At 71.3% G+C, this 57,499-nt stretch carries 52 protein-coding genes (2 of these 52 running past the window's edge); 41 read left to right on the forward strand and 11 right to left on the reverse strand.

Annotated features, from left to right (window positions below; genetic code table 11):
* A protein-coding gene (locus tag ABD999_RS35770) for an AAA family ATPase (RefSeq protein ID WP_271278454.1) crosses the window boundary here: on the forward strand, positions 1-160 show its end. It extends 1,346 nt beyond the left edge of the window; the window shows 160 of its 1,506 coding nt (coding positions 1,347-1,506); its start codon lies off the left edge, out of view; its stop codon occupies positions 158-160.
* On the opposite strand, the gene ABD999_RS35775 is transcribed toward ABD999_RS35770, so the two are convergent.
* From ABD999_RS35775 to ABD999_RS35785, 3 genes are read right to left on the reverse strand one after another with little or no spacing between them, the layout of a single operon-like run.
* Positions 92-373, reverse strand: coding sequence for a DUF4031 domain-containing protein (locus ABD999_RS35775; RefSeq protein WP_148031165.1), 282 nt, complete (start codon positions 371-373; stop codon positions 92-94). The two genes, ABD999_RS35770 and ABD999_RS35775, sit on opposite strands and share 69 nt — an antisense overlap.
* Positions 370-1,110 carry an HAD family hydrolase gene (locus tag ABD999_RS35780; RefSeq protein WP_271278455.1) on the reverse strand — a complete coding sequence of 247 codons (741 nt, stop codon included), beginning with the start codon at positions 1,108-1,110 and terminating at the stop codon, positions 370-372. The genes ABD999_RS35775 and ABD999_RS35780 overlap by 4 nt, the downstream gene beginning before the upstream one ends.
* An 18-nt stretch (positions 1,111-1,128) precedes the next feature.
* Positions 1,129-2,301 carry a cytochrome P450 gene (locus ABD999_RS35785; RefSeq protein WP_148031167.1) on the reverse strand — a complete coding sequence of 391 codons (1,173 nt, stop codon included), beginning with the start codon at positions 2,299-2,301 and terminating at the stop codon, positions 1,129-1,131.
* Between the two features lie 446 nt (positions 2,302-2,747).
* On the opposite strand from ABD999_RS35785, the gene ABD999_RS35790 reads away from it, so the two are divergent.
* Positions 2,748-3,989 (forward strand): hypothetical protein, encoded by a 1,242-nt coding sequence (locus tag ABD999_RS35790; RefSeq protein WP_148031168.1) that lies wholly within the window; start codon positions 2,748-2,750, stop codon positions 3,987-3,989.
* A gap of 10 nt (positions 3,990-3,999) precedes the next feature.
* Here the strand turns inward: ABD999_RS35790 and pgm are convergent, their stop codons facing one another.
* Positions 4,000-5,631 carry a phosphoglucomutase (alpha-D-glucose-1,6-bisphosphate-dependent) gene (gene pgm / locus ABD999_RS35795; RefSeq protein ID WP_271278456.1) on the reverse strand — a complete coding sequence of 544 codons (1,632 nt, stop codon included), beginning with the start codon at positions 5,629-5,631 and terminating at the stop codon, positions 4,000-4,002.
* Between the two features lie 98 nt (positions 5,632-5,729).
* Here pgm and ABD999_RS35800 point away from each other — a divergent pair, with 98 nt between their 5' ends.
* The 3 genes from ABD999_RS35800 to thrS are packed head-to-tail and all read left to right on the forward strand — an operon-like array spanning position 5,730 to position 9,300.
* Positions 5,730-6,641, forward strand: a complete 912-nt coding sequence (locus ABD999_RS35800) for an LLM class F420-dependent oxidoreductase (protein ID WP_148031170.1) — start codon at positions 5,730-5,732, stop codon at positions 6,639-6,641.
* 42 nt (positions 6,642-6,683) lie between these two features.
* Positions 6,684-7,292 (forward strand): glycoside hydrolase family 25 protein, encoded by a 609-nt coding sequence (locus ABD999_RS35805; RefSeq protein WP_271278457.1) that lies wholly within the window; start codon positions 6,684-6,686, stop codon positions 7,290-7,292.
* Positions 7,293-7,335: 43 nt separating this feature from the next.
* A complete protein-coding gene (thrS, locus tag ABD999_RS35810) occupies positions 7,336-9,300 on the forward strand; it encodes a threonine--tRNA ligase (protein ID WP_148031172.1) in 1,965 nt (654 codons plus the stop codon).
* Positions 9,301-10,115: 815 nt separating this feature from the next.
* Here thrS and ABD999_RS35815 read toward each other — a convergent pair.
* The gene (locus ABD999_RS35815) at positions 10,116-10,838 is read right to left on the reverse strand and encodes a PIG-L deacetylase family protein (protein ID WP_148031173.1); all 723 of its coding nucleotides are present in this window, start codon (positions 10,836-10,838) and stop codon (positions 10,116-10,118) included.
* Between the two features lie 78 nt (positions 10,839-10,916).
* Between ABD999_RS35815 and ABD999_RS35820 the strand changes: the two genes are divergently transcribed.
* The 4 genes from ABD999_RS35820 to ABD999_RS35835 all read left to right on the forward strand — a co-directional run bounded on the left by ABD999_RS35820 (position 10,917) and on the right by ABD999_RS35835 (position 13,847).
* A complete protein-coding gene (locus ABD999_RS35820) occupies positions 10,917-11,924 on the forward strand; it encodes an RNA polymerase subunit sigma-70 (protein WP_271278458.1) in 1,008 nt (335 codons plus the stop codon).
* A gap of 74 nt (positions 11,925-11,998) precedes the next feature.
* The gene (locus ABD999_RS35825; protein ID WP_271278459.1) at positions 11,999-12,412 is read left to right on the forward strand and encodes a hypothetical protein; all 414 of its coding nucleotides are present in this window, start codon (positions 11,999-12,001) and stop codon (positions 12,410-12,412) included.
* A gap of 27 nt (positions 12,413-12,439) precedes the next feature.
* Positions 12,440-13,249: an alpha/beta hydrolase gene (locus tag ABD999_RS35830; protein WP_345483108.1), complete on the forward strand. Its 810-nt coding sequence runs from the start codon at positions 12,440-12,442 to the stop codon at positions 13,247-13,249.
* A gap of 67 nt (positions 13,250-13,316) precedes the next feature.
* Entirely contained in the window at positions 13,317-13,847 is a 531-nt protein-coding gene (locus tag ABD999_RS35835) for an HIT family protein (protein WP_315970612.1), read from the forward strand.
* On the opposite strand, the gene ABD999_RS35840 is transcribed toward ABD999_RS35835, so the two are convergent.
* Together ABD999_RS35840 and ABD999_RS35845 are read right to left on the reverse strand one after the other, a co-directional pair.
* On the reverse strand, positions 13,844-15,412 hold the full coding sequence (locus tag ABD999_RS35840; protein WP_271278461.1) for a glycoside hydrolase family 10-like protein: 1,569 nt from the start codon (positions 15,410-15,412) through the stop codon (positions 13,844-13,846). The genes ABD999_RS35835 and ABD999_RS35840 overlap by 4 nt on opposite strands.
* Before the next feature lie 120 nt (positions 15,413-15,532).
* The gene (locus tag ABD999_RS35845) at positions 15,533-17,677 is read right to left on the reverse strand and encodes an elongation factor G-like protein EF-G2 (RefSeq protein ID WP_271278462.1); all 2,145 of its coding nucleotides are present in this window, start codon (positions 17,675-17,677) and stop codon (positions 15,533-15,535) included.
* Positions 17,678-17,843: 166 nt separating this feature from the next.
* Here ABD999_RS35845 and pgsA point away from each other — a divergent pair, with 166 nt between their 5' ends.
* The 21 genes from pgsA (at position 17,844) to ABD999_RS35950 (ending at position 40,290) form a co-directional block, all read left to right on the forward strand.
* The gene (pgsA, locus tag ABD999_RS35850; RefSeq protein WP_148031178.1) at positions 17,844-18,446 is read left to right on the forward strand and encodes a phosphatidylinositol phosphate synthase; all 603 of its coding nucleotides are present in this window, start codon (positions 17,844-17,846) and stop codon (positions 18,444-18,446) included.
* Positions 18,443-19,348, forward strand: a complete 906-nt coding sequence (locus ABD999_RS35855) for a phosphatidylinositol mannoside acyltransferase (RefSeq protein WP_148031179.1) — start codon at positions 18,443-18,445, stop codon at positions 19,346-19,348. Before pgsA ends, ABD999_RS35855 begins: the two co-directional genes overlap by 4 nt.
* Positions 19,345-20,472, forward strand: a complete 1,128-nt coding sequence (locus ABD999_RS35860; protein ID WP_148031180.1) for a glycosyltransferase family 4 protein — start codon at positions 19,345-19,347, stop codon at positions 20,470-20,472. Before ABD999_RS35855 ends, ABD999_RS35860 begins: the two co-directional genes overlap by 4 nt.
* An 8-nt stretch (positions 20,473-20,480) precedes the next feature.
* On the forward strand, positions 20,481-21,011 hold the full coding sequence (locus tag ABD999_RS35865; protein ID WP_222709133.1) for a LemA family protein: 531 nt from the start codon (positions 20,481-20,483) through the stop codon (positions 21,009-21,011).
* Positions 21,012-21,073: 62 nt separating this feature from the next.
* Positions 21,074-22,090, forward strand: coding sequence for a DUF3048 domain-containing protein (locus ABD999_RS35870; RefSeq protein WP_261808499.1), 1,017 nt, complete (start codon positions 21,074-21,076; stop codon positions 22,088-22,090).
* 111 nt (positions 22,091-22,201) lie between these two features.
* On the forward strand, positions 22,202-23,116 hold the full coding sequence (gene pdxS, locus ABD999_RS35875) for a pyridoxal 5'-phosphate synthase lyase subunit PdxS (protein ID WP_148031182.1): 915 nt from the start codon (positions 22,202-22,204) through the stop codon (positions 23,114-23,116).
* Positions 23,117-23,325: 209 nt separating this feature from the next.
* The gene (locus ABD999_RS35880; protein WP_271278463.1) at positions 23,326-24,993 is read left to right on the forward strand and encodes an alkaline phosphatase D family protein; all 1,668 of its coding nucleotides are present in this window, start codon (positions 23,326-23,328) and stop codon (positions 24,991-24,993) included.
* Positions 24,994-25,115: 122 nt separating this feature from the next.
* A complete protein-coding gene (locus tag ABD999_RS35885; RefSeq protein ID WP_271278464.1) occupies positions 25,116-25,271 on the forward strand; it encodes a hypothetical protein in 156 nt (51 codons plus the stop codon).
* 825 nt (positions 25,272-26,096) lie between these two features.
* Entirely contained in the window at positions 26,097-26,969 is an 873-nt protein-coding gene (locus tag ABD999_RS35890; RefSeq protein ID WP_345483110.1) for an endonuclease/exonuclease/phosphatase family protein, read from the forward strand.
* Between the two features lie 62 nt (positions 26,970-27,031).
* Positions 27,032-27,610: a pyridoxal 5'-phosphate synthase glutaminase subunit PdxT gene (gene pdxT / locus ABD999_RS35895; protein WP_148031185.1), complete on the forward strand. Its 579-nt coding sequence runs from the start codon at positions 27,032-27,034 to the stop codon at positions 27,608-27,610.
* 3 nt (positions 27,611-27,613) lie between these two features.
* Positions 27,614-28,366, forward strand: a complete 753-nt coding sequence (locus ABD999_RS35900; RefSeq protein ID WP_148031186.1) for a YebC/PmpR family DNA-binding transcriptional regulator — start codon at positions 27,614-27,616, stop codon at positions 28,364-28,366.
* Positions 28,367-28,572: 206 nt separating this feature from the next.
* A complete protein-coding gene (locus ABD999_RS35905; protein WP_271279060.1) occupies positions 28,573-30,378 on the forward strand; it encodes a carbohydrate ABC transporter permease in 1,806 nt (601 codons plus the stop codon).
* 11 nt (positions 30,379-30,389) lie between these two features.
* Entirely contained in the window at positions 30,390-31,556 is a 1,167-nt protein-coding gene (locus tag ABD999_RS35910) for a GNAT family N-acetyltransferase (protein ID WP_261808500.1), read from the forward strand.
* 84 nt (positions 31,557-31,640) lie between these two features.
* Positions 31,641-32,171, forward strand: a complete 531-nt coding sequence (ruvC, locus tag ABD999_RS35915; protein WP_148034510.1) for a crossover junction endodeoxyribonuclease RuvC — start codon at positions 31,641-31,643, stop codon at positions 32,169-32,171.
* The gene (gene ruvA / locus ABD999_RS35920; RefSeq protein WP_271279059.1) at positions 32,168-32,788 is read left to right on the forward strand and encodes a Holliday junction branch migration protein RuvA; all 621 of its coding nucleotides are present in this window, start codon (positions 32,168-32,170) and stop codon (positions 32,786-32,788) included. The genes ruvC and ruvA overlap by 4 nt, the downstream gene beginning before the upstream one ends.
* Positions 32,789-32,840: 52 nt before the next feature.
* A complete protein-coding gene (gene ruvB / locus ABD999_RS35925; protein ID WP_345483111.1) occupies positions 32,841-33,872 on the forward strand; it encodes a Holliday junction branch migration DNA helicase RuvB in 1,032 nt (343 codons plus the stop codon).
* A gap of 219 nt (positions 33,873-34,091) precedes the next feature.
* The gene (gene yajC / locus ABD999_RS35930; RefSeq protein ID WP_246639244.1) at positions 34,092-34,436 is read left to right on the forward strand and encodes a preprotein translocase subunit YajC; all 345 of its coding nucleotides are present in this window, start codon (positions 34,092-34,094) and stop codon (positions 34,434-34,436) included.
* 34 nt (positions 34,437-34,470) lie between these two features.
* A complete protein-coding gene (gene secD, locus ABD999_RS35935; protein WP_261808501.1) occupies positions 34,471-36,261 on the forward strand; it encodes a protein translocase subunit SecD in 1,791 nt (596 codons plus the stop codon).
* A gap of 1 nt (position 36,262) precedes the next feature.
* Positions 36,263-37,249 carry a protein translocase subunit SecF gene (gene secF, locus ABD999_RS35940; protein ID WP_148031191.1) on the forward strand — a complete coding sequence of 329 codons (987 nt, stop codon included), beginning with the start codon at positions 36,263-36,265 and terminating at the stop codon, positions 37,247-37,249.
* A gap of 141 nt (positions 37,250-37,390) precedes the next feature.
* Complete coding sequence (locus ABD999_RS35945; RefSeq protein WP_148031192.1) at positions 37,391-37,909, forward strand: adenine phosphoribosyltransferase; 519 nt, start codon at positions 37,391-37,393, stop codon at positions 37,907-37,909.
* 188 nt (positions 37,910-38,097) lie between these two features.
* On the forward strand, positions 38,098-40,290 hold the full coding sequence (locus ABD999_RS35950; RefSeq protein ID WP_148031193.1) for a RelA/SpoT family protein: 2,193 nt from the start codon (positions 38,098-38,100) through the stop codon (positions 40,288-40,290).
* A 10-nt stretch (positions 40,291-40,300) separates the two neighbouring features.
* Here ABD999_RS35950 and ABD999_RS35955 read toward each other — a convergent pair whose 3' ends face one another.
* From ABD999_RS35955 to ABD999_RS35965, 3 genes are all read right to left on the reverse strand, one after another.
* Positions 40,301-41,392, reverse strand: a complete 1,092-nt coding sequence (locus ABD999_RS35955) for a cupin domain-containing protein (RefSeq protein ID WP_271279057.1) — start codon at positions 41,390-41,392, stop codon at positions 40,301-40,303.
* 93 nt (positions 41,393-41,485) lie between these two features.
* Positions 41,486-42,715 (reverse strand): DUF349 domain-containing protein, encoded by a 1,230-nt coding sequence (locus tag ABD999_RS35960; RefSeq protein WP_148031194.1) that lies wholly within the window; start codon positions 42,713-42,715, stop codon positions 41,486-41,488.
* A 61-nt stretch (positions 42,716-42,776) separates the two neighbouring features.
* Positions 42,777-43,643, reverse strand: coding sequence for a peptidylprolyl isomerase (locus tag ABD999_RS35965; RefSeq protein ID WP_148031195.1), 867 nt, complete (start codon positions 43,641-43,643; stop codon positions 42,777-42,779).
* A 139-nt stretch (positions 43,644-43,782) separates the two neighbouring features.
* Between ABD999_RS35965 and ABD999_RS35970 the strand changes: the two genes are divergently transcribed.
* Genes ABD999_RS35970 through aspS form a run of 3 tightly spaced genes read left to right on the forward strand, consistent with a single transcriptional unit; the run spans position 43,783 to position 47,458 of the window.
* Positions 43,783-44,466, forward strand: a complete 684-nt coding sequence (locus ABD999_RS35970; protein WP_148031196.1) for an MBL fold metallo-hydrolase — start codon at positions 43,783-43,785, stop codon at positions 44,464-44,466.
* Entirely contained in the window at positions 44,466-45,725 is a 1,260-nt protein-coding gene (gene hisS / locus ABD999_RS35975; RefSeq protein ID WP_271279056.1) for a histidine--tRNA ligase, read from the forward strand. The genes ABD999_RS35970 and hisS overlap by 1 nt, the downstream gene beginning before the upstream one ends.
* Positions 45,722-47,458 (forward strand): aspartate--tRNA ligase, encoded by a 1,737-nt coding sequence (gene aspS / locus ABD999_RS35980; protein ID WP_148031198.1) that lies wholly within the window; start codon positions 45,722-45,724, stop codon positions 47,456-47,458. The genes hisS and aspS overlap by 4 nt, the downstream gene beginning before the upstream one ends.
* Positions 47,459-47,513: 55 nt before the next feature.
* On the opposite strand, the gene ABD999_RS35985 is transcribed toward aspS, so the two are convergent.
* Positions 47,514-48,404: a peptidylprolyl isomerase gene (locus ABD999_RS35985; RefSeq protein WP_148031199.1), complete on the reverse strand. Its 891-nt coding sequence runs from the start codon at positions 48,402-48,404 to the stop codon at positions 47,514-47,516.
* A gap of 167 nt (positions 48,405-48,571) precedes the next feature.
* On the opposite strand from ABD999_RS35985, the gene ABD999_RS35990 reads away from it, so the two are divergent.
* From ABD999_RS35990 to mltG, 8 genes are all read left to right on the forward strand, one after another.
* On the forward strand, positions 48,572-49,033 hold the full coding sequence (locus ABD999_RS35990; RefSeq protein WP_271279055.1) for a DUF2231 domain-containing protein: 462 nt from the start codon (positions 48,572-48,574) through the stop codon (positions 49,031-49,033).
* Positions 49,034-49,043: 10 nt separating this feature from the next.
* Positions 49,044-50,348 (forward strand): replication-associated recombination protein A, encoded by a 1,305-nt coding sequence (locus ABD999_RS35995; protein WP_449289672.1) that lies wholly within the window; start codon positions 49,044-49,046, stop codon positions 50,346-50,348.
* Positions 50,349-50,586: 238 nt separating this feature from the next.
* Positions 50,587-51,786, forward strand: a complete 1,200-nt coding sequence (locus tag ABD999_RS36000; protein WP_271279478.1) for a hypothetical protein — start codon at positions 50,587-50,589, stop codon at positions 51,784-51,786.
* A 453-nt stretch (positions 51,787-52,239) separates the two neighbouring features.
* Complete coding sequence (locus ABD999_RS36005; RefSeq protein WP_219543314.1) at positions 52,240-52,614, forward strand: DUF948 domain-containing protein; 375 nt, start codon at positions 52,240-52,242, stop codon at positions 52,612-52,614.
* A complete protein-coding gene (locus tag ABD999_RS36010) occupies positions 52,611-52,841 on the forward strand; it encodes a hypothetical protein (protein WP_148031203.1) in 231 nt (76 codons plus the stop codon). The genes ABD999_RS36005 and ABD999_RS36010 overlap by 4 nt, the downstream gene beginning before the upstream one ends.
* Before the next feature lie 17 nt (positions 52,842-52,858).
* A complete protein-coding gene (alaS, locus tag ABD999_RS36015; protein ID WP_148031204.1) occupies positions 52,859-55,531 on the forward strand; it encodes an alanine--tRNA ligase in 2,673 nt (890 codons plus the stop codon).
* Between the two features lies 1 nt (position 55,532).
* Positions 55,533-56,003, forward strand: a complete 471-nt coding sequence (ruvX, locus tag ABD999_RS36020) for a Holliday junction resolvase RuvX (protein WP_148031205.1) — start codon at positions 55,533-55,535, stop codon at positions 56,001-56,003.
* Positions 56,004-56,720: 717 nt separating this feature from the next.
* On the forward strand, positions 56,721-57,499 hold the 5' portion of the coding sequence (mltG, locus tag ABD999_RS36025; RefSeq protein ID WP_271279477.1) for an endolytic transglycosylase MltG. The gene runs 385 nt beyond the window's last position; 779 of the gene's 1,164 nt are visible here — the first part of the coding sequence; the start codon lies at positions 56,721-56,723; its stop codon lies beyond the right edge, outside the window.

The raw sequence follows: 57,499 nt of genomic DNA on the forward strand, positions 1-57,499 counted from the left end.
GGCGCTGACCCGCACCCTGCTCGGGTCGGGCGAGCCGGGCGAGGAAGAGGAGCCGGTGCCCGAGGACGCGTACGCCTCTCTGGGCGGGGCGTCATTCCCCGGCGCGTACGGCGTGCACCTTCCGGCGGCGGAGCCCGGCCGCGACCAGCCGCTGCAGTAGCTCGCGGGAGGTGACCGCCTGCGCGCCCAGCGACACGGCGAACGCGTGCACGGTCTCGGGCACGTCGTAGTGGTCGCGGTCGAACGCGCGCACGGGCACGCTCAGCCGGGCGGCGAAAACGTGGAGTTCGTCCAGGGACGTGTCGCTGACCAGATGTGACCACATCAGGCCGCGCGGCCCCGGCCACTGCGGGGGATCGATGAGCACCGTCACGAGGTCAAGGGTAGAACGCGGCCGCGCACGACCGGCTCACCGAGGTCCTTCACCACCAGGTCGGCGCCCTCCCCGGCCGGCGCCAGGGCGATCACCAGGGCGAATCCGCCCTTCCTGCCCGCCTCGACGCCCGCCGGCGCCGACTCCACCACGGCGGTCCTGCCGGGCGGCACGCCGAGACGGCGGGCCGCCTCCAGCGGCAGCGCCGGATCGGGCTTGCCCGGCAGGTTCATCAGCGCCGCGTCGCCGCCGTCGACCAGCGTGTCGAACAGGTGCAGCACGCCCGCCGCGGCCACCAGCGTGCGCCCGTGCAGACTGGCGGACACCCCGGCGGTGCGGGCGCCCCGGTTGCGCAGCTCGTGCAGCAGCGCCACGGCCGCGGGGAACGCGGCCACCCCGTGCAGCCTCACCTGCTCCATGAACAGCTGCTCCTTGGCCCGGCCGAGACCGTGCACGGTCGGCGCGCCAGGCTCGTCGTCCGGCGCGCCCTCCGGCGCGGTGAGGCCCCGTGAGGCCAGGAAGGCGCGGACGCCGTCGAGTCGCGGCCGTCCGTCGACGTACCGCAGGTAGTCCTCCCGGACGTCGAACGGCTCGAACGGCGCGGAGCGGCCGCGCAGGAACCCGTCGAACACGTGCTTCCACGCGGCCGCGTGCCCGCGGGCGGTGTCGGTGACCGTGCCGTCGGTGTCGAACACCACGGCGGCGATCGCGCTCAGGTCGATGACAAGCTCGTTCACCCTGCGAACGTAACCGCTTCACCACGCCACGGGTAGCTTCTCCACGCCGTAGACGATGGCCAGCTTGCGCCACGGGACCTCCCCGTCCAGGCGCAGCGTCGGGAAGCGGCGCAGCAGCATCGGGTAGGCGATGCGCAGCTCCATCTGCGCCAGCGGCGCGCCGATGCAGCGGTGGATGCCGTGCCCGAACGCCAGGTGGGAGCCGGCGGTGTGGCGGCCCGGCTTGACCTGGTTCATGTCCTCGCCCAGGTTCGGGTCGCGGTTGGCGGCGGCGAGCGAGCAGAGCACCAGCTCGCCCTTCTTGATCTGCTGCCCGTGCAGCTCCAGATCGTCGCGGGCGAAGCGGGGGAAGGCCACCTGCACCACGGTCATGTAGCGCAGCAGCTCCTCGATCACCTCGTCGATGTAGCCGTCGACCTCGCGCACCTTGGCGGCCTGGTCGGGGTTCTCCAGCAGCCAGAGGGAGCCGAGCGCGAGCATGCTCGTGCTGGTGTCGTGACCGCCGGTGAGCATGCCGTCGGCCATGCTGGCCAGGGTGCGGTCGTCCAGCGCGTCGCCGTGGTCGCGCAGCAGCTGGCCGAGCAGGCCGTCGCCGGGGTCGCGCCGCTCGCGGGCGACCAGGTCGGTGAGGTACGTCATCGCGTCGTTGATCGCCTGCAGCGACGCCTCGGGCCCGGCGGTGAAGTCGAACCGGTTCGTGCTCACCTTGACGAAGTCGGCCTGCTCGTCGTATGGGACCCCGAGCAGCTCGGAGATCACCAGGGACGGGATGGGGAGCGCGAAGTCCTCCATCAGGTCCGCGGGGGAGCCCTTGGCCTCGATCCGGTCCAGGCACTCGGTGACCAGCGCCTCGATGCGCGGCTCCAGCCGCCGCAGCCGGCGCATGGTGAACTCCGGCGTCAGGAACTTGCGCAGCCGGGTGTGCTCGGGCGGGTCGCGGAAGCCCAGGCCGCCCGGGTCCTCCTGGTTCGAGCCGAGGCCGATGACGCCGGCGAAGTCGTTGCTGAACCGCTCGTGGTCGCCGAGCACGCCGCGGACGTCGTCCCAGCGGGTGACCAGGTAGACCGTCTGCCCGCCGGGGATCTCCATCGGGTAGACGGGGTGATCCGCCTGGATGCGGAGCAGTTCATCCGCTGGATCGAACCGTTCCCGCATGAACTGGACGAGAGGAAACTCTTCTGACTCTGACATGGATTCCGTCCTGCTGGGATACATCGCACGATGCTGGGATAAATCCCTCGCTAGATGGTCCCATCCTGGAAGCCGTGCTGGTGACCTCCCGAAGGACGAGATTTCATCTCAGCCTCAGGTAAGAGCCCTGGTCACCTCGCCCCCAGGGCGGAACCGTCCGGTGATGAGCGTAGACGGGCGGGTTCGCGGACGGAGCCCCGACCGCCGGGTAAGCGGGTGGCGAGCCGGGTGCGCTCCGTGAGGATCGGGGAGACGCCGTGGCGTCCACGGGACTGGCCACTCCGGGTCCGTTTGGCGCGTTCCCCGACAGCTCCGGTGCTGGTGGGACGTATGGGGAAATCAGTGCAAACTGGGCAGCAGCCGGAGTTTGGCGTACAAGGTGGCTACAGTCTGCAATGATCTCGTCATCGAGCCCCCCGAGACTGAGCCTCAACGGATAGTGACTGATGCCCACATTTGAGGAAATCACTACCTTCATCACCGAGAAGCCGCTCGCGACCGCCGTGATCGCGCTGCTGAGCCTGGCCGGGCTCATCCTGGCCTTCCTGGTGCTTCGCGTCGCCTGGCGGGTCACCGCCTGGCTGTTCGCCCGCTACGTCGCCAACCGTCCCATCGAGGACGTGCTGACCATCGTGGCCGCCTCCATCGCGACGGGCGTGTCGGCCCAGGGCATGTGGCGCTTCTCCGGTGACGTGCTGGGCCTGGACGGCCCGCTGAGGCTGCTGCTGTTCGCCTTCATCGAAGTGGCCATCATCACCTCCGCCGTGCGCGCCCGCCGCAACATGCGGGAGAACTTCTCCGCGGGCATCGACGGCATCGCCGTGTGGGCGCTGACCTGCCTGACCGCGGTGCTGTCCAGCATGGACGCCAGCAGCTTCCCCGAGGCGGTGTTCCGGCTCGCCGCGCCGCTGGTGGCCGCCTGGCTCTGGGAGCGCGGCATGGCCATCGAGCGCCACCGCATCCGCGGCACCGGCCGCATCAACTGGCGGCTCACCCCCGAGCGGCTGCTCGTCCGGCTCGGCCTGGCCGAGGTCAGCGACCGCACCGCCAGCGAGGTCGACGCGCACCGCAGGCTCACCCGGGTCGCGCTGGCCGCCAAGCGGGCCAAGGCGCTGCGCGAGGCCGGCGCCCCCGACCGCAAGATGCGCGCCGCCCTGGCCAAGCTCGACAAGGCCATGGACCAGGCGGTCGAGCACACCGGCCTGGCCGTCGACCAGGGCCGCCAGGAGGCGCTGCTCGCCCAGATCGCCGCCCTCTACAACACCACCGCGCTCATCGACGCCGACCCTCGGGTGCCGTGGGAGCCCGAGCGCGACCACCGTCCGGTGCCCGCCAGGCCCGAGCTGCCGCCCGCGCTCGCCGAGCTGGTGCGGGAGGAGGACGACGAGGAGATCGCGGTCATCGACGCGGCCCCGCAGATCGTCGACACCGCCCAGCGCGCGGTGCTCATGCGCCAGGCCCGCGCCTACTGGAACCGGCAGATCGCCAAGGGGATCGTGCCGCGCACCGTGGACATCGCCCAGGAGATCGGCATCCCGGTGCCCGTCGCCCGCGAGTGGCGCGCGCTGTGGAAGCTGGAGCCCGCGGCCCACGCCCTCATCGAGCAGCTCTACCACCAGCACGGCATCGTCGACACCGGCGCGTTCCCGGCCATCGACGACGACGGCCGGGTGCTCGCGAAGTCCTGAAGGGTCCTGATCAGCCCAGCGCCGCGGAGACCAGCGACCGGGCCTCCTCCTGCACCTTGGCGAGGTGGTCCGGGCCGCGGAACGACTCGGCGTAGATCTTGTAGACGTCCTCGGTGCCCGACGGCCGGGCGGCGAACCAGGCGCTCTCCGTGGAGACCTTGACGCCGCCCAGGGACGCCCCGTTGCCCGGCGCGGCCGTGAGCACCGACGTGATCGGCTCGCCGGCCAGGCTGGAGGCCGTCACCTGGTCGGCCGACAGCTTGCCGAGCACCGCCTTCTCCTCGCGGGTGGCCGGCGCGTCCACCCGCGCGTAGGCGGGCTCGCCGAACCGCTCGGTCAGGCCCCGGTAGTGCTCGCTCGGCGACCTGCCCGTGACCGCCTGGATCTCGGCCGCCAGCAGGGCCAGGATCAGGCCGTCCTTGTCGGTGGTCCACACCGAGCCGTCGCGGCGCAGGAACGACGCGCCCGCGCTCTCCTCGCCGCCGAACCCGAGCGAGCCGTCGAGCAGCCCCGGCACGAACCACTTGAAACCCACCGGCACCTCGTACAGCCGCCGCCCCAGCGAGGCGGCCACCCGGTCGATGACGCCGCTGCTGACCATCGTCTTGCCGACCCCGGCGTCTCGCGGCCACCCGTCGCGGTGCTCGTACAGGTAGGAGATCGCCACCGCCAGGTAGTGGTTCGGGTTGACCAGCCCGCCGTCGGGGGTGACGATGCCGTGCCGGTCGGCGTCGGCGTCGTTGCCGGTGGCGATCTGGAAGCGGTCGCGGCCGTCGATGAGCGAGGCCATCGCGTACGGCGACGAGCAGTCCATGCGGATCTTGCCGTCCCAGTCGAGCGTCATGAACCGCCACGTCGGGTCGACCAGCGGGTTGACCACGGTCAGGTCGAGGCGGTGGCGCTCGGCGATCTCGCCCCAGTAGGCCACACTGGCGCCGCCGAGCGGGTCGGCGCCGATCCGCACCCCGGCCGCCCTGATCGCGTCCAGGTCCACGACCGAGGGCAGGTCGTCCACGTACGAGCCGAGGAAGTCGTAGCGGCCCGCCGCCTCCAGCGCCCTGGCGTAGGGCACCCGGCGCACCCCGGCGAGGTCCTGGGCCAGCAGCCGGTTGGCGCGGTCCTGGATCCACGAGGTGGCCTCGGTGTCGGCCGGGCCGCCGTTCGGCGGGTTGTACTTGAAGCCGCCGTCGGACGGCGGGTTGTGCGACGGCGTGATGACCACCCCGTCGGCGAGCCCCGATTTCCTGCCGCGGTTGTACGTGAGGATCGCGTGGGAGACGGCCGGCGTCGGCGTGTAGCCGTCGCGGGAGTCGATCAGCACCCGCACGTCGTTGGCCGCGAGCACCTCCAGCGCCGACACCCGCGCGGGCTCCGACAGCGCGTGCGTGTCGATGCCCAGGTAGAGCGGGCCGTCGGTGCCCTGCGTCAGCCGGTATTCGCAGATGGCCTGGGTGGTGGCCAGGATGTGGGCCTCGTTGAAGGCCGAGGCCCGCGACGACCCGCGATGGCCCGAGGTGCCGAACGTCACCCGCTGCCCCGGGTCGCCCGGGTCGGGCCGCAACGCGTAGTAGGCGGTCACCAGCCGGGCCACGTCCACCAGATCCGCGGGCTGAGCGGGCTGTCCCGCACGTTCGTGGGTCATGAAGCCACTTTACAAAGGGGGTACGGCCCGGCCTCGGCACCACCCGGCGCGACCGGGGTTACACTCGCCCCAGCCGACTAGAATGGAGTTCTGTCAGCATGCGATTCGGACTTCTGATCAATGAGCCCAACGGCCAGGATCCGTTCCCCGACCTGCGCGACCGGATCGCCCGCGCGGCCGACGACGGTTTCGACTCGGTCTGGATGTCCCAGATCTTCGGGCTGGACGCGCTCACCTCGCTCGCCGTGGCCGGCAGCGCCGCCCTGGCCGGGGGCCGCGACATCGAGTTCGGCACCGGCGTCGTGCCGACCTACCCCCGCCATCCCGTCGTGCTCGCCCAGCAGGCCATGACCGTCAACGCCGCGCTCGGCGGCCGGCTGGCCCTCGGCATCGGCCTCTCCCACCAGGTCGTCATCGAGGGCATGTACGGCTACAGCTTCGACCGGCCCGCCCGGCACATGAAGGAGTATCTCGACGTCCTGCTGCCCGTCACCCGCGGCGAGCAGGTCGACTACACCGGCGAGACGCTCAAGGCCAACGTGCGGCTCAGCACGCCGGGGGCCGGCCTGCCGGTGCTGGTCGCCGCACTCGGCCCGCGCATGCTCAAGCTGGCGGGCACCGTCGCCGACGGCACCGTCCTCTGGATGACCGGCCGCAAGACCGTCGCCGAGCACATCGTGCCCACCATCACCGCCGCCGCGAAGGAGGCGGGCCGGCCCGCGCCGCGCGTCGTCTGCACCCTGCCCGTCTGCGTCACCGACGACCCGGAGGCCGCCAGGGCCAAGGCCGACGAGATCTTCGTCATGTACGGGCAGCTCCCGTCCTACCGGGCCATGCTCGACAGGGAGGGCGTCGAGAACCCCGGCGGCGTCGCCGTGGTCGGCGACGAGGACGCGGTGCGCGCCCAGATCGACGCCCTGGCCCAGGCCGGGGTCACCGACTTCGTGGCCGCGGTCTATGGCGACCGCGAGCGCGCGCACAAGCTGCTCATCGGCGCGTCGAAGGGCTGATCAGCCGGAGTCGCCATAAACTCCGGCAGGGTGTACTCCGACATGGACAAGCGCTTGCTGCACGGCATCGACGTGTCCAACTGGCAGAAATCCGTCGACTGGGCCGAGCACGCGCGCAGTGGAGTGGCGTTCGCCTTCGCCAAGGCCACCGAGGGCGGCGACTGGACCGATCACTGGTTCTCCCGCAACTGGGACGGCATGCGGGAGAACTGGATCGTCTGCGGCGCCTACCACTTCGCGCGACCCAAGGGTGATCCCGTGGAGCAGGCGCGCCACTTCCTGCGCACGATCAACCAGGCGGGCGGGCTGCGCCGGGGCGACCTGATCGCGCTCGACCTGGAGACCGACGACGGGATCAAGCCCGAGCGGGTCGCCGGCTTCGCCCGCCGCTGGTGCCAGTACGTGGAAGCGCGCACCGGCACGCGGCCGTTCGTCTACACCTTCCAGTCCTTCGCCGAGGAGGGCAACTGCGCGGGCCTGGGCGAGTACCCGCTGTGGATCGCCAGCCCGCACCGCCCGCGCGGCCGGCCTGCGGTGCCGGGACCGTGGCGGGACTGGTCGATCCACCAGCACGCCAACAGCCCGATCGACCGGAACGTGTTCCTGGGCAGCCGCAGAAGGCTGACCAGGATGGGGTTCGACCCGCGATAGCATCGTTTTCCGTCACCGACGAGCGCTATCCAAGGGAGCCATCGTGTCAGCCGAGCTACGCATCACCCTCGCCGGAGCCGAGCGTGTGGTCGCGGCCGGCACGACGGCCGGCCAGGCGCTCGACGCCGACGGCCGCACCGTGATCGCCGCCAGGGTCAACGGCGAGGCGCGCGACCTGGCCTGCCCGCTCGCCGACGGCGACGCGGTCGAGCCGATCGAGATCTCCAGCGAGGAGGGCCGGGCGATCGTCCGCCACTCCACCGCGCACGTCATGGCCCAGGCCGTCCAGGAGCTGTTCCCCGAGGCCAAGCTCGGCATCGGCCCGCCGGTCGACAACGGCTTCTACTACGACTTCGACGTGGCCGAGGCCTTCCACCCCGACGACCTCAAGCGCATCGAGAAGCGCATGCGCGAGATCGTCAAGCAGGGCCAGCTGTTCTCCCGCCGTCCCGTCGGCGACGACGAGGCACGCGAGGAGCTGGCCGACGAGCCCTACAAGCTGGAGCTCATCGGCCTGAAGGGCGGCGCGGACGCCGAGGAGTCGGTCGAGGTCGGCGCCGGCCAGCTCACCATCTACGACAACCTCGACGCCAAGACCGGCGAGCTGCACTGGAAGGACCTGTGCCGCGGCCCGCACGTCCCGTCGACCCGGTCCATCCCCGCGTTCAAGCTCATGCGCTCCGGCGGCGCCTACTGGCGCGGCAGCGAGAAGAACCCGCAGCTCCAGCGCATCTACGGCACCGCCTGGGAGTCCCGCGACAAGCAGGACGAATACCTCAAGCTGCTGGAGGAGGCCGAGAAGCGCGACCACCGCAAGCTCGGCGCCGAGCTCGACCTGTTCAGCTTCCCGCCCGAGCTGGGCAGCGGCCTTCCCGTCTTCCACCCCAAGGGCGGCATCATCCGCAAGGAGATGGAAGACTACATGCGCCGCCGCCAGGCCGAGGCGGGCTACGAGTTCGTCAACACCCCGCACATCACCAAGTCGACGCTGTTCGAGACCTCCGGCCACCTGCCGTGGTACGCCGACGACATGTTCCCGCCCTTCGAGCTGGAGGGCGTCGAATACCGCGTCAAGCCGATGAACTGCCCGATGCACAACCTGATCTTCCGGGCCCGCGGGCGCTCCTACCGCGAGCTGCCGCTGCGGCTGTGCGAGTTCGGCAGCGTCTACCGCTACGAGAAGTCGGGCGTGGTCCACGGCCTGACCCGGGTGCGCGGCATGACGCAGGACGACTCCCACATCTACTGCACCCGTGAGCAGATGGTCGGCGAGATCAAGAGCCTGCTCACCTTCGTGCTCAGCGTGCTGCGCGACTTCGGCCTGTCGGAGTTCTACCTGGAGCTGTCCACCCGCGACGACTCCGAGAAGTTCATCGGCGACCCCGCCCACTGGGACGAGGCCACCGAGGCGCTGCGCGAGACGGCCGTGGAGTCCGGCCTGGAGCTGGTCGACGACCCGGGCGGCGCGGCCTTCTACGGCCCCAAGATCTCCGTGCAGGCCAAGGACGCGATCGGCCGCACCTGGCAGCTGTCGACCATCCAGCTCGACCTCAACCAGCCCCAGCGGTTCGGGCTCGAATACCAGGCCGCCGACGGCAGCCGCCAGACCCCGGTCATGATCCACCGGGCGCTGTTCGGCTCCATCGAGCGCTTCCTCGGCGTGCTGACCGAGCACTACGCGGGCGCCTTCCCGCCCTGGCTCGCGCCCGTCCAGGTGGTCGGCATCCCGATCGCCGACACGCACGTGCCCTACCTGCAGGACGTCGCCAAGAAGCTGCGCGAGCGCGGCATCCGGGTCGAGGTCGACGCCTCCGACGACCGCATGCAGAAGAAGATCCGCAACGCCCAGAAGGCCAAGGTGCCCTACATGCTCCTGGCCGGCGACGACGACGTCGCGGGCGGCGCGGTGTCCTTCCGTTACCGCAGCGGCGAGCAGAACAACGGCGTCCCGGTCGACCGAGCGGTCGCCGAGATCGCCGACGCCATCGAACGCCGCATCCAGGTCTGACACCCAACCCCCGGACGCGTCCGGCTTACCCCGGACGCGCCGGCCGCATCCGGGGTAAGCCGCACCCGGGACGCACCGCGCTGGACGGGACACCCACTTCACGCGGGCGCCTGCGCGCCCGCGAGACGCCGCCGCCGCCCGTCGGCGGGCAGCCGTCCTTCCCGCCCGTGTCCGGGGCGGGCCGCGCGCGGGACGCACCGCGGCCGTGGCGCGCTCGACGCGTCGGGGGTCGGACCGCGTTGAACGCATCGCGACCGTGTCCGTTCAGGGGTCGGACCTCGTGGGATCCGTCGCGACCGTGCCGCGCTGGTGGTACCCCGACCGCGCCGTGCTCGGCGCGTCGGGGGTCGGACCGCGTTGAACGCATCGCGACCGTGTCCGTTCAGGGGTCGGACCTCGTGGGACCCGTCGGGACCCGTGCGCGTTGGTGGTACCTCGACCGTGCCGCGCTGGACGCGTCTTAGGGTCTGGCCGCGCGGGACGCGTCGTGATCGTGCTGTGCTGGACGCCTCGGGGGTCGGACCGCGCTGGACGCATCGCGATCGTGTCCGTTCGGGGGCTGGACCGCGCGGACGCGTCGCGACCGTGCCGCTGGTGGTGCCGCGACCGCGCCGTGCTCGGCGCGTCGGGGGTCGGACCGCGCTGAACGCATCGCGACCGTGGCCGTTCAGGGGTCGGACCTCGTGGGACCCGTCGGGACCCGTGCCGCGCTGGTGGTACCTCGACCGTGCCGCGCTGGACGCGTCCTAGGGGCGGGACGCGTCGCGCGTGCCGTGCTGGACGTGTCCGGATGGACGGGCGTTGGAGTGTCCGGGTCAGCGGTTGAACAGTCTGAAGGGGATCGCGGGGCGGCCGGCGAAGCGGGTGGCGCTTTCGCGGGCGAAGCCCTCGACGAGTTCGCGCGCGTACTTCTCCGGGTCGTCGCCGGTGAGCGCCTCGATGTAGGCGCGGTGCGCCACCAGTGAGCGCACGCCGGCCTCCAGGCCGTCCGTGACGTCGACGGCGTGGGTGGGGGAGTCGCTGCCCGCGACCGCCACCCAGCGCACGCCGCCCCACGGCTCGCCCGCGTCGGGGAAGATCCACCGGTTGCCGGCGTCGGCGACGGCGTCCATCACGGCCCGGCCGACAGCCCTGTGGTCGGGGGTGTTCCAGTAGGCGCCGCCGGCCCAGGTGTCGTCGAAGTTGAGGGTCACCACCAGCTCGGGACGGTGGCGGCGGATCGCCGCCGCGATGTCGCGGCGCAGCGCCGGACCGTACTCGATCACCCCGTCGGCGTGGTCGAGGAACTCCACCGTGGTCACGCCCACGACGGCGGCGCCGGCCCGCTCCTCCCGCTCGCGCACCGGACCCGCCTCGGCCGGGGCGAGCGTGTCGATGCCCGCCTCACCGCGGGTGGCCATCAGGTAGGCGACCTCGCGGCCCGCCGCGGTCCAGGTCGCGACGGCGGCCGCGCAGCCGTACTCCAGGTCGTCGGGGTGGGCCACCACGGCGAGCGCCCGCTGCCAGTCGGTGGGCATGGGTTCGAGTTGATCGGCCATGCCCGCCACCCTAGACGCCGGGCGCCCGGATTGTCGGCGGCGGCGCGTACGATGACCCGCGCGACGAGGGGAGGAGCGGTGAGCGAGACCGGCGAGGTGACCGAGGCGATCCGGGCGGGCGACCAGGAGCGGTTCGCCGCGCTGGCCCAGCGCCACCGGCACGAGCTGGAGGTCCACTGCTACCGCATGCTCGGGTCCTACAGCGACGCCGAGGACATGGTGCAGGAGACGCTGCTGCGGGCGTGGCGGCGGCGCGAGACGTTCGAGGGCCGCGCCACGCCGCGCGCCTGGCTCTACCGGATCGCCACCAACGCCTGCCTCGACGCGCTGTCCGGCCCGGCCCGCTCGCGCGAGGTGGTCATGGCGATGGCGGGCGGCGAGCGGTCGGCGCAGGCCGAGGTGCCGTGGCTGCGGCCGATCCCCGACCGGGTGCTCGACCTGGCCGCCCCGGGGGAGGGCGAGCCGCACGCGGTGGCGGCCGCGCGGGAGACGATCGAGCTCGCCTACCTCGCGGCGATCCAGCATCTGCCGCCGCGCCAGCGGGCGGTGCTGATCCTGCGTGACGTGGCCGGATGGCGGGCCGAGGAGACCGCGGACGCGTTGGAGCTGAGCGTGCCTGCGGTCAAGAGCGCGCTCCAGCGGGCACGCGCCACCCTCCGCGTCCACCTGCCCGAACGCCGCGCCGACTGGAAGCCGGCCACCGAACCGAGCGCGGAGGAGCGGCAGGTGCTGCGCCGCTACCTCAAGGCCTCCCAGGAGGGCGACCTGGACACGCTGGCCGCGCTGCTGCGCGAGGACGCCCGCCAGGCCATGCCGCCCGCGACCCTGCTGTACGCGGGCCGCGCCGCGATCCTCGAGATGTGGCGCCCGGTCATGGAGGGCCCCGAGGCGTGGGGCGAGTGGCGGCTGATCGAGACCGGGGCCAACCGGCAGCCAGCCGTGGCGAGCTACGTGCGCCGCCCCGGCGAGACGTCGTTCACCGCGGTCAACCTCGACGTGCTGCGGATCGAGGACGGCCTGATCGCCGAGATCACCACGTTCGGGCCCGAGGTGCTCGCCGCCTTCGGGCTTCCGGAGAAAATCTGAGTCCCGCCGATTCCTTTTCCCCGCCAGCGCCGTCATACGGGCACAACCGACGACGACCTGTGAAGGACGGCGACATGAACACCGGCGACAAGCAGCTTGAGGCCCTGGACCGGCTGGTCGGCACCTGGCGGGTGACGGGCGGCAGCGAGGGCACCGTCACGTACCGCTGGCTCGACGGCGGCTTCTTCCTCATCCAGGAGATCGACCTCGTCCAGGACGGCCACGCGGTCAAGGGCGTGGAGATGATCGGCAGGGAGCGGCCCTTCGGCGGCGAGCCGGGCGAGGACGTCAAGTCCCGCTACTACGGCAGCCAGGGCGAGACCTTCGACTACGTCTACGAGATGGCGGGCGACACGCTCACCATCTGGGGCGGCGAGAAGGGCTCGCCCGCCTACTACCGGGGCACGTTCGACGGCGACTCCGTCACCGGCGCCTGGGTCTACCCGGGCGGAGGCGGCTACGAGTCCAACATGACCCGGGTGAGGTGACCGCTTCACCTGTGGTGGACTGGCCCCGTGAACCTGCCCGGCGCGCTGCGCCCCGCCCTCGTGGTCCTCGTGGTGGCGGTGCTGCTGCTCGGGCTGCTGTGGGTCTTCCAGCGGCGGCTGATCTACCTGCCCGACCCGGCCCCGGTGCCGCCGGCCGGGCAGGTCGTGCCGGGGGCGCGCGAGGTGACGCTGACGACCGCTGACGGGCTGCGGCTCGGCGCCTGGTACGTGCCGGGCGACCACCCGGTGACCGTGCTGGTGGCAGGCGGCAACGCCGGCAACCGGCTGCATCGGGCGCCGCTGGCCCGCGCGCTCGCCGCCCGCGGGCTGCCGGTGCTGGTCGTCGACTACCGGGGCTACGGCGGCAACCCCGGCAGCCCCACCGAGGAAGGGCTGCGCCTGGACGTCCTGGCGGCGCGCGACTTCCTCGGCGACGTGCCGGTGATCTACTTCGGCGAGAGCCTCGGCGCGGCCGTGCTGGCCGGGCTCGCCGCCGAGCGCCCGGCGGACGGGCTGGTGCTCCGCTCGCCGTTCACCGACCTGGCCGCGGCGGGGCAGGCCAACTACCCCTTCCTCCCCGTACGGGCCATGCTCCGCGACCGCTTCCCGGTCGCGGAGCGGGTCGCGGCCATCAAGGCGCCGATCGTGGTGGTGTACGGGACCGCCGACACGATCGTGCCGGCCGGCCAGAGCCGCGCGGTCGCCGCGGCGGCCGCGGGCCCGGTCACGGTCGTCGAGATCGCCGGGGCCGGGCACAACGACCCGGTGTTCCTGTCCGGGCCCCGGATGATCGGCGCCGTCACGGACCTCGCCGACCGGATCCGCGACACCCGCTAGGAGGGCGTGGAGCCGGCCTGATGAGCACCTCGTCGGTCCGTTGCACGGGGGCCCTATGCTGCTAGATATGCACGATCAGGCAGGGGCAGGGGAGCCCGACAACTTCGAGCGTCTGTGGACCCCGCATCGCATGGCCTACATCAAGGGCGAGAACAAGCCGATCGACACCAGCCCCGACGGGTGCCCGTTCGACGCCATCCCCGAGATGAGCGACGAGGACGGCCTGGTCGTCGCCAGGGGCGAGGTCGTGTACGCGGTGCTCAACCTCTACCCCTACAACTCCGGCCACCTGATGGTCGTGCCCTACCGTCACGTCTCCGACTACGACCAGCTGACCGCCGCCGAGATCGTCGAGCTGGGCGAGTTCACCCAGCGGGCGCTGCGCGCGCTGCGCGAGGCCAGCGGCGCCCAGGGCTTCAACGTCGGCATGAACCTCGGCCACGTCGCGGGCGCGGGCATCGCCGCCCACCTGCACCAGCACGTGGTGCCCCGGTGGGGTGGCGACACCAACTTCATGCCCGTGGTGGCGCGCACGAAGGTGCTCCCGCAGCTGCTCCGCGACACCCGCCGGCTCCTCGCCGAGGCGTGGCGCGACTAGCCGGCTTCGACCTTCACCCGGGCCGCGCCGCTCTCGTTGTGGAGCCGGTCGAGCGCGGTCACCAGGTAGGTGCCTGCCGACTTCGCGGTGAACGACGGGTCCGACACCACGGCCACGAGGTTGCGGGCGTCGGTCGTGTGGCAGTCGTCGCCCGACTTCGGCACCCGGTAGACCGCGTACGCGCGGGCCCCCTTCACCGGCGCCCACGACACGGCGGAGCCGGCCGCCTTGACGCCCGACGGCTTCGCCGGGGCGGCGCCGCCGCGCTCCTCCATCAGCGGCAGCAGCGCCGGGCGGGCGTAGTGGGCCTTGGCCACCCGGTCGATGGCGCCCAGCGGGTTGGTCAGCAGCTGCTTGGCGCTGAAGTACACGTCACCGCTGATCCGGTCGAGCTTGCGGTTGAGCGTGAGGTGGGCCGGCAGCTCGCCCGGCTTGGTCCAGGCGGCCTCGTCCTTCGCGCCGACCCGGTAGAGCGCCTGGCCGATGTAGAGGTGGACGTCGGTGCCCTCGACCGCGTCGGCCCACCACGGCGCCAGCTTGCCGTAGCCGGCCAGCTTGTGCGAGCGCGACCAGTAGAGCTGGGGCATCACGTAGTCGACGGTGCCCGCCTCGATCCACGCCTTGGCGTCGGCGTAGATCGAGTCGTAGGCGGACATGCCGGAGGTGTCGGAGCCGGACGGGTCCTGCGCCTTGTTGCGCCAGATGCCGAACGGGCTGATGCCGAACTTGACGTGTCCCTTGGCGGCGTGGACGGCCTCGTCGACCTCGGCCACGAGCTTGTCGACGTTCTGCCGCCGCCAGTCGGCCAGCTTCATGCCCTTGCCGTGCTTCTTGAAGGCCGCGCGGTCGTCGAACGTGCTGCCGGGCGCGGGATAGGGGTAGAAGTAGTCGTCGAAGTGGACGCCGTCGACGTCGTAGCGTTCGACCACGTCGGTGACGACCTTGACCACGTGGCGGCGCACCTGGGGCAGGCCCGGGTTGTAGTAGAGGCGGTCGCCGTACTTGACGGTCCAGCCGGGGTTCTTGCGCGCCGGGTGGGAGGCGGGCAGCTCGGCGACGCTCGCGTCGTAGGCGGCGCGGTACGGGTTGAACCAGGCGTGGAACTCCAGGCCCCGCTTGTGCGCCTCCTTGATGAGGAACGGCAGCGGGTCCCAGCCGGGGTCCTTGCCCGGGGTGCCGGTGAGGAACTGCGACCACGGCTCGATCGACGACTTGTAGAGGGCGTCGGACGCCGGCCTGACCTGGACGAAGACGGCGTTGAAGTTGCGCTTGGCGGCGGCGTCGAGCAGCCTCGTGTATTCGGCCCGCTGCCGGTCGGCCGACAGGCCCTTGCGCGAGGGCCAGTCGATGTTGTTGACCGTGGCGATCCACACCCCGCGCAACTGGCGTTTCGGGTGGCGCGGGTCGGGGTTGCACGCCGCGGTGACCACCGCGCTCTCGGTCGACTTCTTCTTGGCCGCCTCCGCCTTGCGCTGGCCGGCCTCGGCGGGCCCGAAGGTGTAGGCAGCGCCGACGGCCACGGCGGCGAGGGCGGTGGCGGCGAGGAGTGGGCGTCCGGTTCGCATAGTGCCAACCAGTCTCGCATCGGAGTCGGCATGCTCCGTACGGAAAAAAGAAATCGACTCGTGACACCATCGTGACCGGTGGGCCGGGAGGGGCTGCCCTCCCGGCGACCCGGCGGGACCCTAGCCCGACTCCGCGGCCAGTTTGTCGGCGAGATGCGGCGGCAGCGGCTCGTAGCGCAGGAACGCGCGCTGGAAGGTGCCGGTGCCGTGCGACATGGAGCGCAGGTCGATCGCGTACCGGGTGACCTCCAGCTGCGGCACCTCCGCCTTGACCAGGGTGCGGCCGCGGCCCACCGGCTCGGTGCCGAGCACCCGCCCGCGCCGCGACGACAGGTCGGACATCACGGCGCCCACGTGCTCGTCGGAGACCAGCACGGACAACTCGTCGACCGGTTCCAGCAGCAGCGTCGGCACCTTCGACGCCGCCTCCTTCAACGCCAGCTGACCGGCGATCTGGAACGCCATGTCGGAGGAGTCGACGGAATGGGCCTTGCCGTCGTACAGCGTGACCCGGACGTCCACGACCGGATAGCCGGCGCGCACCCCCCGGTCCATCTGGGCCCGCACGCCCTTCTCGACCGACGGGATGAACTGGCGCGGCACGACACCGCCGACGATCTTGTCGACGAACTCGAACCCGCCGCCCGACGGCAGCGGCTCCACCTCCAGATGGCAGATGGCGTACTGACCGTGGCCGCCGGTCTGCTTGACGTTGCGGCCCATCGCCTGAGTCCGGCCGCCGAACGTCTCCCGCAGCGGCACCCGCAGGCCGATCCGCTCCACCTCGACCCCGTGGCGCTTGGCCAGCCGGTCCAGCAGCACGTCGGTGTGCGCCTCGCCCATGCACCACAGCACGAGCTGCCGGGTCTCGGCGTTGTTCTCCAGGCGCAGCGTCGGGTCCTCGGCCACCAGGCGGCCCAGCGCCTGCCCCAGCTTGTCCTCGTCGGCCTTCGACTTGGCGCGGATCGCCACCGGCAGCAGCGGCTCGGGCATGTCCCAGGCGGTCATCAGCAGCGGCCGCTCCACCTCCGACAGCGTGTCGCCGGTCTCGGCCCGCGACAGCTTGGCCACGGCCACGATGTCGCCCGCCACGCCCTTGGCGATCTGGCGCTGCTGCTTGCCGAGCGGGCAGCTCAGGGCGCCGACGCGCTCGTCGACGTCGTGGTCCTCGTGGCCGCGCTCGGCCAGGCCGTGGCCGGAGACGTGCACGGTCATGTCGGGCCGCAGCGTGCCGGAGAAGACGCGCACCAGGCTGATGCGGCCCACGTACGGGTCGCTGGTCGTCTTGACGACCTCGGCCACCAGCGGGCCGTCGGGGTCGCAGGCGATGTTCGCCACCGGCTTGCCGTCGAGGGTGGTGATCTCGGGCATCGGGTGCTCGTGGGGCGCGGGGAAGCCCTGGGTGACGAGCTCCAGCAGCTCGATCGCGCCCACGCCGAGCCCGGTGCAGAGCACCGGGTGGAAGTCGCCCTCGCAGACCGCCTTCTCCAGGTCCTGGACGAGCACCTTGATGTCGATGGGCTCACCCTCGAGGTAGCGCTCCATGAGCGACTCGTCCTCGCTCTCCTGGATGATCCCCTCGATCAGGACGCCGCGATGCTCCTCGATGCGGGCCTCGTACTCCGCTCCCGGCTCCTTCTCCGTACGGGTGCCGCCGCCCGCGTAGTTGTAGAACTTCTGCGTCAGCAGCCCGATCAGGCCGTTCACGTTCCCGTTCGTGATGACCGGCAGATACAGGGGAGCGACCCCGTCGCCGAAGACCTCCTGGCAGGTGGCGAGCACCCCGTCGAAGTCGGCCCGCTGGTGGTCGAGCTTGGTGATGACCACGGCCCTGGGCATGCGGACCTGGGCGCACTCCTCCCACAGCATCTGGGTGAGCCCGTCGATCCCGTCGGTGGCCGACACCACGAACAGCGCCGCGTCGGCGGCGCGCAGCCCGGCCCGCAGGTCGCCGACGAAGTCCGCGTAGCCGGGGGTGTCGAGAAGGTTGATCTTGATGCCGTTGAAGGTCAGCGGCGCCGGTGTCAGGTTGACCGAGCGTTGCTGGCGCACCTCCACCTCGTCGAAGTCGCTGACCGTGTTGCCGTCTTCCACCCGGCCTGCCCGCTGGATGGTGCCGGTCGCCGCCAGCAGTTGCTCGACCAGGGTCGTCTTGCCCGCTCCCGAGTGGCCGACCAGGACGACATTGCGTATCGCATCCGCCTTGTCGGCCGCTGGTGCCCTGCCCGCGGCTCCCATGGCCCCGCCCGCGTTCTTGTCCGCCACTACGCCTCCCGCGTCGTCGGTTTGCGTGCCAACGCCGCGCCCGCGCGGGGAGTGAGAAAACCGCATGGACGCGGTGTGTTCACCAAATACCCATGTGGCGGATATCACAAGGGGGCCGGGGCAAAGAAAGTGGCCGGTGCCGGGATGGCCTACGATCGACATCGCGATGCTGAAACTCCTGCGCCCGGCCGTGACCCGGCTACTCACCCCGTTGGGCAGGGCACTGGTCCGCCGCGGGATCGGCCCGGACGCCGTCACGGCGATCGGCACTCTCGGCACGGTGGTCTCCGCCCTGTTCTTCTTCCCCATGGGCCTGCTCACCGCCGGCGCCCTGGTGATCACCGTGTTCGTGCTGTTCGACCTGCTCGACGGCGTGGTGGCGCGGCTCGGCGGGGGAGGGGGCAGCACGTGGGGGGCGTTCCTCGACTCCACGCTCGACCGGGTCGCCGACGCGGCCATCTTCTCCGGGCTGATCCTCTACTTCATCGCCGACGGTGACGCCCTGCTGGCGGGAGTGACGCTGTTCGCCCTGGTGGCGGGCCTGCTGGTGTCCTACGCGAAGGCGCGGGCCGAAGGGCTCGGGCTGACCTGCGACGTGGGGCTGGCCGAGCGTCCCGAGCGGCTGGTGGTGGTCCTGGTCGCCGCCTGCTTCTCCGGGCTGGGGGTGCCCTACCTGCTGGCGGCCGGCATGTGGTTGCTCGCGGCGGCCGGAGCCGTCACCGTTGTACAGCGCGTGGTCCATGTCTACCGGCAGACGAGGGAGCGATGAGCGGCAAGCCGTCAGTCACCGATCGCGTCGTCGCCGCGGGGTTCGCGGCGGGCTGGACGCTGGTCCCCTACCTGCCCGAACGCCCGACGGCCGCGGCGTTCGGGTTCCTGGCCGACCGGGTGTGGCGGCGGCGCGGCAGGTCGGTGCGCCGCCTGGAGGCCAACCTGGCCAGGGTGACCGGGCTGCGGCCCGGCAGCAGCGAGCTCGGCGAGCTCACCAGGGCCGGCATGCGGTCCTACTTCCGCTACTTCCACGAGATCTTCCGGCTGCCCTCCATCGACCGCGCGGAGATCGTCCGGCGCACCCACGTGGTCGGCGCCGAACACGTCCACGGCAACGTCGCCGCGGGCCGCGGCGTGGTGCTGGCGCTGCCCCACATGGGCAACTGGGACGCCGCGGGCGCCTGGCTGGTCGGCGTCGGCCATCCGTTCACCACCGTGGCGGAGCGGCTGCGGCCCGAGTCGCTGTTCCGCCGCTACGTGCGCTTCCGCGAGGGGCTGGGCATGGAGGTGCTGCCGCTGACCGGCGGCGACGGCCACAACTTCGGCACCCTCGCCTCCCGGGTGCGCAAGGGCGGCGTGGTGTGCCTGCCGGCCGAGCGCGACCTGACCAAGAGCGGCGTCGAGGTGCAGTTCTTCGGCGCGGCCACCAAGGTGCCTGCCGGCCCGCCGCTGCTGGCCGTGCAGACCGGTGCCGCGCTGCTGCCCGCCGTCGTCTACTTCGACGGCGCCGACTGGGGCATCCACATCCACGAGGAGGTGCCGGTGCCCGAGGAGGGCACCCGCCAGGAGAAGGTCGCGGCCGTGGCGCAGGGCCTGGCAGACGTCTTCGAGAAGGGCATCGCCGAACACCCCGAAGACTGGCACATGCTGCAGCGCCTGTGGCTGGACGACCCGCGGTGAGGATCGGCATCGTCTGCCCCTACTCGTGGGACGTGCCCGGCGGTGTCAAGCAGCACGTCGACGACCTGGCCCAGGCGCTCATGGCGCAGGACCACGAGGTCTCCGTCATCGCGCCTGCCAGTGACGACGACGAGCTCCCCGGCTACGTGACGGGCGCCGGCCGCGCGGTGCCGGTGCCCTACAACGGGTCGGTGGCCCGGATGTCGTTCGGCTTCCTGTCGGCCGCCCGGGTGCGCCGCTGGGTGCGCAACGGCCGTTTCGACGTGCTCCACATCCACGAGCCGCTGATCCCCAGCCTGGGCGTGCTGGCCTGCTGGGCGGCGAAGGGACCGATCGTGGCCACCTTCCACGCCTCCTTCACCCGCTCCCGGGCGATCGCGATGGCCGAGCCGCTGCTGCAGAGCGCGCTGGAGAAGCTGAGCGGCCGCATCGCGGTCTCCGACGCCGCCCGCAAAAGCCTGGTCGAGCAGTTCGGCGGCGACACCGTGGTGATCCCCAACGGCGTGACCGTCAGCCGCTACACCGACGCCGAGCCGCTCGACGGCTGGGGGCCCGGCGGCGCCACGATCGGCTTCCTCGGCCGCATGGACGAGGAGCGCAAGGGCCTGCCGATCCTGCTCGACGCCTTCAACCTGCTGGCCGCCGAGCGGCCTGACGTCAAGCTGCTGATCGCCGGGCCCGGCGACACCGGCGACGTCTACGACCGGGTGCGCAAGGAGTTCCGCGACCGGGTGACCGTGCTCGGCATGGTGAGCGAGGCCGACAAGATCCGTGCCTACCACTCGGTCGACGTGTTCTGCGCGCCCAACACCCGCGGCGAGAGCTTCGGCATCGTCCTCGCCGAGGCCATGGCCTCCGGCGCGACGGTGCTGGCCAGCGACATCCCGGCGTTCCGCAAGGTGCTCGGCGAGGGGCAGGCGGGCGCGCTGTTCGCCAACGGCGACCCGGCCTCGCTGGCGCGCGAGGCGGGCGCGCTGCTCGACGCGCCGGACCGGCGGGCCAAGCTCGCCGAGGAGGCCCTGGTCGCGGTCATGAAGTACGACTGGTCGACGGTCGCGCGTGACGTGGTGCGCGTCTACGAGACGGTGACGGCGGCCGGCGCCGGCGTGGAGGAAGACCTGTGACACCCACGATGATCGTCCTGGTCGTGGGCATCGTCGTGGTGCTCACGGCCGTCTACATCTCCTGGCGGGCGGGCCGCCTGGACCGGCTGCACATCCGGCTGGAGCTGGCCCGCGAGGCGCTGGAGGCGGCGCTGGTGCGGCGGCGGGCCGTGGTGCTGGAGCTGGCCGGCTCCCGGCTGCTCGACCCGGCGACCTCGCTGGTGCTGGCGGCGGCCGCGCACGAGGCCAGGATGGCCGGTCCCGAGGAGCGCGAGCACGCCGAGAGCGACCTGTCGGGGGCGCTGCGCGCGGTGGCGGACCAGGAGCGGTTCAGGGAGAGGCTGGGCGAGTCGCCCGGCGGCCAGGACCTGCTGGAGGAGCTGGACGCCGCGGTGGCCAAGGTGGTCTACTCGCGCCGCTTCTACAACAACGCGGTCGCGGTCACGCGGGCGGCGCAGCGGCGGTGGCTGGCGCGCACGCTGCGCCTGGCGGGTCATACGGAGTATCCGCAATTCTTCGAGATCGATGACAATCCGCCCGCGACGATGGCAACTGAATGACCCGGTTTGAGGGAGACCGGTAAGCTTCCATCCGTTCTGGGCAAAAGCGGAGGAGTGTACAGGTGCGGCTACCCCGGATGATCACCGTGACGCTGGCCGGGCTGGCTGTTCTGCTCCCCGTCACGGCCTGCTCGTCGGACGAGCCCGCGGGGGGCGCCGCCCCGCAGGCCAGCGAGTCGGCCACGCCGACCGAGGAGCCGACGCCGGAGAACCTGCATCCCTTCACCGGGCAGCCCGCCGACAAGATGAAGCCGGTGCTCGCCGTCAAGATCGAGAACACCGCGGCGGGCAAGCCGCAGATGGGTCTCAAGAGCGCCGACATCGTGTACGTCACGCAGGTCGAGGCCGGCCTGACCCGCCTGATCGCGGTCTTCTCCTCGAAGATCCCGGCCAAGATCGGGCCGGTCCGCAGCGCCCGCATCACCGACCTGCACGTGGCGCCCATGTTCGGCGAGCCCGCGTTCGCGTACTCGGGCGCGCAGACCAAGATGCTGCCGTTCATCGCCGAGGCGTCGCTGCACGACGTCTCCGACAGCCGGGTGCCCGGCGCCTACTACCGCGAGCCCGGCCGCTACGCCCCCTACAACCTGTTCGCCAGGCCCAAGAAGCTCCTGGCCGCCGCCCGGCAGGCGAGCAAGGCCGGCGACATCGGCTTCACCTTCGGCGACCCGCCCGCGGAGGGCGGCGTCGACCGCACGTCGTACACCGTCAAGTGGCCCGCTGCCCGCTTCACCTTCCGCTGGTCGGAGGACGAGAAGCAGTGGCTGATCTGGCAGGACGGCAAGAAGGACGTGGCGGCGGAGGGCGGCCAGCTCGGCGCGTCCACGGTCGTCATCCAGTACACCAAGACCGAGCGCTCCGAGTTCCACGACTCCAACCAGAGCTACACGCCGCTGGTGAAGACCGTCGGCAAGGGCTCGGCCATCGTGCTGCGCGACGGCAAGGCGTACAAGGCGAGGTGGGAGCGGGAATCCGAAGAGGGCGGCACGACGTTCACCACACAGAGCGGCGAGCCGATGAACTTCGCGCCCGGTCAGGTCTGGGTGGCGCTCGCCAGCCGCAAGCCCGTGACGCCGTGACGTACAAAACTCCGCGCCATTCGTGACATGGTGGCATGCGGGGGAGAAGTGCCTCAGGACCTACGATGGGTTTGAAAACTTACCGTTCCCCCTAGCTCGTGAGGAAGACCGTTGTCCACCAGCACGCCCGAAACCCCGTCGACCACCGGCACCGGCACCGCCCGCGTCAAGCGAGGCATGGCGGAGATGCTCAAGGGTGGCGTCATCATGGACGTCGTCACCCCCGAGCAGGCGAAGATAGCCGAGGACGCCGGTGCGGTCGCCGTCATGGCCCTGGAGCGCGTGCCCGCCGACATCCGTGCGCAGGGCGGCGTCTCCAGGATGAGCGACCCCGACATGATCGACGGGATCGTCAACGCCGTCTCGATCCCCGTCATGGCCAAGGCCCGCATCGGCCACTTCCTCGAGGCGCGGGTGCTGCAGTCGCTCGGCGTAGACTACGTCGACGAGTCCGAGGTGCTCACCCCGGCCGACTACGCCAACCACATCGACAAGTGGCAGTTCACGGTGCCCTTCGTGTGCGGCGCCACCAACCTGGGCGAGGCCCTGCGCCGCATCACCGAGGGCGCGGCCATGATCCGCTCCAAGGGCGAGGCCGGCACCGGCGACGTCTCCAACGCCGTCACCCACATGCGCACCATCCGCGGCGAGCTCAAGCGCCTCGCCTCGCTGCCCGAGGACGAGCTGTACGTTGCCGCCAAGGAGCTGCAGGCCCCGTACGAGCTGGTCGCCGAGGTGGCCAAGGCCGGCAAGCTGCCGGTCGTGCTGTTCACCGCGGGCGGCATCGCCACCCCGGCCGACGCCGCGATGATGATGCAGCTCGGCGCCGAGGGCGTGTTCGTCGGCTCCGGCATCTTCAAGTCGGGCGACCCGGCCAAGCGCGCCGCCGCCATCGTCAAGGCCACCACCTTCCACGACGACCCCGACGTCATCGCCAAGGTCTCGCGCGGCCTGGGCGAGGCCATGGTCGGCATCAACGTCGACGAGATCCCGCAGCCGCACCGCCTGGCCGAGCGCGGCTGGTAACCGGCGCGTCGCACCCCGTGTCCGGGCCCGCCGGATGAGACGATCTTGTCCGGCGGGTGACCCGTACAGTGGGTGCTTATTTCCGAAAATGGCGACATCCGCGAAGGATGTCGCCATTTTTGTGTTGATCGGCGTTCACTCGGGAGTCAGGATCACCAGTCAGGATACGGACGTCCCCCTGGCCATGATCGCCTCCTCAGGAGCCTCCCATGCCCGAGCTCAACCGCCGGCACTTCCTCGTCACCGGTCTGGCGGCCGGCGCGGCCGCCGCCATCCCCGCCGCCGCGCACGCGGACCCCGGGACCGCGCAGGCCCTCGCCTCACGCGATCCGCGCACCGATCCCTTCACCCTCGGCGTCGCCTGCGGCGACCCCGGCAGCGACGGCTTCGTGCTGTGGACCAGGCTCGCCCCGCAGCCGCTGGCCGAGGACGGCCTCGGCGGCATGCCGGCCCGGCCCGTCCAGGTGCGCTGGCAGGTGTACGCCGACGAGCGCTGCCGCCGCCTGGTCCGCTCCGGCGTCGCCGTCGCCGCGCCGGAATGGGGCCACAGCGTGCACGTCGAGCTGGACGGCCTCAGCGCCGGGCGCGACTACTGGTACCGCTTCCGCGCCGGCCCGTACGTCTCGCCTGTCGGGCGCGCCCGCACCGCGCCGCACCCGCACTCCTACGGCGGCCCGCTGGCGATGGCCTTCGTCTCCTGCAGCCAGTACGAGCACGGCTACTTCACCGCCTACCGCAGGCTCGCCGAGGAGCACCCCGACCTCATACTGCACCTGGGCGACTACCAGTACGAGTACGCCAGGAACAGCTACGAGGCCCCCGGCGGCAACGTCCGCGACCACGAGGGCCCGGAGACCGAGACCCTCGCCGGCTACCGGCTCCGGCACGCCCAGTACAAGACCGACCCCGACCTGCGGGCCGCGCACGCCGCCGCGCCGTGGCTGGTCGTCTGGGACGACCACGAGGTGGACAACAACTGGGCCGGCGAGGTCCCCGAGCGCCCCGACCGGCCGCAGCCGGACTTCCTCGCCCGGCGCGAGGCCGCCTTCCGCGCCTACTACGAGAACATGCCGCTGCGCCGTGACTCCATCCCGCGCGGCGTCGACATGCAGCTGTTCCGGCGGGTGCGGTGGGGCCGGATGGCCACCTTCCACATGCTCGACACCCGCCAGTACCGCGACGACCAGGGCTGCGGCGACGGCTACCGCGACTGCCCCGACGCCACCGACCCCGCCAGGTCCATCACCGGCGCCCGGCAGGAGGAGTGGCTGCTCGACGGCTTCCGCCGCTCCGGCGCCCGGTGGGACGTCCTCGGCCAGCAGGTGTTCTTCGCCCAGCGCGACAACAACGCCGGACCCGCCAAGGTCACCAGCCAGGACGCCTGGGACGGCTACGTCGCCTCCCGGCGGCGCATCACCCAGGGCTGGATCGACGCCGGCGTGCGCAACCCGGTCGTGCTCACCGGCGACGTGCACGCCCACTGGGCCGCCGACCTCAAGCTCGACTACGACGACCCGACCGGGCCCTCGGTCGGCTCCGAACTCGTCGCCACCTCCATCACCAGCGGCGGCGACGGCGCCGACTCCGACCCCGCCACGCACCCCTTCCTGGGCATCAACCCCCACCTGCGCTTCTACAACAACCAGCGCGGCTACGTGATCACCCGGGTCGAGCGCGAGCGGCTCACCGCCGACTTCAAGGTGGTGCCGACCGTACGCGAGCCCGGCGCGGAGGCGCACACCAAGGCCACCTTCGTGATCGAGGACCGGGTCCCGGGCGTCCAGCAGACCTACCTGCGTCCGCTCGACCCGTCGGCCCGCTCCAGCGGCCAGATGACGGCCGAGGACACCGTCCGCTGGGAGACCGAACGCCCGTGATCTTCTGGGGGCGGAACCCCGCCCCCAGCCCTCCCCTCCCGGAGACGGCTATCCGGGAGGGGATCCCAGACCCTCGCCTCTGAGGTCCTCCCAGGAGCTGGGATGCCGCACTCCGTAAGGTCGTGCCGACCGTACGCGAGCCCCGTGCGGAGGCGTACACCAAGGCCACCTTCGTGATGACCGGATCCCGGGCGTTGCGCCGATTCGACCCGTCGGCCCGTGTCAGCGGCCAGATGACGGCCGAGGACACCGTCCGCTGGACGATCGAATGCCCGTGACCCCTCTGAGGGCGGAACCCCGCCCCAGGAGACGGCTACCCACAGATCCTGAACGTGGCGTTCTCTCCGGCGCGGATCCCGGACGCTCGCCCGTGCGGCCCGGGGGCCGGCCGCTACCACTGCGCGACCATCCACCCCGAGCTCACGCTTGCCCGTGGGGCCGGGGGACGGCCCCCACGGGTCCTGAGCGCGGCGTTCCCTCCAACGCGGATTCCCAACGCCGGCCCGTGAGGCCCGAGGGCTGTTACCCGCAGATCCTGAGCGCGGCGTTCTCCGCCGACGCGGATCCCAGAGCCTCGCCCGTGAGGACCTCGAGGAGGTGGGATCGCCCCATGACGCTCGCGCGCGAGGTGGGGGTTTTCGGGTCCTGGCGCGTCACGCTCGCGCGGGGAGGCTTCTCGGGCGCGGACGGTTGTGATGCCCGCGTGAGGTGGAGTTTTGGGGCGCGTTGTGAAGGTGCGCGCGGGAGGTGGGCTGGGACCGCGGTTTTGATGTCCGCGCGGGAGGTGAGCTGGGACCGCGGTTTGATGTCCGCGCAGGAGGTGAGCTGGGACCGCAGTTGTGACGTCCGTGCCAAGGCGGGGTTTTCGGGCCTTGGCTGGTGACACTCGCGCGAGACTAGGTTTTCCCGACTCTGGTTCGTGACGTTCGTGTCGGGGGGCCGCGGACTCTCGCTCGTGGCGTCGTCCCGGAAGCGGGAGTTGCGGGTCTCGCCCGGTGATGAGGCCGGTGGGGTTCCCAGGCTCCGTTTCGCCGGGGTGGGGCTGGGTTGCTGTCTGCTCGTACGGGATCCGCGGGAGTCTGGCCATCTGGTTGGATGCGTTCGTGGTCGCACGGCTGATCCTCACGCTGGCCCTGACCGTCACGGGCGTCGCGACGGACGGGCGGGTCCGGCTGTCGGTGCTCAGTTGGAACGTGTGCGCGGGCACGAACGCGGCGTGCGCCCTGTACCGGGCCGGAGCCCAGGAACTGGCCTGGAACATCAGCGGGCACGCGATCGGCACCCCCGTCCGCCCGGACGTGATCTTCCTGCAGGAGTTCTGCTCCGGCGCGACCCACACCCTCGAACGCACGCTGGAGATCCGCACCGGCCGCGCCTGGACGGTCGGCTCCTGGAGCCTGCTGGACTCCGCCGGCGTCCCGTACCCGTGCCACCCCGACCGCCTAGGCCGCCCGCGCGGCGCGCAGAGCATCGCCGTCGCCGTCGCCCGCCACGAGGCCGACTTCCGCGTCCATCCGCTGCCCTCCCCGCCCTGGTACGTACGCCGCGCCGTCCTCTGCGCCACCGTTCGGGCCATCCGCGTGCACGCCTGCAACACCCACCTGTCGGCCGGCACCCCGTACGACGACAGGCAGCCGGGCGCCCCCTACCGCACCAAACAGATCAGAAGGCTGCTCGACATCGCCGCCAAGGAGGGCCACCGGGCCGTCTTCGGCGGCGACCTGAACGCCGCGCCGCCGGACAGCCGCACCGGCGCCGCCGCCGGCCGCCGCGCGGTCGCCCCCGCCTACCGGCGTCACCGGGAGTGCGACCAGCGCGGCGGCGACCGCACCGGACGGTGGACGCACCTCGGCAGCGGCGGGCGCAAGAAACTCGACTACGTGTTCGCGCCGCCCGGCGCCGTCCGCCGCTGCCACGTCGGCCACGGCGTCACGCTCTCCGATCACCGGCCGCTCTACGCCGAACTGGCTCTGTAGGAAGATGTCAGGTATGTGCGGTGTTGAACGGACGACACCCTGAAGCTGACGGAAGGACGACCGTGCCCGAAATCGGGGTACTCGCTCTGCAAGGCGACGTGCGTGAGCATGTGCGCATGCTCCAGGAGGCGGGCGCCGAGGCCCGCCCCGTGCGCCGGCCGGCCGAGCTCGACGCCGTCGACGCCCTGGTCATCCCCGGCGGCGAGTCGACCACCATGTGGAAGCTCGCCGAGACCTTCGACATGCTCGAACCGCTGCGGATGCGGGTCAAGGAAGGCATGCCCGCCTACGGCTCGTGCGCCGGCATGATCATGCTGGCCGACCGCATCGAGGACGGCGTCGCCGGCCAGCAGACGATCGGCGGCATCGACATGGTGGTCAGGCGCAATGCCTTCGGCCGCCAGGTCGACTCCTTCGAGGCCGGCCTCGACTTCGCCGGCGCCCCCGTGCACGCCGTCTTCATCCGCGCCCCCTGGGTCGAATCGGTCGGGCCGGGAGTCGACGTGCTGGGGCGGGCCGAGCCTGGGGATAGGATCGTCGCGGTCCGACAGGGGCCGTTGCTCGCGACGTCGTTCCATCCCGAGCTGACGGGAGACACGCGCGTGCACCGATACTTCGTAGACATGGTGAGGGAGCTATAGGCGATGTCCGGCCACTCCAAATGGGCGACGACGAAGCACAAGAAGGCCGCGCTCGACGCCAAGCGCGGCAAGCTGTTCGCGAAGCTCATCAAGAACATCGAGGTGGCGGCCAGGACTGGCGGGCCTGACCCGGATGCCAACCCCACGCTGTTCGACGCGATCTTCAAGGCGAAGAAGAACTCGGTCCCCAACGACAACATCGAGCGGGCCCGCAAGCGTGGCGGCGGCCTGGAGGCCGGCGGCGCCGACTACCAGGTCATCATGTACGAGGGCTACGCCCCCGGCGGCGTCGCGGTGCTCATCGAGTGTCTGACCGACAACCGCAACCGCGCCGCCTCGGAGGTCCGGGTCGCGCTGACCCGCAACGGCGGCTCGCTGGCCGACCCCGGCTCGGTGTCCTACATGTTCAACCGCAAGGGCGTCGTGATCGTGCCCGGCGACGGGCTCGACGAGGACACCGTGCTCATGGCCGTCCTCGACGCGGGCGCCGAGGAGGTCAACGACCTGGGCGAGTCGTTCGAGGTGGTGTGCGAGGCGGGCGACCTGGTGCCGGTGCGCAAGGCGCTGCAGGACGCCGGCATCGACTACGACTCGGCCGACTCCAGCTTCCTGCCGACGATGAGCGTGCCCCTCGACGAGGAGGCCGCCAAGAAGGTGTTCCGGCTCATCGACGCGCTCGAGGACAGCGACGACGTGCAGAACGTCTACGCCAACTTCGACGTCTCCGACGAGGTCATGGAGAAGCTCGACGCCTGACGGGCCGCCGTCGCGAGCCTGCTCCTCGCGGGCGCTCAGTGCGCCGTCGCGCGGAGGCGGGCGCGTCGTCCGGCCTGGGTAGCCGAGGGCTCACGGCGTGCCGTCAGCGACCTCCTGGGGGCCGTCCCAGGGGGGCCGTCGTTCCCGCTCGGCGCGTTCCCGGACGCGTAGCAGGGCGGGCCGGAATCGGCATAGGGTCGGGCGTCGTGACCTCCCGCACTCCTGACTCCCCGGCCCCGGTGCTGGGCTGGCTGCTCCTCATGCCGGCCGTGCTGGGCATGCTGATCACCTTGCTCCTGCCCACGGTCCTGACGATCGGCTTCAGCCTGCGCTCGGGCGGGCTCGTGGGGCCGAGCGCGTTCGCCGGGCTCGGCAACTACGGCCGGCTGTTCGGCGACGACTCGTTCTGGCCGGCGCTCGGCTTCACCCTGTCGGTGACGATCATGCCGCTGCTCGTCGCCCTGGTGGTCGCGCCGCTGCTGGCGCTCGCCCTCGACCGGGGCGGCGCCTGGGTCAGGCGGGCCGGGCGCATCCTGCTGTCGCTGTCCCTGGTGACCTTCTCGCCGGCCGCCGTCGCCGTCTCCTGGCTGCGCGGGCTCCGGCCGGACGCCGAGGGCCTGACGGCCATGGCACGCTCCCTCGCCGAACCGGCGACCGCCCCGGGAACGCTCCGGCTCATCGTCGCCGCGGCCACCTTCGGCGTGGTGTGCGCGCTGGCCGTCCTGGCGTTCCTGCCCGCCCTGCGCGGCGGCACCGTCACCCCGGCCATGCTCGCGGTCGCCGGGATCGTCGCGCTCGCCACCGTCGCGGCGGGGCTGCAGCTGTTCACGCTCGGGCTGGTGCTGACCGGGGGCGGGCCGCGCGACTCCACCCAGACGCTCGCGCTCCTGCAGTACACGTTCACCTGGCGGGCGGCCAGGCTGGGCATGGGAGCCGCGATCGCCACCCTGACGGGCGTGATCCTCGGCGTGCTCGGCATCGCCGCCACCATCCTCGCGATCGCCACCCGCATGCGCCTCACCGTGACCCCCGCCACCGCTCCGGACGAGGATCACTCCGCGCGGGCTTCCGCGGCGGGCCCAGGCAGTCCGTACTTCCAGGCCCGGCCGCAGGACGCCGGGCTCGCGACCGGGCTGTCCGGCCAGCCGCCGGGCGCGGCCGTCCCGTACGGCGCCGCGCCCCCTCCGGGCAACCCGTACGCGCCGGGCACCCCGTACGAGACCGGGGCCGGGAAGCCGGACACCGCCCGGAAGCCCTCGGCGGCGGGCATGGCCGTCGGGGTGGCCGCGCTGCTCGTGGCGACGGTTCTCGTCTTCCTGTGGAGCCGGCCCTGGCTGTCGGCCCTTCTCCAGCCGGCGGAGGCGGGCGCGCCCCACGGGCGGAACGTGCACCTGAACACCTGGCTGCCCGCCTTCGCCGGCGCGCTGGTCTCCGTCGGCGTCGCCTATCTCGGCGCGCTCGGCATCGGCGGCCTGCGCCCGCTGGGCAGGCGCAGCGAGTGGCTCCTGCTGCCGTTCGCCCCCTGGCTGTTCGTCGGCGCGGGCCCGCTCAGCATCGCCAACTGGAACACCCTGCGCGGCCTCGGTCTCGTCGACACCGTCGCCGCCCTCGTGCCACCGCTGCTCGTCAGCGTGCCCGCCCTGGTCATCCTCACCCTGCTCTGCAAGGGCCTGGCCGAGCGCAACACCGGCGACCTGCTCTCAGGCGTCGTCAGACCCTCGTTCCCGATGGCCTGCGTCCTGGTCGTCGCCGTCACGCTGGTGAACGCCCAGGACCTGCTCTGGCCGCTCCTGGTCACCCAGCAGCCGGACCTGGCCACCGCGCCGCTCGCCCAGTTCATGGCGTCGAGCCAGTTCCCCGGCGGCGGCGCCGACGTGGGTCTCGCCACACCGCTGATCGCGATCGTGCTCGCGCTCGCCGCCGCCGTCGCGGCGCAACTGCTGTACTTGGACCGGCTCGCCCTCACCGTCGGGCGCGATATCGGGTCGCGGGAGCACGGGCCGGATGCTTAGGTTGGACGGTTGTGGACATTCGTGACCTGACGGCCGACGACCTCGACGCCGTGCTCGACCTTCGCAAGCGCGCCTTCGGCCCCATCCCCGCCGGACACGTGGAGACCTTCCGCAAGCTGGTGCACCCGACCCTGGCCGCGGGCCGCTACCTGGGCGCCTTCGACGGCGGCCGGATGGCGGCCGCCGCCCGGCTGCGGCCCTTCACCCAGTGGTGGCACGGCAGGCCGCAGCCCATGTCCGGCGTCGCCGGCGTGACCGTCAGCCCGGAAGACCGCGGGCGCGGCGTCGGCAGCCTCATCATGCGCGCCGTGATCGAGCGGGCCGCCGCGCTCGGCGACGCCGTGTCGGCGCTCTATCCCGCCACCACCCCCATCTACCGGTCGCTCGGCTACGAGCACGCGGGCGCCCAGAACCTGATGACCCTGCCCGCCGAGGCGCTGCGCACCATCCCGCCAGGCAAGGACGTCAAGCTCCGCCGGATGGGGCCCGACGACGCCGCCGAGGTCATCGCCCTGCTGCACCGGCTGCACGGCGCCGCCCGCGCCAGCGGCCCCATCACGTACGGGGAGGACATCTGGCGGCTGTGGCTGTCCGAGGAGGACGACTTCCTCTACCTGGCCGACGACGGGTTCGTCGTCTACCGGTGGGACGGCCAGGACATCGAGGTCGACGGCGTGGTCGCCGGCTCGGCCGACACCGCCAGGGCGCTGTGGTCGCTGGTCGGCACGTCCTCGTCGGTCGCCAAGCAGGTCAAGGCCGTGGTCGCGCCCGACGACCCGGTGCTGTGGCTGCTGCGCGAGCGGTCGAAGGAGAAGACCGAGCAGGTGCGGTGGATGTTCCGGGTCATCGACCTGGTGGAGGCGGTGGCGCGCCGGGGCTATCCGGCCGCGGTCGGAGCCGCCGCCGTCGTCCGGGTGGATGACCCGCTGCGGGCGGGCAACGCGGGCTTGTGGCGCCTGGAGTTCGCGGACGGCTCGGGCGCCGCCACCTGGCTCGGCCAGGCGGACGCCGCCGGGGAAGACGCGCCCGTGCTGAGCGTGAACGCCTTCTCGGCCCTGTACGCGGGCATCCCGACCGCCACGCTGCGGCGCGGCGGGCTCATGACCGGCGACGAGCGCCACGACGAGGTGCTCGACGCCGCGTTCGCCGCTCGCCCGTACATGCTCGACTACTTCTGACAGGCGTTTCCCGGTGCGCGAGCAGGCCGGGCGGGGTAGAGTCTCGTGCCGAACTAGTGTTCGGCGGGGCGGGGAGGCATGCCGGTGCGGGTGATGGGCGTCGATCCGGGGCTGACCCGGTGCGGCCTGGGAGCCGTCGAGGGGCGCCCGGGCGCGCCGCTCAGCCTGGTGGCCGTCGGGGTGGTCCGCACCGCCGCCGGCGACGAGCTGGGCGCGCGGCTCGTCGGCATCGAGGCCGGCATCGAGCAGTGGCTCGACGACGTGCGCCCCGACGCCGTCGCGGTCGAGCGGGTCTTCGCCCAGCACAACGTCCGCACCGTCATGGGCACCGCCCAGGCCGCCGGCATCGCCGTGCTGTGCGCCGCCCGCCGCGGCCTGCCGGTCGCGCTCCACACGCCGTCCGAGGTCAAGGCCGCCATCACCGGCAGCGGCACCGCCGACAAGAAGCAGATCGGCGCCATGGTCACCCGGCTGCTGCGGCTGAGCGAGATGCCCAGGCCGGCCGACGCCGCCGACGCGCTGGCGCTGGCCATCTGCCACGTGTGGCGCGGCGGCGCCCAGCACCGCCTGGCCGAGGCCGTCGCCCGCGCCTCGCGGAAGGGCGTGCGGCCGTGATCGCCTCCGTGACCGGCCGGGTGGCCGCCGTCGCCCCCGACGCGGCCGTCGTCGAGGTCGGCGGCGTCGGCGTCCTCGTCCACTGCACGCCAGGCACTCTCGCCACGCTCAGGACCGGGCAGGAGGCGCGCCTGGCCACCTCTCTCGTGGTGCGCGAGGAGTCACTCACCCTGTACGGTTTCGCGACCGACGACGAGCGGGCCGTCTTCGAGTTGCTCCAGACGGCCAGCGGCGTCGGCCCCAAGCTCGCCCTGGCCATGCTCGCCGTCCACTCCCCGCAGGCCCTGCGCGTGGCCGTGGCCGGAGCCGACCTCAAGGCGCTCACCCAGGTGCCGGGCATCGGCCAGAAGGGCGCCCAGCGCATTGTCCTGGAGCTGAAAGACCGCCTGGGCGCCTCCCCGGAGGCGGTCGACGCCGCGCTCAACGGCTCGCGCAAGGACACCCTGTGGCGCGAGCAGGTCCACTCGGGGCTGGTCGGGCTGGGCTACTCCGGCAAGGACGCCGACGAGGCCGTCGCCGCCGTCGAGCCCCAGGCGGAGGCCGACCTGGCCGCCGGCCGCGCGCCGCAGATCGCCGCCCTCCTGAAGGCCGCGCTCCGGGCGCTGAGCATCCGATGACTCGCCACCCCGGAGGCGTGGGCCCGTCCCGATCCTCGGCGGAGGTGGCGTGGTGACTTTCGAGCGGGAGCTCGTGTCGCCCGACGCCGACGGCGAGGAGCGGCAGATCGAGGCGGCGCTGCGGCCCAAGCGGCTGGCGGAGTTCATCGGCCAGGCCCGGGTGCGCGAACAGCTGTCACTGGTGCTGGAGAGCGCGCTGCGGCGGCAAAGGCCGCCCGACCACGTGCTGATGAACGGGTCGCCGGGGCTCGGCAAGACGACCCTCGCCATGATCATCGCGGCGGAGCTGAGCGCGCCGCTGCGCATCACGTCCGGCCCCGCGCTGGAGCGCGCCGGCGACCTGGCGGCCATCCTGTCCACGCTGGGCGACGGCGAGGTGCTGTTCATCGACGAGATCCACCGGATGGCCCGCCCCGCCGAGGAGATGCTCTACATGGCGATGGAGGACTTCCGCGTCGACATCGTCGTCGGCAAGGGTCCCGGCGCCACCGCCATCCCGCTCGACATCGCCCCCTTCACGCTCGTCGGCGCCACCACCCGGGCCGGCCTGCTGCCGGCGCCGCTGCGCGACCGGTTCGGGTTCACCGCCCACATGGACTTCTACGAGACCGGCGAGCTGGAGCAGGTGCTGCGCCGCTCGGCCGCGCTGCTCGCCGTCGAGCTGCCCGACGACGCCGCCAACGAGATCGCCAGGCGCTCGCGCGGCACTCCCCGCATCGCCAACCGGCTGCTGCGCCGCGTGCGCGACTACCCCGACGTGCGCCCCGGCGGCGTGGTCGACCGCGCGGTGGCCGCCAGGGCGCTGGAGCTGTACGAGGTCGACGGTGAAGGGCTCGACCGGCTCGACCGGGCGGTGCTCGGCGCGCTGCTGCGCAAGTTCGGCGGCGGCCCCGTCGGCCTGTCCACCCTCGCCGTGTCCGTGGGGGAGGAGCCGGAGACCGTCGAGGTGGTGGCCGAGCCGTTCCTGGTGCGGCAGGGCCTGATCGCGCGCACCCCGCGCGGCCGGGTCGCCACCGCCGCCGCCTGGACGCATCTCGGCATGACGCCACCGCCCGACGCGTTCGGTGCCGGACCCTCCACCTGATCACGAATCGGTTGCAACCATTGCGAATCGGGAACTTCCCCGCGCGCCGAAACGCTGCCTCGTTGCCGCGTTTCGCAACAAGCGCCTACACTCCGTGGCTTGGCTGGCTGTGTAGGCTGATGCGCTGAGCGGCGCCGCCCGCAACCGCGGAATTTCCGGCGGGAAGCCGGTGTCAACTCACTGTACGACGATGGAAGGTCGCCCCTGATGGACCAACTCATGAGCATCGCGCCGCTGATCCTTCTGGTGGTGGTGTTCTACTTCCTGCTGATTCGCCCGCAGCGCAAGCGCCAGCAGGAGGCGATCCAGATGCAGAACTCGTTGACGCCGGGCACTCGTGTCATGACGACGACAGGCCTGTTCGGCACCGTCGTCGCGGTGGACAATGAAGACGTCGTCCTCGAGATCGCGCCCAACATCGAGACGCGCTGGGTCAAGGCCGCCATCGGCCGTATCGTCACGCCGGGTGACCCGGTGGCCGACGAGCCCATCGCCGACGAGCCGGCCGACGGTGACACGAGCGCGGAGCACAACGACGACCAGGACTCCCGCAAGAAGTCCTGAACCCATGACCCCAATCCGAAAGAACTGACGACCAGTGGCCCGACCGACCAGCAGCCACAGCAAGCCGGGGCGAACGCTCCTGCTGCTCCTGGCGCTCATCCTCGCCCTGGGCGGGACGATGTTCTTGCAGAAGGCGTTCACGCCGAAACTAGGACTCGATCTCGCCGGCGGTACGACGGTGACACTGTCACCGGTCACCCAGGACGGTGCCTCTCCTCCTGAGGAGATCCTCGACCGCGCGGTCAACATCATCCGCGACCGGGTCAACGGCACCGGCATCTCCGACGCCGAGGTCGCCAAGTCAGGCGACAACATCATCATCTCCATCCCGGGCGTCGGGCAGAGCGAGGCCATCAAGCTGGTCGCCACCACTGCGGAGCTCCGCTTCCGGCAGGTCCTGGCGATGGAGATGACTCCGATCGCGCAGGAACAGCTCGCCACCGAGGCGCCCAGTCCGGACGTCTCCCCGACGGCGTCGACGGCCCCGTCGTCGACGCCGTCGGTCGCGCCGAGCCAGTCGGCCAGGCCGCAGCCTTCGGGGTCACCGTCAGTCTCTCCGACCGGGAAGGCGCTCTCGTCGGCGCTGACCGACCCGGCGCCGTCGACTTCCCCGACTCCCTCTCAGGGCGACAGGGGCAACAGGGACAAGAAGTCGACACCGTCGCCGTCAGCGACCGACGAGCCCGCACCAGATCCCAACGCTCAGACCCCCAACCCGCAGATCGACACCAAGGGCATCGACCCGGCCGTGCTCAAGCAGTACGCCGCGCTCGACTGCACCGACCCGAAGAACCGAGGCCAGGGAGTCCAGGACGACCCCGGCAAGCAGTACGCCGCGTGTGAGTCCAACGGCAGCTTCAAGTACGTCCTCGACGTAGCCAAGGTCGTCGGCACCGACATCAGCACCGCCACAGCCGGAGTCCAGCAGGGCACCACCGAATGGGTGGTCCAGCTCGACTTCAAGAGCGCCGGCGCCCAGGAGTGGAGCAAGCTCACCTCCACCGCCTACAACTCGCAGGAACCGCGCAACAAGGTCGCGGTGGTCCTCGACGGCGTCGTCATCACCGCTCCCAACATCATCAGCCCGATTCCCGGCGGCCGCGCCGAGATCACCGGCCAGTTCGACCAGCAGTCCGCCACCGAACTCGCCGAGCAGCTCAAGTACGGCGCGCTTCCGCTGAAGTTCGAGCGCAGCTCCATCGACACGGTCTCCTCGACGCTCGGCCAGGACCAGCTCCAGGGCGGCCTCATCTCCGGCGTCATCGGCCTGGCCCTCGTGGTCGTCTACTGCCTGCTCTACTACCGCGGCCTCGGCATCGTGGCCGTGCTGAGCCTCGTCGTCGCCTCGATCCTGACCTACACCGCGGTGGTCGTGCTGGGGCAGAACGCCGGTTTCCGGCTCTCCCTGCCGCACATCATCGGCCTGGTGGTCTCCATCGGCATCACTGCCGACTCTTTCATCGTGTACTTCGAACGCATACGCGACGAGATGAAGGAGGGCAGGCGGACTCTCCGCGCGGCCGTCGAAGTGGCCTGGGTCCGCGCCCGGCGCACGATCCTGATCGCCGACGCCGTCATGTTCATCGCCGCGATCGTGCTCTACCTGCTGTCGGTGGGCGGCGTCGCCGGCTTCGCCTTCGCGATGGGCCTGACCACGCTGATCGACGTCGTCGTGGTGTTCATGTTCACCAAGCCCTTCATCGCGCTGCTGGCCAGACTGAAGTTCTTCGCCAAGGGTCATCCGCTGTCCGGCCTGGACGCCGAGCGCATGAGCGTGGCCGACACCAGCGGATCCGTCCGCAAGACCACCCCGCGGGAGGCCTGAGATGGGACTGGGGCGACGCCTCTACCGGGGCGAGATCGACGTCGACTTCGTCGGGAAGTGGCGGCTGTGGTACAGCCTGTCCGCCATCCTGCTGGTGATCTCCTTCGCCGGCCTGCTCTGGAACGGGCTCAACCTGGGCGTCGAGTTCAAGGGCGGCTCGGTCTTCTCCTTCCAGCCGACGCAGACCGTCAGCGTCCAGGAGGTGCGCGAGACGTTCAGCGAGCAGGGCATCCACCAGCCGATCGTGCAGACCGCCGGCGACCGCTACCGCGTCACCACCGAGACGCTCGTCGAGAGCCAGAGCCTGCGGATGCAGGACGTGATCTCCAAGGAGTTCGGCACCCCGGTCGAGCAGGTCAACGTGCAGTCGATCGGCGCCTCGTGGGGCGGTGAGGTCTCCACCAAGGCGCTGTGGGGCCTGGTCGCGTTCATGGTGGCGATCATCGCCTACCTGTCGATGGCGTTCGAGCCGAAGATGGCGCTCGCCGCGATCGTCGCGCTGCTGCACGACCTCGTCATCACGGCCGGCGTCTACGCCTGGTCCGGGTTCGAGGTCACGCCGGCGACGCTGCTGGGCTTCCTGACCATCCTGGGTTACTCGCTCTACGACGCGGTCGTGGTGTTCGACATGATCAAGGAGGTCACGGCCAAGCTCGGCACCACGTCGAAGCAGACCTACTCGATGGCCGCCAACGACGCGCTCAACCACACGCTGATCCGCTCGCTGAACACGTCGCTGGTCGCGATCCTGCCGGTGGCGGCGATCCTGTTCATCGGCACCACCGTGCTCGGCGCCGGCACGCTGAAGGACCTCGCGCTGGCCCTGTTCGTCGGCATGGTGGTCGGCACCTACTCGTCGATCTGCGTGGCCACGCCGCTGCTGGTGACGCTCAAGGAGCGGGAGCCGAAGTACCAGGCCATCGCCAGGAGGCTCGCCTCCACCGGCGGCGGCAAGGGCGCCAGGCGCGCCGCCGCGGCCAAGGGCTGACCTGTCCGCACGCGCCCCCGTCCCTCCCGGGCGGGGGCGCAGCCGTGGGGACGTCAGGGGCGGGGATGCGCCATCATGAAGCCCGGCGGACGCGGACCCCTCCACGTCGCCACCCACCTTGACCCCTCCGAGGAGCACTTCATGAGCGACCTGACCGCGCTGATCCTGGACCGCATCCGGGACGTGCCCGACTACCCCAAGCCCGGCGTGGTGTTCAAGGACATCACCCCGCTGCTCGCCGACCACGCCGTGTTCTGCGCCGTGGTGGACGCCCTGGCCGACGGGTTCGAGGCCGACAAGATCGTGGGCATCGAGGCGCGCGGGTTCATCCTGGCCGCGCCGGTGGCCTACCAGGAGGGTGCCGGCTTCGTACCTGTGCGTAAGAAGGGCAAACTGCCTGCCGCCGTGCTCGAAGAGTCCTACGATCTGGAATACGGTTCGGCGACCATCGAGGTGCACGACGACGCTTTCTCGCCCGGCGACCGGGTGCTCATCGTCGACGACGTGCTGGCCACGGGCGGCACGGCGGCGGCGGCGGTGGAGCTCGTGCGCAGGACGGGAGCCGAGGTGGTCGGCGTCTCCGTGCTGATGGAGCTCGCCTTCCTGAAGGGGCGCGAGCGCCTCACGGGAGTGGAGACCCGCTCCCTGCTGATCGTCTGAGGAGAGGACCCGAGGCGGTCCGGGTGCGTCGCCTGGATACACTGGGGATCTGGACTCGAACGTAAGGAGTCTGAGTGCCCCGTGATGTGGTCGTGCCCGACGTAACGGACGCGAGTGGTGCCGCCGCGCAAGCCGATGCCGCGCCGGCCGCACCCGCGGCGCGCCGTCGGCGGTTTGGGGGTGGGGCCATGAATCCGGTGCTGGAGCCGCTCTTCCGCACTGTCCGGGCCACCCACCCCAAGGCCGACCTGCGTGTCATCGAGCGCGCCTACGAGGTGGCGGCTCACCACCACCGTGACCAGAAGCGCAAGAGCGGCGACCCGTACATCACCCACCCGCTGGCGGTGGCGACGATCCTGGCCGAGCTCGGCACCGACGACGAGACGCTCTGCGCGGCCCTGCTGCACGACACCGTCGAAGACACCGCCTACGGCCTCGACGAGTTGCGCGGTGACTTCGGCGACACGATCGCCTCGCTGGTCGACGGCGTCACCAAGCTCGACAAGGTCAAGTTCGGCGACGCGGCCCAGGCCGAGACCGTGCGCAAGATGGTCGTGGCCATGTCCCGCGACATCCGGGTGCTGATCATCAAGCTGGCCGACCGGCTCCACAACATGCGCACGATGCGCTACCTGCCGGAGCACAAGCGCCACCAGAAGTCCCGCGAGACGCTGGAGATCTTCGCCCCGCTGGCCCACCGCCTGGGCATGAACACGATCAAGTGGGAGCTCGAGGACCTCGCCTTCGCCATGCTCTATCCCAAGCGCTACGACGAGATCGCGCGCATGGTGTCGGAGCGGGCGCCGCGGCGCGACCTGTTCCTGCAGGAGGTCATCGAGAAGGTCTCCGGCGACCTGCGCGAGGCCCGCATCCGGGCCGTGGTCAAGGGCAGGCCGAAGCACTACTACTCGGTCTACCAGAAGATGATCGCCCGCGACGTCGCCTTCGACGACATCTACGACCTGGTGGGCATCCGGGTCCTGGTCGACTCCGTACGCGACTGCTATGCGGCGCTCGGAACGATCCACGCGCGCTGGAACCCGGTCCCCGGCCGGTTCAAGGACTACATCGCGATGCCCAAGTTCAACATGTACCAATCGCTGCACACCACGGTGATCGGTCCCGAGGGCAAGCCGGTGGAGCTGCAGATCCGTACCCACGCCATGCACCACAGGGCCGAGTACGGCGTGGCCGCGCACTGGAAGTACAAGGAGGAGGTCGGCGGGCCCGGCCCCGTCGGCAAGGTCAAGCCCGGCAGCGACATGGCCTGGCTGCGCCAGCTCCTCGACTGGCAGAAGGAGACGGCCGACCCGGGCGAGTTCCTGGAGTCGCTCCGGTTCGACCTGTCGGTGTCGGAGGTCTACGTCTTCACCCCGAAGGGCCAGGTCATCGCCCTGCCCGAGGGCGGCACCCCCGTCGACTTCGCCTACGCGGTCCACACCGAGGTGGGCCACCGCTGCATCGGCGCCCGGGTCAACGGCCGGCTGGTGCCCCTGGAGTCGCGGCTGGGCAACGGCGACACGGTCGAGATCTTCACCTCCAAGTCGCCCGACGCCGGGCCCTCGCGCGACTGGCTGAAGTTCGTCAAGTCGGGCCGCGCCCGTAACAAGATCCGGCAGTGGTTCTCCAAGGAGCGCCGCGAGACCGCGATCGAGGCGGGCAAGGAGGCCATCGGCCGGGCGATGCGCAAGCAGGGCCTGCCGCTGCAGCGCCTCATGTCCGGCGAGGCGCTGCTGGCGCTCGCCCGTGACCTGCGCTACCCCGACGTGTCGGCGCTGTACGCGGCCGTCGGAGAGGGCCACACGGCCGCCCAGACGGTCGTGCAGAAGCTGGTGGCGTCCATCGGCGGCGTGGAGAGCGCCGAGGAGGACATCGCCGAGACCTCGCTGCCGACCCGGCTGCGCGGCCGCCCCCGGGGCGGAGGCGGCGCGGGCGTGGTGGTGGCGGGCGACGCCGACGTGTGGGTGCGGTTGTCGAAGTGCTGTACCCCCGTGCCCGGCGACGAGATCGTCGGCTTCGTCACCCGCGGCCACGGTGTCTCGGTCCACCGCTCCGACTGCACCAACATCCAGCAGCTCAGGTCGCAGCCCGACCGGCTGGTGGAGGTCAGCTGGTCGCCCGGCGACGACAGCGTGTTCCTGGTGGCCATCCAGGTGGAGGCGCTCGACCGGCCCAGGCTGCTGTCCGACGTCACCCGTACGCTTTCCGACCAGCACGTCAACATCCTGAGCGCCTCGGTGACCACTTCGCGCGACCGGGTGGCCGTCAGCAAGTTCACCTTCGAGATGGGCGACCCCAAGCACCTGGGCCACGTCCTGAAGGCCGTGCGCGGCATCCAGGGCGTCTACGACGTCTACCGCGTCAGCGGCGCGGGCGGCTGAGGGGCCGCCGTCACCGCATCCGCAGGTCCGGCAGGTCGACCACGATCGCCTCCTGGGTGCTGCGGGCGATGACCACCACCGCCTCCTGCTCCGGGTCCGGGTTCTCCTCGCGGTGCGGGACGAACGGCGGCACGAACACGTAGTCGCCCGGCCCGGTCTCGATCCGCCGCTCTCCGCCGTCCTCCAGGAACACGAACACCGGCCTGCCGCTCACCACGTAGATGGCGGTCTCCGACTCGCCGTGATGGTGGTCGGCCGAGCGGGTCGCGGGCGCCACGTGCGTCTGGCCCATCCAGAGCCGCTGAGAGCCGGTGGTGGCGTCGCTGACCGCCGCCAGCCGGCGCATCCCCGCGCTCTGCGCCGTCGCCCCGGACAGGTCCTCAGGAGTGACGTGCCGCAGCGGACGGTGGAAGACGTCGCCGTCGGCCCGGTATCCCTCCCACAGGCGTCCACCGGCCCGCTCCAGCACCCCTGCGGCCACCGCCGCAAGCTCGCCGGGCGTCTCCCGTGCCTTCAGCAGCGCCTGGGCCAGCTCGGGGTCGTGCGCGCGCAGCTCACGCAGCAGCCACTTGCCACCGCCCTGCCAGCGCCCGCCCAGCGACAGCGCCAGCCGCGCGGCCTCCTCGACCACGTTCCACTCGATGAACGCCCGCTCGCCCGGGTCGGTCACCCCGGCCAGATCGTCCAGCAGATCGGACAGCACGTAGCGGGCCCTGCCGAGCGCGGCGTCGTGCGGAGCCCCGGGGCCGCGCTCCAGCCGCCCTCTCAGCTCCTCCCTGAGCGCCTCCAGCCGCCCGCCACTCCGGTCGGCCAGCACGATCCCCTCGGCGCAGAGGCGGGCCAGCACGGGCTGCCGGTTGCCGAAGTCACGCTCCAGCCAGGCCCCGAAACTGGTCTGGCTGTGCACGAGCAGCTCGGCCGGCCAGTCGTGCCGGCGCAGGGACTCCCGGTACGGTGCCGCGAGCCCGTCGACGACGACCAGGATGTCGAGGTCGGAGGTGGGGGTCCGGCGCCCGGCCGCCACGCTGCCGCCGAGCAGGGCGTACAGCGCCTCCGGGAACAGCTCGTCGACCAGGGCACGGGCCTCGCTCACAGGATCCATGGCGGCCACGATAGCCAACCGGGCACACCATGATCGAGACCTCCGGCTCGCCGGCCCCGCCTCCGCTGGGCAGGGACCGCGAGCCGGGCTCGGTCAGCTGAACTCGGCGAGCGTGCGCTCGGCCTCCTCCAGCCAGGCGCGGCGGGCCGTGATGGCCTCCTCCGCCTCCTTGACGTCCTTGGCCCGTCCGGCCGCCTGCGCCTTGGCCAGGCGCTTCTCCAACTGCTCGATGGAGGTGCGCAGCTGGTCGACGGTGCTCTGGGCGCGGGCGCGGGCCTCGGGGTTGGAGCGCTTCCACTCGGCGTCCTCGGCCTTGCGCACGGCCTCGTCGACCTTGCGCAGCCCGCCTTCCAAGCGGTCGCGGTGCTCGCGGGGGACCGGGCCGGCCGCCTCCCAGCGCTCCAGGATGTGGCGGAGCTGGCCCCTGGCGGTGCGCACGTCGGTGACCGGGAGCAGCTTCTCGGCCTCGATCAGCAGCTCCTCCTTCACCTGCGCGTTGGCGGCGAGCGAGGCGTCACGCTCGGCGAACACCGCCGAGCGGGCCTGGAAGAACTGGTCCTGGGCGGCCTTGAACCGACCCCACAGCTCGTCCTCGACCTCCCTGGAGGCCCGGCCGGCGCTCTTCCAGCGCTGCATCAGATCCCGGTAGACGGCCGCGGTCTGCCCCCAGTCGGTGGAGTCGGCGATCGCCTCGGCCTCGGCGACGATGGCCTCCTTGGTGGCACGCACGCCCTCGCGCTGCTCGTCGAGGGTGGCGAAGTAGGCCTTGCGCCGCTTGGCGAAGGCGGTGCGGGCGGTCGACAGGCGCTTCCACAGCTGCGCCTCCGTCACCCTGTCGATCCGGTCGGCGGCCTTCCACTCCTCGACGAGCTGGCGCAGCCGCTCACCGCCGGACTTCCAGTGGGTGGTCTCCTCGGCGATGCGCTCGGCCTCGGCGACGATCCGCTCCTTGACGGCCCTGGCCTCGGCGCGGGCGACCTCGCGCGCCGCCTTCAGCTCCTCGCGGCGCTGCGCGACCAGCGCGGTCAGCCCGTCGAGCCGGGCCGTCAGCGCGCCGAGGTCACCGACGGCGTGCGCGTCGGCCACGGCCTCGCGCAGCTTGACGATGCTCGCCTCGGCCTGCGCGGGCGCCAGGTCGGTGCCGCGCACCCGCTGCTCCAGCAGCTGGACCTGGCCCGCCAGCTCGTCGTACTTGCGATGGAAGTAGGCCAGCGCCTCTTCGGGTTCGCCGGCCTGCCAGGACCCGACGGCCCGCTCTCCCTCAGCCGTTCGCACGTAGACGGTGCCGTCGTCGTCTACCCGGCCCCACGGGTCGGTGCTCACCGTGTCCTCCCGCACTTTCCATCAGACCCTTCGGGACTGTTCGTCCCTAGTTTGTATTACGTCAGCTCTTGCCAGCGATTGTCACGTCTTTGATTTCCACGGTTTCCTTCGGCGCTCCGGTGCCGTCAGCCGTACCTGCCAGGACACCTGCCTTGTTCACCTTGTCCAGGATGTCGAGCCCCTTCGTGATCGTACCCACCGGTGTGTAAAGCGGGTCGAGCTGGATATCGCCGTACACCAGGAAGAACTGGCTGCCCGTGCTGCCCGGGGCCTGCGTCTTGGCCATCGCCATCACGCCCCGCTTGTACTTGGCGTCCTTGGTGTTCTCCTCCACCAGCACGTAGCCGGGACCGCCCGAGCCGTCGGTCTGGCTCTTGCCGTCGGCCTTGGCCGTCGGGTCGCCGCACTGCAGCATCGGGAACTGCTCGTTGCCCAGCCGGTGGCACTTGCTGCCGTCGTAATAGTCCTTCTCCGCCAGGAACTGCAGCGAGTTGACGGTGCACGGCGCCTTGGCGTTGTCGAGCTCGACCACGATGTCGCCGAGGCCGGTCTTCATCGTCATCGTCTTCTTGGCCGGCTTCAGGTCCACCTTCTCCGGCGGCATGCCGACGTCCTTGACCTGACCGCCGCCGGTGTCGGCGACGTAGCCGCAGGTGCCGGTCTTCTCGTCGTAGGGCTTCGGCTGAGCGACCGCCGGGGCGGACGTGCTCGCCTGCGCCGACGGCTCGGCGGCCGCCTCTGTGGGCTCGTCGCCGCCGCCCAGCAGGGCGACCGAGGCCACGATGCCGCCGACCACGACGACGACGCCCACGGTGGAGCCGATGATCGCCATGCGCTTGTTGCGCTGCTCGCGCTCGAGCCGGCGCTGCTGTTGGCGCTCGTAGTGCTCGCGTGCCAGCTGCTTCTGCCGGTCCTTGCCCGTGGCCACCGCTTTGCCTCCCGTAGTCAATCAACTGAGGTGGGCGAATCGTATCGGCCAAAGGCCGATGATTCGCAGCCCGGCGACCCGCACCGGTACCCTTCGGTTACATTCCCATTGGCTTTTTTGACGAGATCAGCTGAGGCAGATGCTCATCGCCGGCTTCCCCGCAGGGGCCTTCCAGACCAATTGTTACGTCATCGCGCCCGCGGAAGGCGAGGAGTGCGTGATCATAGACCCCGGTCAGGACGCTGTCGAGGGGGTCGACGAACTGCTGCGTGAGCATCGTCTCAAGCCGGTCGCGGTCCTGCTCACCCACGGCCACCTCGACCACGTCTGGTCGGTCGCCCCGGTGTGCGGCGCGCGCGGCGTGCCGGCCTGGATCCACCCCGACGACCGCCACCTGCTGAGCGACCCGGCGGCGGGCTGGTCTTCCACGAGTTCCTCCCTCTTCGGCGACCTCACCCTCAGCGAGCCCGACGACGTGCGCGAGCTGTCCGACGGCGCCACGCTGGAGCTCGCGGGCATGGAGCTGGTCGTCGACCACACGCCCGGCCATACCAGGGGGTCGGTGAGCTTCAGGGGAGACGCGGGCCGCGGCGTGATGTTCTCCGGTGACCTGCTGTTCGCCGGCTCCATCGGCCGCACCGACCTGCCGGGCGGCGACTATCCGACGATCCTGCGCAGCCTCGCCGCCAAGTGCCTGCCGCTGCCTGACGATACGGTCGTCCTGCCGGGCCACGGACCACAGACCACGATCGGCCGCGAGCGCGCCACCAACCCTTATCTCAAGGAGGCCGCGCCGCACGCCGGTCCCACAAGAGGAATCTGATGACCTTCCAAGCACCCAAAGGCACCTTCGACTGGCTGCCTCCCCGCTCCGAGCAGGTGCTCGCCGTCCGCGAGGCGCTCGTCGCCCCGGCCAGGCGCGCGGGATACGGCTACGTCGAGACGCCGGTCTTCGAAGACACCCAGCTGTTCGCCAGGGGAGTGGGCGAGTCGACCGACATCGTCTCCAAGGAGATGTACACCTTCCCCGACAAGAAGGGCCGTTCGCTGACGTTGCGCCCGGAGGGCACGGCGTCGGTGGTCCGCGCCGTGCTCCAGCACGGCCTGCACAACGGCCAGCTGCCGGTGAAGCTGTGGTACTCGGGCAGCCAGTTCCGCTACGAGCGCGCCCAGAAGGGCCGCTACCGCCACTTCTGGCAGGTCGGCGCGGAGGCGCTGGGCGCCGAGGACCCGGCGCTCGACGCCGAGCTGATCGTGCTCGCCGCCCGCGCCTTCGCCTCGCTGGGCCTGCGTCAGTTCACGCTGCTGCTCAACTCGCTCGGCGACAAGACCTGCCGCCCCGCCTACCGCGCCGCGCTGCAGGAGTTCCTGCGCGGGCTCGACCTGGACGAGGAGACGCGGGCCCGCATCGAGATCAACCCGCTGCGGGTGCTCGACGACAAGCGCCCCGAGGTGCAGGCCCAGCTCGGCGGCGCGCCGCTGGTCGTCGACCACCTGTGCGCCGCCTGCAAGGCCTACCACGAGGAGGTCCGCGCCCTGCTGAAGGCCTCCGGCGTCGCGTACGAGGACGACCCCAGGCTGGTGCGCGGGCTCGACTACTACACCCGCACCACGTTCGAGTTCGTCCACGGCGGGCTCGGCTCGCAATCGGCGATCGGCGGCGGCGGCCGCTACGACGGGCTCAGCGAGATGCTCGGCGGCCCGCCGCTGCCCAGCGTCGGCTGGGCGCTCGGCGTCGACCGCACGGTCCTGGCCATGGAGTCCGAGGGGCTGCTCGGCGATGCCACGCCCGGCGGCGTCCAGGTGTACGGTGTCGCGCTGGGCGACGACGCCCGCCGCCGGATGTTCCTGCTCGTGGCCGAGCTGCGCGAGGCCGGCGTCAGCGCCGACATGGCCTTCGGCGGCAAGGGGCTCAAGGGAGCGATGAAGGGCGCCGACCGCTCGGGGGCCCGTTACGCGCTGATCCTGGGCGAGCGTGACCTGGCGGCGCAAGCCGTGCAAGTGAAAGACCTGACCACCGCTGAGCAGACCGAGGTGCCGCTGGCCCGGGTCGTGGAAGTCTTGAAGGGGAAAGTGCAGTGATCCGCACGCATACGGCCGGGTCGCTCCGCAAGGAGCACGCCGGGCAGCAGGTGACGCTCGCCGGATGGGTGGCCCGCCGCCGTGACCACGGCGGGGTGGTCTTCATCGATCTGCGCGACGCCTCCGGCTCGGCGCAGGTGGTCTTCCGGGAGGAGGACCACGCCCACGACCTGCGCGCCGAATACTGCGTGAAGGTGGTCGGCCAGGTCCGCGTGCGCCCCGAGGGCAACGAGAACCCCGACCTGCCCACCGGCGAGGTCGAGGTGGTGGCCGACGCGGTCGAGGTGCTCAGCGAGTCCGCGCCGCTGCCGTTCCCCATCGAGGGCGGCACGGGCGTCTCCGAGGAGGCCCGGCTGAAGTACCGCTACCTCGACATCCGCCGCCCGCAGGTGGCCGAGGCGATGCGGGTGCGCTCCAAGGCGACCTACCTCGCCAACGAGGTGATGAACGAGCTCGGCTTCGTCTACGTCGAGACGCCGACGCTGACCCGCTCCACCCCCGAGGGCGCCCGCGACTTCCTGGTGCCGGTCCGGCTCCAGCCGGGCAGCTGGTACGCCCTGCCGCAGTCGCCGCAGCTGTTCAAGCAGCTGCTGCAGGTGGCCGGCCTGGAGCGCTACTACCAGCTCGCCAAGTGCTACCGCGACGAGGACCTGCGCGCCGACCGGCAGCCGGAGTTCACCCAGATCGACATCGAGATGTCCTTCGTCGACCAGGAGGACGTCATCGCGGTCGGCGAGAAGCTGATCGGCCGGCTGTGGCGCGAGATCCTCGGCTACGAGATCCCCCTGCCGCTGCCCCGCATGACCTACGCCGACGCGATGGCCCGCTACGGCTCCGACAAGCCCGACCTGCGCTTCGGCCAGGAGCTCGTCGACATGACCGACTACTTCTCCGGCACCTCCTTCCGCGTCTTCCAGGCCGAGTACGTCGGCGCGGTGGTCATGCCGGGCGGCGCCTCCCAGACCCGCAAGGAGCTCGACGGCTGGCAGGAGTGGGCGCGCAGCCGCGGGGCCAAGGGCCTGGCCTACGTGCTCGTCCAGGAAGACGGCACGCTCGGCGGCCCGGTCGCCAAGAACCTGTCCGAGCAGGAGATCTCCGGCCTGGCGGGCAAGGTCGGCGCCGCGCCCGGCGACGCGGTGTTCTTCGCCGCGGGCGCCCGCGGCGCGGCCCGCGACCTGCTCGGCGCCGCCCGCCTGGAGATCGGCCGCCGCTGCGGGCTCATCGACGAGTCGCTCTGGTCGTTCCTGTGGGTCGTGGACGCGCCCATGTTCGAGGAGGACGGCGAGGGCGGCTGGACCGCCGTGCACCACCCGTTCACCGGCCCCAAGCCGGAGTGGTCCGACAACTTCCAGGACCATCCGGGCGAGGCGCTCGCCTACGCCTACGACATGGTCTGCAACGGCATGGAGATCGGCGGCGGCTCGATCCGCATCCACCGCGCCGAGATGCAGCAGCGCGTCTTCGACGTGCTCGGCATCTCCAAGGAGGAGGCGGAGAGCAAGTTCGGCTTCCTGCTGGAGGCGTTCAAGTACGGCCCGCCGCCGCACGGCGGCATCGCCTACGGCTGGGACCGCATCTGCATGCTGCTGTCGGACGGCGAGTCGATCCGCGACGTGATCGCGTTCCCGAAGACGGCCTCCGGCTTCGACCCGCTCACTGGCGCGCCCACGCCCATCACGGCAGGCCAGCGCAAGGAGGCGGGCGTCGACGCCCGGCCCAAGGCCGACGCCTGACATGCGAAACGGCAGGCGCCCACCGCGGCGCCTGCCGTATCTTTCGCGGCTCCTCTTAGGAGAGCTTGACCTTCTTGATGATGATCGGCGTCTTGGGCGCCGTGGAGCCGCCGTCTCCGGTGATGTCGTCGTCGTTGACGATCACGCCGTCCTTGGCCACCTTGTCGATGATCTCCAGGCCGGAGGTCACCATGCCGAGCACCGAGTAGACCGGGTCGATCTGGGTGTTCTCGTCCGACAGCGAGATGGCGAACTGGCTGCTGTTCTGGCCCGCCGCGTCGGCCGGCTGCGTCAGGAACACCACGCCCCTGCCGTACGGGATCGCGCCCGCGGCCTCGTCGAGGAACGTGTAGCCCGCCGTGCCCTGGCCGTCGGTCGGGTTCTCGCCGTCGGCCTTGGCCTTCGGGTCGCCGCACTGCAGCAGGTAGAGCCCCGACACCTCGGGCGTCACCAGCCGGTGACACTTGGTGTTGTCGTAGAAGCCCTTCTTGGCCAGGAACGCCATCGAGTTCACCGAGCAGGGCGTGAGCTGCGGGTCGACCTCGATGACGATGTCACCGTGGTTGGTCGTGACCGTCATCTTCGACAGCTTCAGGTTCGGCTTCTTGCCCGGCATGCCCACGTACTTCATCGGCACGTCCGAGGTGTCCCGCTTGTATTGGCAGGTCACCGGGCCGGTCTTGGTCGGCGTCGGGAGCGCCGTGATGGGCTCCTCCGTGGGACTGGCGGACGCCGAGGACTCGGCCGCCGCCGGCGTGCCTGGCGCGTTGTTGTTGACCAGGGTCGTCACGGCGAAGATGCCACCGGCCACCACAGCGACGGCCACGCCCGCGCCGATGAAGGTGTTGCGCCTCGCCTTGGACGACTGCTCGGCGGCGCGTTGCCGCTGCCGCTCCTTGTGCTGACGCGCCAATTCGCTCTGGCGGTCGTCGTCGTCGCCGCTCACCGGTATGTCCTCCATCTTTGCCTACACATGACCAAACAACTTGGGGAATGCTACCGGCCCTAGATATGTGCTGGACGTAAGTGACCCGAAGCCACCTGTGTGGCCGGAAGGGTGGGAACCATATCGATCCGGGATTCGTAGTTGAAAACGAAACTAAGGAGCCCCGGATGTTCGATCAGGTTCTCGGCCTGCCCGCACACCCTCTCGTGGTGCACTTCGCGGTGGTGCTGACGCCCATGCTCGTGGCGGTCGCCGTAGCCTACGCCCTCGTGCCCCGCTGGCGGGCCGCGACGGCGTGGGCGGTGACGCTGCTCTCGATCGCCGCCCCCGTGGCTGTCTTCGCCGCCTGGCAGAGCGGGCAGAGCCTCAAGGCCGCCCGCTTCGCCACCGCCGGGGGCGAGCTCGGCCAGCGGATCAGCGCCCACGAGGCGCACGCCGTCCCCCTGCTGCTGTCGGCCGCGGGTCTCGGTTCGGTGTCGCTCGTCCTGGTCTACGCCTCCCGCGGCGACCGGTTCGGCAGGCCCGGCACGGCGGTGCTGTCCGGCCTGACCGTGGTGCTGGCCGCGGTGACGGCGTACTACGTCTTCCTGGCGGGGGACTCGGGCGCGAGAGCCGTGTGGGAGCTGTAACCTCGCGGATGTGGAGAGCTTGTTCGATTCGGCGGCCGAGGAGGCCACACCTCAGCCCCTGGCCGTGCGCATGCGTCCCCGCAGCCTCGACGAGGTGATCGGCCAGCGCCACCTGCTCGGCCCCGGCACGCCGCTGCGCCGGCTGGTCGAGAGCGAGGCGCCGATGTCGCTGTTCCTGTGGGGGCCGCCGGGCACCGGCAAGACCACCCTCGCCTACGTCGTGTCCAACGTCACCAAGCGCCGCTTCGTGGAGATCTCCGCCGTCTCCGCCGGCGTCAAGGACGTCCGCGCCGCCATCGACGCCGCCCGCCGCGAGCTCGGCATGAGCGGCCGCCAGACCGTGCTCTTCGTCGACGAGGTGCACCGCTTCAACAAGGCCCAGCAGGACGCCCTGCTGCCCGCCGTCGAGAACCGCTGGGTCACCTTCATCGGCGCCACCACCGAGAACCCGTTCTTCTCCGTCATCTCACCGCTGCTGTCGCGCTCGCTGCTGCTCACCCTCGAATCGCTCGGCGACGACGACGTCCGCGCGGTGCTGGAACGGGCGGTGTCCGACGAGCGCGGGCTCGGCGGACGCGCCACACTCGCCCCGGAGGCCCTGGACCAGCTCGTCCGCCTCGCCGGCGGCGACGCCCGCAGATCGCTGACCTACCTCGAAGCGGCGGCCCTGCTGTCCGACGACATCACGATCGAGGTGGTGGAGAAGGCCGTCGACAAGGCGGCCGTCCGCTACGACCGGCAGGGCGACCAGCACTACGACGTCATCAGCGCGTTCATCAAGTCGATGCGCGGCTCCGACGCCGACGCCGCGCTCCACTACCTGGCCCGCATGATCGAGGCGGGGGAGGACCCGCGCTTCATCGCCCGCCGCATCGTCATCTTCGCCTCCGAGGACGTCGGCATGGCCGACCCCGCCTGCCTGCAGACCGCGGTCGCCGCCGCCCAGGCGGTGCAGCTCATCGGCCTGCCCGAAGGCCAGATCAACCTCGCCCACGCGGTCATCCACTGCGCGCTGGCCCCCAAGTCCAACGCCGTGGTGAAGGCCATCGGCGCCGCCGTCGGCGACGTCCGGCGCGGCCTCATCGGCCAGGTGCCCGGCCACCTGCGCGACGCCCACTACCCCGGCGCGGCCAAGCTCGGCCACGGCGAGGCCTACAAGTACCCCCACGACTTCGAGCACGGCCTCGTCCGCCAGTACTACGCGCCCGAGCAGATCCGCGACCGGCGCTACTACGAGCCCACCCGCCACGGCGCCGAGGCGCCGGTCGCCGAACGCTGGGCGCGCATCCGCGACTTCCTGCGCGGATCCCCATGACCGCGCCGCCTCTGGGCCATGCCGTTCATGGGCATGGGGGTCGCTGAGGCACGCCGCCATGCCGTTCATGGGCATGGGGGTCGCCGGGGCACGCCGTCCATGAGCTCGGGGGTCGCGGGGGATGACCGACCACGACGTTCCCAGGGATGCCCGGGAATGACCTACCACGACGTCCATGAACTCGGGGATGCCGGGGCATGACCGACCACGATATTCCCGACCTCATGGACACCCGGTAATGACCGACCACCGCGCAGCCTTCGACGCGTCCATCACCTTCGGCAACGGCGGCGATCTGACCGTCCACGACTTCCGCGTCGACGTGCCCTCGCCCGGAGTCACCGAGGACGAGATCGCCGCCCTGTTCGTGGCCTCACTCGGGCTGTTGATGACCGACGCGGTCGAGCTCTCCAACGTGCGTGTCTTCCCCGAGCCGCACAAAGGCACCCGAGGCGGCCCCAGCGACCGCACCGCCCCCGCGGCCTTCCACGGCCGCATCCTCCCTCTCGACACGCCCGCCACCCGCCTGGAACTCCCTGCCGGCGTAGCCGCTCCAGCGGCGCTCACGGGTACCGCAGCCGGCGTAGTCGGTCCTGCCGCAGCCTGCGGGGAGGGTTCGACTGATGTCGAGCGCGTCGCAGTCCGTGGGGAGGCTGCGGTCGGCCCGCTTGGGCCGGCCACAGGCCGAGGGGAGGCTGCGGCGGGTGTGGTCGGGCTTGCCGCAGTCTGCGGGGAGCGTTCGGCTGGTGTCGAGCACGCTGCGGTCCGTGAGGAGGTCGCGGTCGGCATGCTCGGGCCGGTCGCAGGCCGAGGAGAGGCCGCGGCGGGTGTGGCCGGGCCCGCCGCGGCCTGCGGGGAGACCGGAGCTGGTGGGTTTGGATCTGCCGTAGTCGGCGGGGAGGGCTCGGGTGGTGTCGAGCGCGCTGCAGCTCCTGCGGAGCCCTCGGCGGGGTCGGTCACGGGCCGAGGGGAGGCTTCTGCTGGTGAGGGGGAGGCTGCCGGAATCGGCCCGGAGACGGTGGTTGGTGGCGATGGGCCGTCAGTGACCCGCGAGGAGGCTATTGACGTTCTTGCACGTACGGTCGAGCTTCCCGCGGTGGTGGTGCGTGCCTCCGGGGCGGGCTGGGAGACGATCGGCGTCGGTGCTCTGGCGCCCTTCGCCGTCCTCGGTCACGCGGTCCTCCTGCAGACCCAGGCCGGCGAGTGTCTGAGCGAGGCAGCCGCTCGCTGGCTCGTCTCACAGGCTGTCGCTCTGGTCGCCACCGATGCGCGCACGCTCGGCGAATCGCGGAGCCTCCTCCTGGAGGCAGGCATACCCGTCGCCGAGTCCCTCACCGGCCTGGAAGCGCTGCCGCCCACGGGCGCCTACTTCACCGCCGTCCCGCCTCACGCCGCGTCGGGCGCCACCCCGGCCCGCGCGTACGCCCGTGTCCCGTAGTGGTCCCTCCCGTCGCGATACCACCCGCGAAGGCCGCCACGGGGTCCTGCACCGGCCTCGGCCGCCAAGGGCGCGTCCTCGCCCGCGATCTTCAGCCGGAAGTCTGGCCGGGCGACGATGGTGTCCTGCTCTGGGAGGGGGCAGCCCGCGTACCGGGCTGGGTCTCGGAGGCATCCGCACTCGTACGGGCCGTGTTGCGAAGGCATGCGTACTCGTACGGATCCCGTACGGGAATTCATCAGCACACTCGGACGGGACCCCAGCCACCGCACCCGCACGGCGAGGAGGCCCGTTTCCCGTACCGGAGGCGGGCCGCCGGGGCGGGATGACCGAGGTCAGGACCGGAACGGGCCTGGCACGGCACGTGATCAAGGACTCGGTCATCGCCGACCTCGTCCGCCGGACACGATAGGGTCTTGACGTTCCGGCCCAGCGTACGAGGGAGATGCGCGGATGCTTACCGCTGGAGAGGTCGCCGGGCTGATCGCGGCCACGGGATGGGTGGTCCTGGTCTGCGTTCTCACGATGGCGCTCCTCAAGCTCGCCAGGCTGCTCACCGAGACGACCAAGGCGGTCTCCGAGCTGAACGCCCGCCTGACGCCGCTGCTCGACGACATGAGCCTCACGGTCAACGAGACGAACCGGCAGCTCGTCGCCGTCGAGTCCATCGCCAGGGACGTCAAGCAGGTGACCGGCCACGCCGCCAGGCTCAGCGCCGTCACCCAGACCGTCTTCACCGGTCCGCTGATCAAGGTGTCGTCCCTCAGCTACGGCGTGCGCCGGGCCATCGAGGCCCGCAAGCCGCGCAGGACGGGGCGGCGGCGATGATCAGGCGGCTGTTCTACCTGTCGCTCGGCGCGTTCCTCTCCCTGTGGGTGATGCGCAAGCTGCAGGCGCTCCACCCCAACCACGTCGCCCGCAGGACCGCCCACGGTGCCGCGGGCATGCTCGAACAGGTGAGAGACTTTACTTCTGACGCGCTCGGCGAGGCCGCCGGCCGCGAAATCGAGTTGCGGGCCCGTTTCGGCCTCGACAACCCTGAACACAACGACTAACGCAAAGGACGGCCGCCATGGAGTCGGCAGAGATCGCCCGCCGCTTCCTGCGCTTCTTCGAGGAGCGTGGGCACAAAGTAGTGCCCTCGGCCAGCCTGATCGCTGAGGACCCGACGCTCCTCCTGGTTCCCGCCGGTATGGTGCCCTTCAAGCCGTACTTCCTGGGGCAGCGCAAGCCTCCGGCGTCCCGGCTGGCCACCGCGCAGAAATGCGTGCGCACCCCCGACATCGACGAGGTCGGCAGGACGACCCGCCACGCCACGTTCTTCCAGATGCTCGGCAACTTCTCCATCGGTGACTACTTCAAGGCCGAGGTGATCCCGTACGCCTGGGAGCTGCTCACCAAGCCCGAGTCCGAAGGCGGCTTCGGCTTCCCCGAGGACCGGCTGTGGGCGACGGTCTACCAGGACGACGACGAGGCGTTCGAGATCTGGCACAAGACGGTCGGCCTGCCCGCCGACCGCATCCAGCGGCGCGGCCTGGCCGACAACTACTGGCACATGGGCGTGCCCGGCCCCGGCGGCCCCTGCTCGGAGATCTACTACGACCGCGGCCCCGAGTACGGGCGCGAGGGCGGCCCCGTTGCCGACGAGGACCGCTACCTCGAGGTGTGGAACCTCGTGTTCATGCAGTACCAGCTCAGCGAGGTCCGCTCCAAGGTCGACTTCGACGTGGCCGGCGAGCTGCCCAGCAAGAACATCGACACCGGCATGGGCCTGGAGCGCATGGCGGCGATCCTGCAGGGCGTCGACAACATCTACGAGATCGACACCACCTACAAGATCCTCGACAAGGCGGCGGAGCTGACCGGCACCGCCTACGGCCGTGACCCGCGCACCGACGTGAGCCTGCGGGTCATCGCCGATCACGTGCGCGCCGGCACCATGCTGGTGGCCGACGGCGTCATGCCCGGCAACGAGGGCCGCGGCTACGTCCTGCGCCGCCTGCTCCGCCGCACCGTGCGCAACCTGCGCCTGCTCGGCTCCGGCGACCGGCGGCTCATGCACACCCTGACCGACGTGGCGATCAACGTCATGGGGGAGCAGTACGACGAGCTCAAGACCGACGCGCCGCAGATCCACGCGGTCATCGACGCCGAGGAGGCGTCGTTCCTCGGCACGCTCCGCACCGGCACCGCGATCTTCGACGTGGCCGTCGAGGAGACCAAGCGCAAGAAGGCGGCCACGCTCTCCGGCGAGCAGGCCTTCCAGCTCCACGACACCTACGGCTTCCCGATCGACCTCACCCTTGAGATGGCGGCCGAGCAGGGGCTCAAGGTCGACGAAGAGGGCTTCCGCCGCCTGATGAAGGAGCAGCGCGAGCGCGCCAAGGCCGACGCGGCGGCGAAGAAGATCGGCAACGCCGACGTCTCCATCTTCGGCCGGCTCCTGGAGGAGGCGGGCAAGGTCGAGTTCCTAGGCTACGACGAGACCGCGGCCGACACCACGATCGTCGGCATCCTCGTCGACGGCGCGTCGGTGCCGGCGGCGGGCGCGGGCACCGAGGTCGAGGTCGTGCTCGGCCGCACCCCGTTCTACGCCGAGGGCGGCGGCCAGCTCGCCGACCAGGGCGTCATCCGCACCGGCGGCGCCGAGGTCGAGATCCTCGACGTGCAGTCGCCGATCGGGGGCCTCGTCGTCCACCGCGGCAGGATCCGCAGCGGCGAGCTCAAGACCGGCGACGAGGCGCACGCCGAGATCGACCTGGAGCGGCGGCGGGCGATCTCGCGCAGCCACAGCGCCACCCACATGGTCCACCGCGGCTTTAAGAACGCGCTCGGCGAGACGGCGGCCCAGGCGGGCTCCGAGAACTCGCCCGGCCGCTTCCGCTTCGACTTCACCGCCGCGGGCGCGGTCCCGCAGAGCGTGCTGCGCGACGTCGAGGACGAGGTCAACGCCGTCCTCGTCAACGACCTCAAGGTCAACGCCTTCTACACCTCGCAGGCCGAGGCCAGGGCGATGGGCGCGCTGGCGATGTTCGGCGAGAAGTACGGCGACGAGGTCCGCGTGGTCGAGATCGGCGACTACTCCCGCGAGCTCTGCGGCGGCACCCACGTCCACAGCTCCGGCCAGCTCGGCCTGGTCAAGGTGCTGGCCGAGCAGTCGGTGGGCGCGGGCGTGCGCCGCGTCGAGGCGCTGGTCGGCATCGACGCCTTCCGCTACCTGGCGCGGGAGAGCGTGCTGGTCTCGCAGCTCACCGAACAGCTCAAGGCACGCCGCGAGGAGCTGCCCGAGCGCGTCGAGGGCATCGTCACCCGGCTCCGCGCGGCGGAGAAGGAGCTGGAGAAGGTCCGCTCCGCCCAGGTGCTGCAGGTAGCCGGCGAACTCGCGGGCAAGGCCACCGACCTGCACGGAGTGTCCGTCGTGACACACCGCGCGCCTGATGGCACGAACGCCGACGATCTGCGTAAGCTCGCGCTGGACGTACGCGGCAGGTTCCCGTCCGACCGGCCGGCGGTGATCGTTGTCGCCGGCGTCCCCTCCGACCGGCCCGTGGTGGTCGCCGCGGTCAACGAGGCGGGACGCGAGCGCGGGCTCAAGGCCGGACGACTGGTCGGCGTCGCCGCCAAGGCGCTTGGAGGTGGCGGTGGCGGCAAGGACGACGTCGCACAGGGCGGCGGCAGCCGTCCCGAGGCGATCGGCGACGCGCTGCGGCTCGTCGAACAGGCCATCACGGAGCAGCTCGGCTGACATGAGGTTCGGCACACGGCTCGGCGTCGACGTCGGGTCGGTTCGCATCGGCGTGGCGCGCAGCGACCCATCGGGGATGCTCGCCACGCCGGTGGAGACCGTCAAGCGCGGCAAGGGCGACCTCGACCGCATCGCCGCGATCGCCGCCGAGCACGAGGCGATCGAAGTGGTGGTGGGGCTGCCCACGTCGCTGTCGGGGCGTCAGGGCGCCGCCGCGGCGCTCGCCCGTGAGTTCGCGGGCCTGCTCGCGGCCCGGCTGGCCCCGACGCCGGTCCGGCTCTTCGACGAGCGGCTCACCACGGTCGCCGCGCAGCACGGGCTGCGCGCCAGTGGCGTGCGGGCCAAGAAGCAGCGCGGAGTCATCGACCAGGCGGCGGCGGTGGTGCTGCTGCAGGACGCCCTCGACTCCGAACGCGCCACCGACAGGCCACCGGGCCACCCCGTCACCCCGCCCGGCGACCCCGCCTCATGACGGGCCGCCGGCCACCCCCGCACATCTCACCCACCCATCCGCGCGCCTTCGCGCTCCGGCCTGCCCGGACGGCTTCCCGCGCGCCGGTTCCGCGCGAGGTCCCCGCTGGTCGCGCGGTGGTACGGAAGAGGGCGCGCGCAGATGCTTCGTCCGATTCGCCCGGAAACACAGGCGGTTGTGAACGGGTTCGTGTGTGTGCCGTTTTCGGGGGAAGACTCGCATTTGTGAGCAGGACGCCCCTGCCGTTGAAGATCGCTAAAGTGGGCGGGCACGCTCATGCCGGAACGGACGTCTCGTACCGGCGTGTACCCGTCACTCTGGGTGAACCGTCCGCTCGCACGCCAGGCGGCGGACACACAGCCGAGGGTTCGGGCAGCAGGTTTGGTAGCCAACCTCAGGTGCATAGAATCACCCAATTCACCCGCAAAGAGAGCGAGTTCGTGAGATACCGGAAAGAGCCGAACGAGAGACTCGGGACGAACTCATGCTCACCGGGCCAGTAACCGCAGTTCGGGAGGACGTCGCACCATCCAGGCGACCCTTCCGAGCCGGGACACACGCGCTCTTTCCATCCTCTAGCATGGCTACCCACAGTGACCTCGGCCGGTCGTCAGGGCGTGACCGGCGCATCCCCCTCATCCGCTCGGTGACCCCCCGCCGCCAGGCGCTCCCAATCGGCGCCGGGCCAGCAGTACCGGGAGATTGGCCAGCTCACCTATGAACGATCTCGACGACATGGACTTCCTGCTCGGTTCGGATGACGACGACGGCCGTGGCAGGCGCCGGGGCCGGGGCCGCAACGGCCGGCGGGGCAGCAGGCGGCGGCGCCGCCGCAACCGGGGCGGCTTCCTCGCCCCGCTGCTCGCCTTCATCATCCTGGCCGGCATCATCGGCGGCGGCGGCTACTACGGCTACCGATGGGTCAGCGACGCGCTGGTGCCCGACGACTACACCGGCCAGGGCACGGGCGAGGTCGTCATCGAGATCAAGGACGGCCAGAGCGCCTCCGAGGTGGCGCAGGAGCTGCAGCGGCAGGGTGTCGTCGCCAGCGCCAGGGCCTTCACCAACGCCATCGACAGCGCGGGCAAGAGCTCCTCCCTGCAGCCCGGCACGTACAAGCTGCGCAAGCAGATGGCCGCGGCCGAGGCGGTCAAGCTGCTCGACCCGGGCAACCTGATCGTGGCCAAGGCGACGATCAAGGAAGGCCTGCGGCTGTCCGACACCTTCAAGCAGCTCGCCGAGAAGACCGGCAAGAAGCCGAAGGATTTCGAGAACGCGGCCAAGAGCGCCGAGGATCTCGGCCTGCCCTCGTACGCCAAGGGCAAGCTGGAGGGCTACGTCTTCCCGGCCACGTACGACTTCCAGCCGAAAGCCACCCCGGCCGAGATGCTCGCGCAGATGATCGAGCGGTTCAACCAGACGGCCGAGAAGTTCGAGCTGGAGTCCAGCGCCAAGAAGATGGGCTACACGCCGCACGAGATGATCACCATCGCCAG

The organism is Nonomuraea ferruginea (assembly GCF_039540635.1).
GTDB lineage: Bacteria > Actinomycetota > Actinomycetes > Streptosporangiales > Streptosporangiaceae > Nonomuraea > Nonomuraea ferruginea.

Excerpts from the sequence above, each read along its gene's own strand:
- ABD999_RS35785 (WP_148031167.1), bottom strand. The coding sequence starts at position 2,301 with ATGTCAGAGTCAGAAGAGTTTCCTCTCGTCCAGTTCATGCGGGAACGG.
- ABD999_RS35790 (WP_148031168.1), top strand. The coding sequence starts at position 2,748 with ATGCCCACATTTGAGGAAATCACTACCTTCATCACCGAGAAGCCGCTC.
- pgm (WP_271278456.1), bottom strand. The coding sequence starts at position 5,631 with ATGACCCACGAACGTGCGGGACAGCCCGCTCAGCCCGCGGATCTGGTG.
- ABD999_RS35800 (WP_148031170.1), top strand. The coding sequence starts at position 5,730 with ATGCGATTCGGACTTCTGATCAATGAGCCCAACGGCCAGGATCCGTTC.
- ABD999_RS35805 (WP_271278457.1), top strand. The coding sequence starts at position 6,684 with ATGGACAAGCGCTTGCTGCACGGCATCGACGTGTCCAACTGGCAGAAA.
- ABD999_RS35815 (WP_148031173.1), bottom strand. The coding sequence starts at position 10,838 with ATGGCCGATCAACTCGAACCCATGCCCACCGACTGGCAGCGGGCGCTC.
- ABD999_RS35825 (WP_271278459.1), top strand. The coding sequence starts at position 11,999 with ATGAACACCGGCGACAAGCAGCTTGAGGCCCTGGACCGGCTGGTCGGC.
- ABD999_RS35835 (WP_315970612.1), top strand. The coding sequence starts at position 13,317 with ATGCACGATCAGGCAGGGGCAGGGGAGCCCGACAACTTCGAGCGTCTG.
- ABD999_RS35840 (WP_271278461.1), bottom strand. The coding sequence starts at position 15,412 with ATGCGAACCGGACGCCCACTCCTCGCCGCCACCGCCCTCGCCGCCGTG.
- pgsA (WP_148031178.1), top strand. The coding sequence starts at position 17,844 with ATGCTGAAACTCCTGCGCCCGGCCGTGACCCGGCTACTCACCCCGTTG.
- ABD999_RS35855 (WP_148031179.1), top strand. The coding sequence starts at position 18,443 with ATGAGCGGCAAGCCGTCAGTCACCGATCGCGTCGTCGCCGCGGGGTTC.
- ABD999_RS35865 (WP_222709133.1), top strand. The coding sequence starts at position 20,481 with ATGATCGTCCTGGTCGTGGGCATCGTCGTGGTGCTCACGGCCGTCTAC.
- ABD999_RS35880 (WP_271278463.1), top strand. The coding sequence starts at position 23,326 with ATGCCCGAGCTCAACCGCCGGCACTTCCTCGTCACCGGTCTGGCGGCC.
- ABD999_RS35900 (WP_148031186.1), top strand. The coding sequence starts at position 27,614 with ATGTCCGGCCACTCCAAATGGGCGACGACGAAGCACAAGAAGGCCGCG.
- yajC (WP_246639244.1), top strand. The coding sequence starts at position 34,092 with ATGAGCATCGCGCCGCTGATCCTTCTGGTGGTGGTGTTCTACTTCCTG.
- secF (WP_148031191.1), top strand. The coding sequence starts at position 36,263 with ATGGGACTGGGGCGACGCCTCTACCGGGGCGAGATCGACGTCGACTTC.
- ABD999_RS35945 (WP_148031192.1), top strand. The coding sequence starts at position 37,391 with ATGAGCGACCTGACCGCGCTGATCCTGGACCGCATCCGGGACGTGCCC.
- ABD999_RS35950 (WP_148031193.1), top strand. The coding sequence starts at position 38,098 with ATGAATCCGGTGCTGGAGCCGCTCTTCCGCACTGTCCGGGCCACCCAC.
- ABD999_RS35955 (WP_271279057.1), bottom strand. The coding sequence starts at position 41,392 with ATGGATCCTGTGAGCGAGGCCCGTGCCCTGGTCGACGAGCTGTTCCCG.
- ABD999_RS35970 (WP_148031196.1), top strand. The coding sequence starts at position 43,783 with ATGCTCATCGCCGGCTTCCCCGCAGGGGCCTTCCAGACCAATTGTTAC.
- hisS (WP_271279056.1), top strand. The coding sequence starts at position 44,466 with ATGACCTTCCAAGCACCCAAAGGCACCTTCGACTGGCTGCCTCCCCGC.
- ABD999_RS35990 (WP_271279055.1), top strand. The coding sequence starts at position 48,572 with ATGTTCGATCAGGTTCTCGGCCTGCCCGCACACCCTCTCGTGGTGCAC.
- ABD999_RS36000 (WP_271279478.1), top strand. The coding sequence starts at position 50,587 with ATGACCGACCACCGCGCAGCCTTCGACGCGTCCATCACCTTCGGCAAC.
- ABD999_RS36005 (WP_219543314.1), top strand. The coding sequence starts at position 52,240 with ATGCTTACCGCTGGAGAGGTCGCCGGGCTGATCGCGGCCACGGGATGG.
- ABD999_RS36010 (WP_148031203.1), top strand. The coding sequence starts at position 52,611 with ATGATCAGGCGGCTGTTCTACCTGTCGCTCGGCGCGTTCCTCTCCCTG.
- alaS (WP_148031204.1), top strand. The coding sequence starts at position 52,859 with ATGGAGTCGGCAGAGATCGCCCGCCGCTTCCTGCGCTTCTTCGAGGAG.
- ruvX (WP_148031205.1), top strand. The coding sequence starts at position 55,533 with ATGAGGTTCGGCACACGGCTCGGCGTCGACGTCGGGTCGGTTCGCATC.